This window comes from Rhizobium sp. Nf11,1 (assembly GCF_050587665.1).
Lineage (GTDB): Bacteria > Pseudomonadota > Alphaproteobacteria > Rhizobiales > Rhizobiaceae > Rhizobium.
This window is the reverse complement of the sequence record NZ_JBOBHU010000019.1, coordinates 1-57,671: the sequence shown is the minus strand read 5'-3', so window position 1 is coordinate 57,671 and position 57,671 is coordinate 1. Positions and strand designations below refer to the sequence as shown.

Below are 57,671 nucleotides of genomic sequence, written 5' to 3'. Positions count from 1 at the left end.
GCCATCTGCCCCGGTTATATCGGAACGGAAATGGTGCTTGCCGTGCCGGAGAAAGTGCTGAATGAACGCATCATTCCGCAGATTCCCGTCGGCCGCCTCGGCGAGCCCGAAGAAATCGCGCGTTGCGTCACCTTCCTCGTCTCCGACGATGCCGGCTTCATCACCGGTTCGACGCTCACAGCCAATGGCGGGCAGTTCTTCGTTTAAGACAGGACGAACGTTTGTTGATAAGCAAAGGCGCGTTGCAGGACGCGCCTTTGCTTTTTTCGGGAGGTCAGAAGCGGTTGCCGGTGTTCCGGTCTCGCTGAACCCGAATCTTGACAGGCATTCGTTGCCGCGAGCGATCTCCTCTCCGAAGAGCTGAGACCGCGGATGTCAGAAAAGCCGCGGCGAGGAGAATGGCGACGGTGGAATTCAGGACAATCTGGTCCATGCAAATATTCCTTTCAGGGCCTCGGGCCATGGTGCCTGCCCTGCGCTCACGAAGGAAATATGCGCCAAGCTAGTGAGCGCCGGTAGATTTGACTTTCACGACCGATCGTCAACGTCACATTGACGAACGTGGCGGCAAAGAAAACGGGCGCCGAAGCGCCCGTTGGGAGTCCGATATGACTTGTCGGTCAGTAGCGGCAACGAGCCTCGTAGCGGCGGCCATAGCGGTCGCGATAGATGCAGTAGCCGCGGCGTTCGACCGACTGGCCGATGAGAGCGCCGGTCAGGCCGCCGGCAACGGCGCCGACTGCGGCACCACCCCAGCTGTTGGTGACGGCACCACCGATGACCGCACCGGTGCCGGCGCCGATCGCCGTGCCCTGCTCGGTCGCCGTGCAGGATGCGAGAGCGCCCACGAGCGCGCCGATAAGAACAATCTTCTTCATCATGTCGTAACTCCCCAGGTTGTCGGGCTTTAGATGCGGCCCATTAGTACAAGGATAATGATAATGACGAGAACTAGCCCCAAACCGCCGGAAGGTCCATAGCCCCAGCCACGGCTATAACCCCAGTTTGGCAGAGCTCCGATCAAGAGCAGAATGAGGATAACGAGAAGTATCGTGCCAAGCATGGTGTTTTTCCTTCATTTCATCCGCAATCTGGATGGACAAGAAACACGCATTGGCGATTTTTGTTCCCGGTTGGGCGCGCGAATTAGCATGCAAGGCGATTCATGGTTTGTGATCCGTCACCCCTCATAAAACGCCCGTATGGTTAAAAAAGCATTTAAATACAATATCTTGCGGTGAACAAAGCAGGAAGGTCTCGATGTCTCCGATTCGTCGGTGATTCGTTCCGTTTTTGATCGGCCCCAATGGGCAAGCGGGTCCGGCTTAACGCTGTGTGAATTTGCTCGCCGGAAGATTAACACCGACGTGACAAGACCTCGCCGCCTGCCCGCATCTAGCGGCAGAATATGACGACGCCACCAGATATGACCGTGAACGAAAGGGGAAAGCCGAGCAGTCGGCGATTCGTCGCTGATTCGTTCCGGATTTGATCGGGATGTTAATTTCGGCGGATTTTCACTTGGCAAAAAGCGCACGCCAGACCTCGGGCAGGGTCACAAAATACAAACAGGAGAGAGTCCCGCGATTCAGCATTTGGTAGGAAAAAGTGATTCAAAATCAATACTTAGCCGTGAACAAAAGCTGAATCAGCAGAAGTCAGCGATTCGTCTCTGATTCGTTCTCCCGCTGTTCCGAATTGGAAATACGCACCCTCGAGACGACTCGCAAAGGTCGCAACCCCCGACGCATTTTGAAATCTGCCCTTGCGTTTGCGGCGGTAGCTGTCCATGTGTTCTGTGCCTCCATCGAGATGGCAAAACTTTTCCCGGGGCGCGCCTGCCTCACTTGCATGGACGATGACTCTGACTTCGCAGCCGATGATTCTGAGCGGGCGCGGTGTGACCGCGGTGCTTGGACCAACCAATACCGGCAAGACCCATTATGCCATCGAGCGCATGGTCGCACACGGGACCGGCGTGATCGGCCTGCCGCTCAGGCTCCTGGCCCGCGAGGTCTATACGCGGGTGGTGGAGAAGGTCGGCTTACAGAACGTGGCGCTGGTCACCGGCGAAGAAAAGATTTCACCGCCCAATGCCCGTTTTTCCGTCTGCACTGTCGAGGCGATGCCGCGGGAGACCAAAGCCGCCTTTGTCGCGATCGACGAGGTGCAGCTCGCCGGCGATCTCGAGCGTGGCCATATCTTTACCGACCGCATCCTGCATCTTCGCGGCCGCGATGAAACGCTGTTGCTGGGTGCAGGGACGATGCGGCCGATCCTACAGCATATTCTGCCGGGTATCACCATCGTCGAGCGGCCGCGGCTTTCGCATCTCCTTTACGCCGGGCAGAAGAAGATCACCCGGCTGCCGCAGCGTTCCGCCATCGTCGCCTTTTCGGCCGACGAGGTTTATGCCATCGCCGAGCTCATCCGCCGGCAGCGCGGCGGCGCGGCGGTCGTGCTGGGGGCGCTGAGCCCGCGCACCCGCAATGCGCAGGTCGCGCTCTATCAGGCGGGCGACGTCGAATATCTGGTGGCGACCGATGCGATCGGCATGGGCCTCAACCTCGACGTCGATCACGTCGCCTTCGCCCAGGATCGGAAATTCGACGGCTATCAGTTCCGCAACCTCAATCCGGCCGAACTCGGCCAGATCGCCGGCCGCGCCGGGCGGCACGTGCGGGACGGCACCTTCGGCGTCACCGGTCAGGTCTCCCCCTTCGACGAGGAACTGGTGCAGCGCATCGAGGGACATGAATTCGACAACGTCAAGGTTCTGCAGTGGCGCACGACGGAGATGGACTTCTCCTCGATTCAGTCGCTCCGCGCCAGCCTGGAGGCCGGGCCGCGCGTGCCCGGGCTGACGCGGGCGCTGCCGGCGGTCGACCAGCAGGCGCTCGAGCAGCTTTCGCGCTATCCTGAGGTAATGGACCTCGCCGACAGGCCGGCCCGCGTCGAAAAACTCTGGGAGGCTTGCGCGCTGCCCGACTACCGGCGTATCACTCCGGCCCAACATGCCGATCTTATTTCGACCCTCTTTTCCGATCTCGTGCGCTATGGCACGGTGAACGAGCAGTTTCTCGCGGAGCAGGTTCATCGCTCGGATCGAACTGATGGGGAAATTGACACGCTTTCGGCGCGAATCGCGCAGATAAGGACCTGGACCTACGTTTCGAATCGGCCCGGCTGGCTTGCCGATCCGACACATTGGCAGGAAAAGACGCGGGAAATCGAAGATCGATTGTCCGATGCGTTACATGAAAGGTTGACGAAACGCTTTGTTGATCGCAGGACATCTGTGCTCATGAAGCGCCTGAGAGAGAATGCGATGCTGGAAGCTGAAATCAGTGTGAATGGCGATGTCTTCGTTGAAGGACATCATGTAGGGCAGTTGAGCGGATTCCGTTTCACCCCGGTGGCGGGAGCGGATGGACCGGATGCCAAGGCGGTTCAGGCTGCGTCGCAGAAGGCGCTCGCGCTCGAGTTCGAGGCCCGTGCGGCCCGGCTGCATGCCGCGGGCAATAGCGATCTGGCGATCGGTTCGGATGGATTGATCCGTTGGCTCGGCGATCCGGTGGCGCGGCTTTCCGGCAGCGATCACATCATGCGGCCGCGCGTGATCCTGCTCGCCGACGAGCAGTTGACGGGCAATGCCCGCGATCACGTCGCCGCCCGAATCGAGCGCTTCGTCAACCATCACATCAGCACGGTATTGAAGCCGCTGGACGATCTGTCGCGCGCCGAAGACCTGCAGGGTCTTGCCAAGGGACTTGCCTTCCAGCTGGTCGAAAATCTGGGCGTGCTCTTCCGCCGCGACGTCACCGAAGAAGTGAAGTCGCTGGATCAGGAGGCTCGCGCCTCTATGCGCCGCTACGGCGTGCGTTTCGGGGCCTATCATATCTTCGTTCCGGCCCTGCTAAAGCCGGCGCCTGCCGAACTGATCACGCTGCTCTGGGCGTTGAAGAACGACGGTTTGGACAAGCCGGGCTACGGCGATCTCATCCCCGTGCTTGCCGCCGGCCGCACCTCGGTCGTCACCGATCCGAGTTTCGAGCGGATGTTCTACAAGCTCGCCGGTTTCCGTTTCCTCGGCAAGCGCGCCGTGCGCATCGACATTCTGGAGCGGCTTGCCGATATCATCCGTCCGCTGCTGCAATGGAAGCCCGGTCAGAACAATCGTCCGGAAGGCGCCTATGACGGTCGCCGTTTCACGACGACGACGGCGATGCTGTCGATTCTCGGGGCAACGCTCGAGGACATGGAAGAGATCCTCAAGGGCCTCGGCTATCGCGCCGATGCCGTGAAGGCGGAAGAGGCGTCGGCCCATCTTGCGGCGCAGGACGCAGCTTCAGCCCCTGCCGCCTCCGCGGAAATGTCCGGGGAAGAAGCGGTAGAAAAAGCCGATCACGACGATGCCGACGCGGCGACGGAAGAGGCTGCTTCCGAGCCACCAGCAGCCGAGGCGGCTTCGACGGCAGCCGAGATCCCCGCGCCAGAAGCGACCGACAACGACGCTGCGGCCGAAGTGACCGAGACAGCCGCGTCGGCAGAGACTGCCGCTTCCGGGGAAGCTGGCGAGCCGGCGGAACCAAAGCCGGTTCTTTTGTGGCGTCTCGGCGGTCGCAATGACAATCACCGCCAGGCACGCGGCGGCCATGGCGAACGCAGGGGCGGCCAGAACCAGGAGCGCGGCGAGCGCAATCGTCGTCCGAACGGCGGTGAAGGCGGCGAGGGCAATCGCAGCGGCGACGGGCGCGACAACCGTTACGGCCGCGGCAAGGACGGTGGCGGCCGCGACGGCGGCAGGCCGCAGCAGGCAAGGGGCGAGCGCAAGGACCAGCCGCGCGGTGATCGTCAGGACCGTGGCGATCGGAAGGACCGCGGCGAGCGTAACGATCGCAATGACCGTAACGACCGGAACAACAATCGCGGCGCCCAGCCGCTGCGCTTCGAGGCCAAGCCGCCGCGCAAGGAGAAGCCGATCGATCCGGATTCGCCCTTCGCCAAGCTCGCAGCCCTCAAGGAACAGATGAAGAAGTAGTCATGGGCGGGGAGACACAGCCGGCAAGCGGTTCGCGCCAGCGCATCGACAAGTGGCTGTTCTTCACGCGCGTGGTGAAGTCGCGCTCGCTGGCCCAGAGCCACGTCCAGTCAGGGCATGTGCGCATCAATGGCGAGCGCTGCAGTCACCCGAACCACACGGTCAAGCCGGGCGACCGCGTCGAACTGACGCTGGAGCGGCGCGACGTCATTCTCATCGTGCGTCTCGCCGGGGAACGGCGGGGTCCCTATGAAGAGGCTCGCCTGCTCTATGATGACCAGTCCCTGCCGCCGGATGAGACAAAACGTCTCACGCCGTTTGAGCAAGCGACCCGTGCGACCGGTACCGGCCGTCCGACCAAAAAGGAAAGACGTGCAATCGACAGGTTGATGTCGGACGAGGATTAGAAAACTCTGTCTGTGGTGGCGGCTTTTGCAGATCGTTTATCCTTGAAATCCGCCGCTAAAGCCGATAGGTCACTGAAAACCTGCCGGAAGCGTGCTTGCCTGCCAAGCCTGTCCACGCTTTTCGCCCGGCACGGGGATAGGCGCGACGTTCCAGGTTGCCCGGTCCCATCCGCATGAAATCCTGGAGTTCTTCATGACCTATGTCGTGACCGACAATTGCATCAAGTGCAAATACACCGATTGCGTGGAAGTCTGCCCTGTCGACTGCTTTTATGAAGGCGAGAATTTTCTCGTCATCCACCCCGACGAATGCATCGATTGCGGCGTCTGCGAACCGGAATGTCCCGCCGAGGCGATCAAGCCGGATACCGAGCCGGGCCTCGACAAGTGGCTGAAGATCAATACTGAGTATGCCAGCATCTGGCCGAATATCACGGTCAAGAAGGACCCGTTGCCGGAGGCCAAGGAAATGGACGGCCAGACGGGAAAATTCGAGAAATACTTCTCCGAAAAACCCGGTTCCGGCGACTAAGACCCTGCGCGATTCGGCCGCTGCATTTGAGCGGCCATGCGGTGAAACGTTTTAAATCCTGCGTCTGGCATATGGGTGATCTGTGTTGCTCGCATGACTCAGGCGAAGCAAATTATTGATTTCCTCATATTTTTGTGATAGGTTCCCTGCACTGTTCCATTTGTGGCATGACGCATGCCCAAAACCATCACGAAAGCAAAACCAATCCGTCCCACGGTTTCCGTGACATATCAACGCCTTGAGCGTCGCATCCCAAGATGGCGCGCAAGACACATTTGCTTTTGCCTGATGGGACCAGAGTGAAGTCACCCGACGGATCCACCCGTCTCATCCGGGCCTGACTGACCCGGCTCCGGCCGCCGCCGGAAGCGTAACAGGGAGTTTTTGAATAGAATGACGACTCAGCAGAAAAAGCCTTCTACAGCACGTCACGGCTTCAAGACCGGTGAATCGATCGTCTACCCCGCTCATGGCGTCGGTACCATCACCGCTATCGAAGAGCAAGAAGTTGCCGGCATGAAGCTCGAACTTTTCGTTATCGATTTCGAGAAGGACAAGATGCGCCTGAAGGTTCCGGTCGCCAAGGCGATGAGCATCGGAATGCGCAAGCTTTCGGAAACTGACTTCGTCGATCGTGCGTTGAAGGTTGTGCAGGGCAAGGCGCGCGTCAAGCGCACCATGTGGTCTCGCCGCGCCCAGGAATATGATGCCAAGATCAATTCCGGCGATCTGATTTCCATTGCTGAAGTCGTGCGTGATCTCTATCGTGCAGAGAACCAGCCTGAACAGTCCTATTCCGAGCGCCAGCTCTACGAAGCAGCGCTCGATCGCATGGCGCGCGAAATTGCCGCCGTCAACAAGATGTCGGAAACCGAAGCCGTCCGCCTCGTCGAGACCAACCTTAACAAGGGTCCGAAGCGCGGCAAGGCGATCGAAGAAGACGATTCGCAGGACGAAGCCGCCTAAGGCAAGCCTGTCTCTCCCATGAAAAAACCCGGCCTTCGCGCCGGGTTTTTTATTGGAACTTTTTCCCGACTGACGCGTTTACCACACGTAATTGCGGACTGCTCGTCGGGCGCTGGCTCGTCGGGCGAACTGCTATTCCGTCAGTATTCGGTGAGGAGCGGCTCATGCCTTTTCAATATTGCCCGTTCGGCAACGTGAAGAAACAGGTCCGACCCAGCCGTCTTAGCGGCACATGATAAGAAATAGGGCCTTTCCCTGAGAAGTCCAGGGTGAGGCCCTTTTGCATACCGAACCCATTCAGTCCGGACAGCGATGTTCCGGAAGGTGAGTTTTATTGTTCATTTTGAGGGCGAAGGCCTGTTTCGGGAGATCGAAATGAAGAACATGTCTGCAGATCGGCGCATGATCAAAATCGCGATGGCCGCCCCCTATCTCGCCCGCCAGGAAGAGCATGATCTCGCCACTCGCTGGAAAGATCACGACGATCGCGGTGCGCGCAACCAAATCGCCATGGCGCATATGCGCCTGGTTATCTCCATGGCCGGCAAGTTCCGCAATTTCGGTCTGCCGATGAGCGACCTCGTGCAAGAGGGCTATGTCGGCCTGCTGGAAGCCGCCGCGCGTTTCGAACCGGAACGTGACGTGCGTTTTTCGACCTATGCCAGCTGGTGGATCAGGGCGTCGATCCAGGATTATATCCTGCGCAACTGGTCGATCGTGCGCGGCGGCACCAGTTCGGCCCAGAAGGCGCTATTCTTCAATCTGCGCCGCCTGCGCGCTAAGCTTGCCAGGGGCGATACGCAACTGACACTGCAATCCATTCATCAGGAAATCGCGGCGGCTCTCGGCGTCAGCCTCGCCGATGTGCAGACCATGGATGCCAGGCTTTCCGGCAACGACGCCTCACTGCAGGCGCCTTCCGTCTCCGGCGATGCCGAGAGCGCGGAGAAGATGGATTTCCTCGTCAGCGACGATCCGCTGCCGGACGAGCAGGTTTCCAATATGATCGACGGCGAGCGCCGCCGCGTCTGGCTCGCCTCGGCGCTGAAACATCTCAACGAACGCGAGATGAAGATCATCAGCGCCCGGCGCCTAGCGGAAGACGGCGCCACGCTCGAAGAACTCGGCGCCGATCTCGGCATTTCCAAGGAGCGCGTGCGCCAGATCGAAAGCCGGGCGATGGAAAAGCTTCGCAGCGCGCTGGTCAGCGCCGATCCGCATATGGCGGCCTACGCTTGAACGTCTTTATCCTCCAGCAGCACCGACTGCCCGGCGCCAGCCGGGCTTTTTTATTCGGCGATGATTTTGACGCGGTCGCCGGGGGAAACGGCCGCACCCGTCGGCAGGGCATTGATGAGCTTGAAGAGATCGAGCTTGCGGTCGGTGCCCATCATGCGGGCGGCAAGCGTCGAGATGTTCTCGCCGGGCCGCACGGTGACGACGCGAATGCGCAGCGGCCTTAGCGAGGCAGCTTCCGCCGGTGTCATGCGCCGGAAACTGGCGCGCAGTACATTGGCCGTCGGTTCGAGGGCATCGCTGCCCTTCGGCACGGCGGTCAGGAAACGGAAGATCTGCGCATTGTTGCGGATGACGGTGACATCGAAATCCCAGCGGTCGGCACTTGCGCGCGCAGTGGCTGCTTCCATGCCATTGACGGTAATCTGCTGTATGGTCGATGGGTCGAGACCGGTCACCCAGCCGCTGGAGATATAGTTTGTGAGGCTCTGGTTCTGGTTGTCGGCGACGCCATCGAAGCGGACGGCGATGTCGTTGGGGCCGGTGGCCATCACGGCTTCGACCTTGTTGTCGATCTTGAAGTCCGCCGGCACGTCGAAGCGGATCCCGAGGCCGCCATGCAGGAAGGTCTGACCGCGCACGTAGCCCTCTTCCGGGCTGTCACCGTAGAGCAGGCCGTCAATGCCGTCGAGATAATAATCGCGACCTTTGTCGCCGACAGTCCCTTCCTGGCCGAAGGCGCGCGCATGGGTGCGGGCAAGCTCGATGCGCTGGGCGGAGTTCGGATGGCTCGAGAGGAAGTCGAGGCTCTGGTCGGCTTCCGGGTCGACCGACATGAAGCGGCTGTAGGCCGCCATGGAATCGAGGAAACGGGCGGCGGCATAGGGGTCGTAGCCGGCTTCGCCGAGCATGCGCACGCCGATGACATCGGCCTGCAGCTCCTGCTGGCGGGAGAAGGCGGCAAGCCTGAGCTTGCCCCGGGCCAGCGCCTGCTTGCCGGCAATGTCGCTCGAGAGGACCTCGGCGACGACGCGGCTGGCGATGACTTCGGCTTCCTCGCGCTTCTGCCGCTCGATACCGTGGTTCGCTGTCACGTGGCCCATTTCGTGCGACAGCACAGCGGCGACTTCCGAGGCGTCGTTGGCAAGCGCGAGCAGGCCGCGGGTGACGTAGAGATACCCGCCCGGCAGCGCAAAGGCGTTGATCGCAGGCGAGTTCAGGATGGTAATCCGGTAGGACTGGCTCGGATTTTCCGACACTGCCGTCAGTGCGCCGGCAATGCGGGCGACGAGGCGCTCGGTCCTGGCATCCTTATATTCGCCGCCGTAGCTTGCCACGATACGCGGATGCTCGCGGGCGCCCATCGCCGCACGCGGATCGTTCTTCTGCACCTCGTCGACGATCTGGGGATTGGAAGAAGGCGAGATGCTCGGCTGGTAGGATTGTTCGATCAGCGACTGACACCCGTTCAGCGCCATTGCGACGGCTGAAAGCAGCATCAGGCGACGGACGAAGCGCCGCGTCGCAGAGATGGCATCACTGGAAAGCGCGGGCGATTTCCACGTCGTCAAGCTGTCCAGTCTGGTTCTCCGCATCATGTCGCTGTTTTGCCGGTTTGCCGCAGATGGGGACCGGCCTTGGCAAGGGGAACTCAATGGGTGCGCACCCCTGATCTCGCGCCGCGTGCTAAGCCGATACACGTCGTTGCTGTAACTGATTTACGCATCGGTTGCATAGCGAGACTCTGTTTAATTGTGGCGCCGTTGCATTTTAGCAAGCCTCAGGCATCGAGGTTCCCTTCGCTCGGATGAAATTATGGCGAAAGTTCCGTCACCAGGCATAGATTTGTCGCCGGCACGGAAAAAGAACGGCTTGATTGAAGTAACAGGCTGGAAAACGGCAGCCCCGCAAGAAAATCGCAACTCTTAATTTATTTACGCGATAATGGAACGTCCGCTGGTGAATATTCCCGTCGTACGGCCCGCTATTCCGCCGCTTCCGCCGCCGGCGATTGCGGTCGCTTCATTTCCCCGGTGCGGGGCAGCTGCACGGGCTTCAGCATCATTGCGGCAGCAAGGCCGATCAGGGCAATGGCGCAGGAAGTCATGAAAAGGGGCGAGAAGGCGGCGGCATAGACATCTGCGACCGCCTGGCGGCTCGCTTCGGGAAGGGCTGCCATCATCTTCGGCGTCAGTTGTTCGATATCGGCGACACCGGGAATGGGAGCACCGACCTTGCCGAGCCCGGAGGCGATGATCGCGCCATAGATCGAAATGGCAATTGAGGCGCCGCCCATGCGCGAGAGCGTCACCGAGCCGGTCGCGGCACCGACGTCGCGGGCGGGGGCGGCATTCTGCACGCCGATGACGGGGACCTGCTGCGCAAGGCCGATGCCGATGCCATGCAGCATCATGATCGCGCCGATGAAGGCGATTGGCGTTCCCGCATGGACCTGCGACATCAGCGCGAAGGCAATGGCGCTGCAGGTGAGGCTCGCGATGGCGAAGGGTTTGTAGCGGCCGGTCAGCGAGATGATGCGCCCGGCCGACAGTGATCCGCAGACGAGACCACCGGTCAGAAGAATGAACAGAAGGCCGGCGGCCGATGGCGAAAGGCCGGTCGTCGTCTGCAGGAAGAGAGCGAGATAGTTGACCATGCCGATAGCGATGGCGCCGCCCATCACCGATATCAGCAGCAGGAGGCTGAAGGTCGAATTGCGGAAGAGCTGCAGGGGAACGATCGGCTCCGGCGCGCGGCGCTCGACGAACACCCAGGTGACGGCGCAGACTACGCCGAAGGCGACAATGCCGATACTCTGTGGTGAGATCAACGAGCCGAACAATTGGCTGCTGTCTGTAGCAAGCACGATGCTCGTCGTCGTCAGCGCGATCAGGAGCGCGCCGGCATAATCGATCTTGGGGCGCCGATGCGGCTTGCGGTAGGGCAGCATGAAGGCAAGGCCGGTGAGCACGATGAAACCGATCGGCACGTTGACGAGGAAGATCGAGCGCCAGCCGAAGAGATCGCTCATCGTTCCCCCGAGCACCGGGCCGATCGCACCCGAAGCCATCAGCACGAGGCTGGAATAGCTTTGATAGCGCGCACGCTCGCGCGGCTCGAACAGATCGGCGTTGACGGCAAAGATCGATACCATGATGCCGCCACCGCCGAGCCCCTGCAGCACACGGGCGGCGATCAGCGTATTCATCGAGACGGCGAGGCCGCAGACCGCGGAGCCGGTGGTGAAGATTGCGATCGCCGTCATCATCACATATTTGCGGCCGAAGAGATCGCCGAGCTTGCCGTAGAGCGGCATGACGGCGCTGAGCGCCAGCAGGTAGGCCGAGCCGATCCAGCCGAAACGCTCGAGATGGCCGAACTCACCGACGATCGTCGGCAGCGCCGTGGAGACGATCTGATTATCGAGTGTCGCCATGAACATGGCGGTCATCAGAAAGAAGAAGAGGATAAGCCGGCGACGAGGATCCGTCACGAGCGGCGCAGGCGCGGGTTGCATGTCCATGGGGCATATTTCCGGGTTCGATCCATTTTATGTGCCATTAGCATGTAATTGTCAATGGCACATGAGTGACTCCGTCATATTCAATTTTAACCTCCGCTCTGCTATGGTGCCGTCATGAATGAGACGCTGACGAAGATCCTGTCCAACGGTCGGGCCGAGCCAGACGATGAGAACCTGCCTCGCATCGGCAAGAGCATGGCACGCATGCGCCTGATGACCGGCCGGCGGCTGATCGGCAGGCTGGCGATCCAGAGTGCCGCACCGGGCCTTGAGCTTTCCCATCTCGACGTGCTGGACGCCGTGCGGCGGGCTGAGTCGCCCGGCGAGGTTACTGTCGGCTTGATCGCGGAGATGCTGCGCATCGACCCGTCGCGTGCCAGCCGGGTCGTGGCCGAGATGGTCGGGCGCAACGTGCTGCGCCGCGAAGCCTCCCAGGCCGATGCGCGGCGGATCGTCGTCGTCATCACCGAGGCCGGCCAGGCGCTGCTTGCCGAGATCCACGCGCAGAAAATGGCCATCATTTCCGAGATCGTCTCCGATTGGCCACGCGAAGATATAGAGCGCTTCGCGACGCTGTTCGAACGTTTCATTGGCGGCTACGAGGCGATCTTTCTCTCGCGCGACAAGGATACGCCCGGTTGAGGTGAATGCGCCGATCCGTCGGTGCCCCTTCCCCTCGCCCCCCCGTTTGCGCTAAGGGCAGTGCCCATGAGCCAATCCACCTTCACCATTCTGCTCGGCGGCGAACTCAGCCTGACGGAACGCCTGCGCCACGCGATCGGCGGCAGCCGTTTCATCGCGGCCGATGGCGGCATGCGGCATGCGGCGGCGCTTGGTGTCATGCCTGAGCTCTGGGTCGGCGATTTCGATTCGACGCCCCCCGAGCTCGAAGCGGGCTTTCTCGATGTGCCAAAGCAACCCTATCCCGCAGCGAAGGCGGCAACGGACGGCGAGATCGCGGTATCGGAAGCGGTCGCCCGAGGCGCCCGGCGGCTGATCCTCGCCGGCGCGCTCGGCGGCGAACGCTCCGACCATGCGCTTCAGCACCTGCTGTCGGCCGTCGGCCTTGCTGAACAGGGTTTCGACGTCCTGCTGACCTCGGGCAAGGAAGAGGCCGTTCCGCTGCTCGCCGGCACGGTCGAACTGGACCTTCCCAAGGGCTGCCTGTTTTCCGTCCCCGGGTTCAGCGAGCTGAAGGGGCTCTCCATCGAGAATGCGCGCTATCCGCTCACGGATTTCCATCTGCCTTTCGGCTCATCGCGCACCATTTCAAATGTCGCGGAAGGCAAGGTTCGCTTTTCGCTCGAGAGCGGCCGGGCGATCGTGCTTGCCCGACCCTATGATCTTTCCGGAGTCTGATTTTGGCCCCTCCCATTCTGAAACTCGACGACATCTTCCTGAGCTTCGGCGGCGCACCGCTGCTGGCGGGCGCTTCGCTGCAGGTCGAGCCCGGCGACAAGATCTGTCTCGTTGGGCGTAACGGCTCTGGCAAATCGACACTCCTGAAGATTGCCGCCGGCCTGGTCGAGGCGCAGTCCGGCGAGGTCTTCCGCCATCCGTCTTCGACGGTGCGCTATCTCGAACAAGCCCCGGACTTTGCCGGCTTCCGCACCGTGCAGGCCTATGCCGAGGCCGGGCTGGGACCGGGCGACGACCACTATCGCGTCACCTATCTTCTGTCGCATCTCGGCCTGACCGGCGAAGAAGATCCGAACACCCTTTCCGGCGGTGAAGCGCGCCGGGCCGCCCTTGCCCGCGTGCTGGCCCCGGAACCGGATATTCTCCTGCTCGACGAGCCGACCAATCATCTCGACCTTCCCACAATCGAATGGCTGGAAGGCGAGCTGCAGAAGACCCGCAGCGCCCTGGTGCTGATTTCGCACGACCGTCGTTTCCTCGAAAAAGTCTCGACGGCAACCGTCTGGCTCGACCGCGGCGCCTCGCGCCGGCTCGACAGGGGCTTCGCGCATTTCGAGGCATGGCGCGACCAAGTGCTGGAGGCCGAAGAGCTGGAACAGCACAAGCTCGGCAAGGCGATCGAGCGCGAAGAACACTGGCTGCGCTACGGTGTGACGGCCCGGCGCAAACGCAACATGCGCCGCCTCGGCGAGCTGCAGACGATGCGTTCGCAATATCGCGGCCATAAGGGACCGCAAGGCACGGTGCAGGCGACGGTTTCGGACGCGCAGGAATCCGGCAAGCTGGTGATCGAGGCCGAGAAGATCACCAAGAGCTTCGGCGACCGGGCCATCGTCACGCCGTTCTCGATCCGCGTACATCGCGGCGATTGCATCGGTCTCGTCGGACCGAACGGTGCCGGCAAGACGACGCTCCTGAAAATGCTGACCGGCCAGCTTTCGCCGGATAGCGGCACAGTGAAACTCGGCACCAACCTGGAGATCGCCACCCTCGACCAGAAACGCGAGGACCTGAACCCCGAGGATACGCTTGCAAACTACCTGACGGACGGGCGTGGCGAGAACCTGCTCGTCAACGGCGAACAGCGCCATGTCACCGGCTACATGAAGGAATTCCTGTTCCAGCCGGAACAGGCGCGCACGCCGATCAAAAGCCTCTCCGGCGGCGAACGCGCCCGCCTGATGCTGGCACGCATCCTGGCGCGCCCGGCAAACCTCCTGATCCTCGACGAACCAACCAACGATCTCGACATCGAGACGCTCGACCTCCTGCAGGAAATCGTCGCCGGCTTTCCCGGCACCGTCATTCTCGTCAGCCACGATCGCGATTTCCTCGACCGCACCGTGACCTCGACGATCGCGCCCGCCGTAGCGGATGCGCCCGACGGCCGATGGATCGAATATGCCGGCGGCTACACGGACATGCTGGCGCAGCGCAAAGGCGCGCTCGAAGAGCGCCGGAAGGCCGAGAAGACGGCGGAGAAGCCGAAGACGCAGGAGATAACAGCTTCCGGCGGAGGCTCGAAGGGCAAGCTTTCGTTCAAGCAGAAATTCGCGCTGGAAAATCTGCCGAAGGAGATGGCCAAAGCCGAGGCCGAGCTCGCCAAGCGCGAACTTGTCATGGCCGATCCCGGTCTCTTCACGCGTGACCCCGCCGCCTTCAATCGGCTTGCAAGCGAGATGGAAAAGCTGCGCGCCGGCCTGTCCAAGATGGAAGAGGAATGGTTGGAGCTCGAAATGCTGCGCGAAGAGCTCGAAGGCTAAGACTCTCGCACTCAGCCGCTCGCGTCACGCTGCAGGTAAAACTCCTGCTGATGGGGAGGTCTTAAAGCGCCGGCGCGGGGACGACGGCTGCGCCCGCACTGGCGCTGGCGCCGGTGGTCTGGGCGACCTGCTGCTGCGGCTCTTCGGATCTCGAAGGCAGAGCCTGCAGATGCAGCACCCGCGGCTGCAGCGCCTCCAGATAGGTTTCAGAGCGGCCGATATAGATCATGCCGGCTTCGGGTATCGAAGTCAGCACGCTGCACATCGTTTCCTGCCATTCCGGCTCCATGCCCTCGAGCACTTCGTCGAAGATGATCCAGCGCGGGCGCACCAGCAGCAGGCGCGCGAAGCCGATCGCCTTCTGTTCATCGCCGTCGAGCAACTTGTCCCAGCGGGCGCGGGTATCGAGCCTTGCGATCAGAGAGTGCAGGCCGGCCTTTTCAAGGGCCGCCTCGACGGCAGCCTGCTCGTAGGCATCGGGGCTTTCGGGGAAGGCAAGCGCCTCGCGCAGAGTGCCGCCCGGAATATAGGCAATCTGCGGAACGAACAGCATGTCGTCGATCGGCGGCAGACCCATCGTGCCGCTGCCGCACGGCCAGAGCCCGGCCAAGGCCTGGAACAGCAGTTTGCGGTTGACGCTATGATCGCCGTTGATCATGATTTTTTCGCCGGCCTTGATCACGATATCGGCTTCACGCAGGCGAAAACCGCCGCATTCCTCGATGTCTTCGCCGATTTTGGCATTGATCACCACATCCTTCAGCGTCAGCTTGTCGGGGGTGGTGTTTTCATAGGCGATGCTGCCCTTCACGCCAAAGTCCTCGTCCATGTCGAGCAGCGCCTGGCGGAAGTCGGTGACGCGCATCAGCGTGGCACGCCATTCGGCGATCGGGCCGAAATTGGCGACATACCAGCGCAACGCCGTATTAACCTGGTTGAAGGCGCCGACCGACATCATCAGCTGCCCGAGGGTGAGGCCGCCGGAAAAATAAGCGGGTGCGGCAACGATAATGGGGATAACGATCACGAGCCAGCCGTAGCCGGCCGAAACCCAGGTGAGATTGGTATTGGCCATGGCGAGCCGCTTGACCACCCTCAGCACCGAACTGATGTCGGTGTTGATGCGCCGGCGTTCATTCTCTTCGCCGCGAGCGACGGTGATTGCCGGCATGTTCTCATTGGCATGCATCAGCGTGAAACGAAGCTCGGCCTCCTTCGAGAACCGGTCGGCATTGAGTTTCACCAACTTGCGGCCGACGACCTGACTCAGCACCGAGGCGGAGGCGGCATAAAAAATCGCTGCCCAGACCATGTAGCCTGGAATGGAGAAGCTGTGGCCGCTGATGTGGAAGACGAAGCCGCTCGACAGCTCCCAGAGCACGCCGATGAAGCTCACCAGAAGAATGGTTGACTGTAAGAGGCCGAGAACGAGCCCTGTCGTGCTTTCGGCGAGGTTACGGGAATCCTCGTGCAGGCGCTGGTCGGGATTGACGCCGATCAGGCCGCTCGAGGCGAGCCGCAGCGCCCGCTTGCGCTTCAGCCATTGATTGACGAGATCGCGCGACAGGCCCTCGCGCATATAGAGCGCGGTCATCTGGTTCAGCCAGGCCTGCAGCACGTTGAGCAGCAGCAGCGTGCCGGCGATCATCGCAAAGATTTCGAGCTGGTGGAAGAATTCGCCGAGATCGCGGCGCTCGAGCGAATCATAGAAGGGGGCGTTCCACTCGTTCAGAATGACCTGGCCATAAGCTGTCAGAAGGATGACGAGGATCAGCACTGTTGCCAGAAACAGCACCTTGCCACGCACTTCAGAATTCCAGAATGCCGAGAACATTACTCCGAGGCGATATGTCAGGCTGAAGTCGTAACCAACCTTATCCTGCCTCCTGGTGCCCGGCCTCCCCTCGATCTTATCTGCCATCATGCTTTTCCAACACCGCCCATACTGTCATTATTAACATGGTGGCGTTACCGGTCTATCAACAGATTTTATCAGTCATTAAACTGTGATGATTCTTGGCGCTCCGCTCCTGCATGCATTCGGAGTTGATTCGCGGCTCAACTGGGACTAATTAAGGCACTCCGTGGTGATTTGGCCGGCCGGCTTGCAGCCACGTTAAAAAAGTCGCTAAAGGGCCGCGTGCGGACCGGTAGCGATTTTTTCGCCGCCGGTTTTTTATTTTCGATCGAGTTGACCGCAAATGCCCATCAAGATCCCCGATACGCTGCCCGCTTTCGAAACCCTGGTTCAGGAAGGTGTGCGGGTGATGACCGAGACGATGGCGATCCGTCAGGATATAAGACCGTTGCAAATCGGCCTGCTCAACCTGATGCCCAACAAGATCAAGACCGAACTGCAGATGGCCCGTCTCGTCGGCGCTTCGCCGCTGCAGGTGGAGCTGTCGCTCATCCGCATCGGCGGCCACAAGGCGAAGAACACATCCGAAGATCACCTGCTCGCCTTCTACCAGACCTGGGAAGAGGTGAAGCAGCGCAAGTTCGACGGCTTCATCATCACCGGAGCGCCGATCGAGCTTCTGCCCTACGAGGACGTTACCTATTGGGCAGAGATGCAGGAGATCTTTAATTGGACCGAGACCAACGTCCATTCGACGATGAACGTCTGCTGGGGCGCGATGGCGGCGATCTATCACTTCCACGGCGTTCCGAAATATGAGCTGAAGGAAAAGGCCTTTGGCGTCTACCGGCACCGGAACCTGAAGCCTTCCTCCATCTATCTGAACGGCTTTTCCGACAATTTCGAGGTCCCGGTGTCGCGGTGGACCGAGGTGCGCCGCGAAGATATCGAGAAATCCGCAAGCCTGGAAATCCTGATGGAATCCAGCGAGATGGGCGTATGCCTCGTGCACGAGAAGAGGGGCCGGCGGCTCTACATGTTCAACCACGTCGAATATGATTCCACCTCGCTTTCGGATGAGTATTTCCGCGATGTGGATGCCGGCGTGCCGATCAAGATGCCGCATAATTACTTCCCGCATAATGATCCGACGCTTGCGCCGCAGAACCGCTGGCGCAGCCATGCGCACCTCTTGTTCGGTAACTGGATCAATGAGATTTACCAGACGACGCCCTATGACGTCGAAGAGATCGGCATGGATCTGTAACGGAATTTCTTTCTGACCTGCCCGGTTGCGGTTTGAAGCAAATGCGGGCAGGTTCCGGTCCGAACCCTTAAGGAACGGACGGTCGATCATGTCGGATAAGTTGGAACGGGAAGCGTTTGGGCAGACGAAGGCGGGCGAGACTGTCTATCGCGTCGTTATCAAGGGCGGCGGCCTGACGGCCAAGATCATCACCTGGGGTGCCGTCATCCAGGATCTGCGCCTTGCAGGCCATGAAGCGCCGCTGCAGCTCGGCTTCGAGGATTTCGATAGCTATCCCCTCTACTCGGCCTATTTCGGCGCGACGCCCGGCCGCTGCGCCAATCGCATCGGCGGCGGCAGGTTCACGCTCGACGGCAAGGATTATCAGCTTGAGCGGAACGAAAACGGCGTGACGCATTTGCATGGCGGCAGCGACAACATCGGCAAGCGCAACTGGACGATCGTCGAGCATGACGTCGACCGGCTGGTGATGAAGATCGTCGATCCCGACGGCCGCGCCGGCTACCCCGGCAATTGCACCATCCAGGCGACGTTCCGGGTGCATGGCAACGGCGAGCTGTCGATCACCTACGAATCAACAAGCGACCAGCCGACGCTCGCCAATGTCTGCCAGCACGCCTATTTCAATCTCGACGGCCGCGACGATGCGCTGGCCCACGACATCATGATCGCCGCCGATCACTATTTGCCGACCGACGAAAAGCAGGTGCCGACCGGCGAAATCCGGCCCGTTGCCGGCACTGAATTCGATTTCCGCGAGATGGCTCCGATGAAGCGTTTCGTCGGCAATGAACAGGCATTGTACGACCATAATTTCTGCCTGTCTCGAGAACGCACCGCCAAGCGGACCGTGGCGCTCGCCCGCAGCCTCTATTCCGGCGTGTCGCTCGAAGTGCGCAGCACCGAGCCGGGCGTGCAGTTCTATGCCGGCTTCAAGCTCAATACAGGTGCTCCCGGCCTCGGCGGGCGCAAATACGGCCCGTTCGCCGGCTTCTGCCTGGAAACGCAGGTCTGGCCGGATGCCATCAATCACGAAGGCTTTCCGAATGCGGTCCTGCGCCCCGGCGAAGTGCTGCGCCAGGAGACGGACTACATCTTCACCAAGAACTGAGCATTCTAGAGACGCACGGCTGTCAAATTTGACCGTTATAAACCCTCTTCGGTTTGCCGGAGAGGGTTTTTTTATGCCTTGTCCGATTCAGACTTGCCGATTGGTTCTATATAGGTTCTATTGTCTGCCCATGGATAGAACCAGTCTAGTAGCTGAACTCAATAGACGCGGCCTGCGCGACGAAGCGTTGGCCGGGCCGCTCTACAAGCGGCTGGCGCAGGCGCTGACCAGCCTCATTCAGGAGGGCTTGCTGAAGGCCGGCACGGCGCTGCCGGGCGAGCGCGACCTTGCCGAGGCTCTCAAGCTTGGCCGCGTCACCGTGCGCACTGCCTATCGCGACCTCATGGCGGCGGGCGCACTGGAATCGCGCCACGGAAGCGGTACTTTCGTATCGGGTAAGGTGGAGCGCATGGAACAGTCGCTCTGGCGGCTTTCCTCCTTCTCCGCCGACATGCGCTCGCGCGGGCGTCTGCCGGCCGCGCGCATCTTGTCGCGCGAGGTCAACACGCCGTCTCCGGAGGAATCCTTTCTGCTCGGCCTCGGCGCCGGCGAACCGGTTCTGAGACTCGACCGTCTGCGCCTCGCCGACGGCCTGCCGCTGGCGATCGAGCGCGCCGTCGTGCCGGTCAAGTTTCTGGGGGAGAACGCCGGCGGCGAGGGATCGCTCTATGATGCGCTGGCGGCGAATGGCCACCGACCGGTGCGTGCGCTGCAGCGGCTGACCGCCGTCACGCTCGATGCGTCCTATGCCGCGATGCTGAACGTCAAGGCAGGCGCACCGGCGCTTCTGATCGAACGTGTCTCGCGCCTGGAAGACCAGCGCGTCGTCGAATATACCCGCTCGCACTACCGCGGCGATGCCTATGATTTCGTTGCCGAATTGAGAATTGGAGATGACCATGAGTGAGAACCAGTCGCTGATGCTGCAGGAAGCCGGCCAGTCGCCGGAGGTGGTGGCCACGCTTCTCGAAAAGGAAAAACCGGTCTTTGCGGAAATCGCCCGGCTGTTTTCGTCCGCCCGCCCGAGCGTGGTGACCACGGCGGCGCGCGGCTCCTCGGACCACGCCGCCACCTTCTTCAAATATCTCTTCGAGATCACCTGCGGCGTACCGGTCGCATCGGTCGGCCCGTCGATCGCTTCCGTCTACGGCGCTGCCCTCCATCTGAAGGGCGGTGTGCACTTCACTGTTTCGCAGTCGGGGGCCAGCCCTGACATCGTGGCTTTGCAGGAGGCGGCGAAGAAGGGTGGGGCGACGACCATCGCCGTCGTCAACGTCACCGACAGCCCGCTTGCCAAACAGGCCGATATCGTTCTCGGTCTTAACGCCGGCGCGGAAAAAAGCGTGGCGGCGACCAAATCCTTCATTGCCTCCGTCGCCGCCCTTTCCGGCGTGACGGCCGCGATCGGCGGCGCGTCCGGCCTGCAGGCAGCGCTTCAAAAACTGCCGGAGGCGCTTTCGGCGACCGCAGGTATCGAAACGGCGGCGGTCGAGGAGGTGCTGTTCCATGCGACCTCGCTCTATACGGCCGGCCGCGGCCCGGCGTTTGCGATCGCGCTAGAAGCGGCACTGAAGGCGAAGGAAACCTCCGGCCTGCATGCCGAGGCCTTTTCGCTAGCGGAACTGATGCACGGTCCGATGCGCCTGGTGCAGCCCGGCTTTCCGATCGTCGCCTTCGCGCCTGACGATGCGGCCTTCGCCAATAACGGCCAGGCGCTGGAGCGGCTGCAGAAGCTCGGCGCCACCACCGTCGGTTTTTCGGCACAGCCGCTTCCCGGCATCAATCTGCGCGTGCCGACGACGGGCAATGGCCTGATCGATCCGCTGGTGTCGCTGCTCGTCTACTACCGGCTGATCGAATCGGTGACGCGCCGCAAGGGCTTCGATCCCGACCGGCCAGCGAACCTGCTCAAGGTGACGGAGACGATCTGATGGTCCGCAAGATCTTCGTCGGCGCCCGCATCTTTGACGGCGAGCGCTTCCATGACGACAAGGCGCTCATCGTTGCCGACGGCCGCGTCGAAGCGATCATCGCGGTAAACGACCTGCCCGATGGCGAGACGGTCGCTCTTGCGGGCGGCATCCTGTCGGCCGGCTTCATCGATGCGCAAGTCAATGGCGGTGGCGGCCGAATGTTGAACGATGAGCCTTCCCCAGCGTCGATGGATATCATCGCCAGCGGGCATCGGCCTTACGGCACGACGTCGCTGCTGCCGACCTTGATCACCGACACATCCGAGGCGACCAGTGCCGCTATCGAAGCGGCGAAGGAGGCTGTGAAAGAAAACCGCGGCGTCGCCGGCCTGCATCTCGAAGGCCCGCATCTGGCGCCAGCCCGCAAGGGCGCTCATTTGGCCGAGCTGATGCGGCCGGTGGAGGATAGTGACATCAAGGCCTTCATCCGGGCACGTGAGTCAATCGGCACGCTGCTCGTCACCATCGCCGCCGAGCAGGTGACGGTCGCCCAGGTGCGCGAGCTTGCCGAAGCCGGCGTCACCGTCAGCATCGGCCATTCCGATTGTTCCAGCGAGGCGGCGGAGGAACGGTTCGATGCCGGAGCGCGCGGGGTCACGCATCTCTTCAACGCGATGAGCCAGATGGGCCACCGTGCTCCGGGCCTGGTCGGCGCGGCCATCGATCATCCCGCATCCTGGTGCGGCATCATTGCCGACGGCCATCACGTCGATCCGAAGGCCCTGCGCACGGCGCTGCGCGCCAAGCGCGGCGAAGGCAAGCTGTTCTTCGTCACCGACGCGATGTCGCTTGTCGGCTCGCAACAGGACTCGTTCACGCTGAACGGACGCACCGTTCGGCGCGAAAGGGGCGGCTTCTGCTCGAAGCTCGTGCTTTCCGACGGGACGCTCGCCGGCTCCGACGTCGATATGATCTCGGCGATCCGCTACGGCGTCACCTATCTCGACCTGACGCTCGCCGAGGCCTTGCGTATGGCGACCCTCTATCCCGCGCGTTTCCTGAGGCTTGCCGATCGTGGCCATCTCTCGCCGGGCGCGCGCGCCGATCTCGTACATCTGACAGATGCGCTTACTGTCACCGCCACCTGGCTTGCCGGCGAGGCAGCCTGAACGCAAGGAGAAGCGGGATGACTGACATTACCGATGCCTATTTCTCCAACCTGATCGGCCGGCTGGAGACGTTGAGGCAGGCGCTCGCCGAACCGATGGCGCAGGCCGCGGCGGTCATCCTCGATGCCGCCCGCGACGACAAGCGCGTCTATGTGTTCGGCACCGGCCATTCGCACATGCTGGCGGAAGAGGTGCACTACCGCGCCGGCGGGCTCGCCTTCACCGTGCCGGTGCTTGTCGGCTCCGCCATGCTGCATGAGGGCGCCGTCATCAGTTCGGTCTATGAGCGCACACAGGGCCTTGTGCGGCCGATGCTGGAGCGTTACGGCATGCAGCCGGGCGACGTTATCATCATCGCCTCCAATTCGGGTGTGAACGCCGCGCCGATCGAGGCGGCCGACTATGCGCGCGACATCGGCGCAAAGGTCATCGCCATCACGTCGATCGCCTATTCCTCGGCGATCGCCAATGGTCGCCGCCGGCTCGCCGACGTTGCCGACGTGGTGCTCGACAACGGATTGCCGCCGGGTGACGCCGTTGTCGATCTCGAAGGAACAGGACTTCGGGTCGGACCGGTTTCGACGGCGGTCGGGGTGACCATCATCAATGCGATCTTTGCCGAAGTTGCCTCGGAGCTTTCGAAATGCGGCGATGCTCCGGTTTATCTCAGCGCCAACATGCCGGGTGCAGCCGAGATCAACCAGAAGCTCGTCAAGAGATACCGGCCGCGCAACCCGCATCTGTGAGATCGAGGATAAATGCCTGCTGATGTCGCAGGCACGATTCGTGACGCGATCAAGCGGCAAGAATAGAGCTGACCATGCGGGCTGTCCGCGGCGCCAGCGTAAAGCCGATATGCCCGTGTCCAAAAGCAAACACGACGTCCCTTCCACCTCTTGAAGGCCGGATGACGGGAACGGAATCGGGCATGGAAGGGCGAAAGCCCATCCAGCTCCGGCTTGGTTCACCAAGCGTCGGGAAAATCCTGCGGGCGTTTGCCAACAACACTTCGAGGCGCCTTGGGTTCGAAGGCGCGGTGAGGCCTCCGAGTTCCACGGTGCCAGCGACGCGCAGTCGGCCACGCATCGGGCAAAAGTAAAATCCATGATGCGTCGGACACACCGGTCGTTCCACCGGCGGTGTTTCCATATCGAATTCCAGATGATAGCCACGCTCGGTGTCCAGGGGTATGCGCTCTCCGAGCTGCAGAGCCAGACCGCGGGAATGAGCGCCGGCGGCGATCACCGCGGCTCGCGCGCGAATGCTGTGGGCTGAAGCCATCATCCTCACCCCGTTCCGCTCCCGCGAAATCGATATCACGGAGTCCCGGACGAACTCGACGCCCGCTTGTATGGCGGCGGCTTCCATCACGCTCATGACCTCGCCAGGATCGGCGAAGTTTATCGCTTTCGGAAAGAAAAGCCCGCCGCCGTGGGCCTGCGGCAGCCGAGGCTCCAGGCTATGAACTTCATCGGGGGTGAGAAGCTGCTGCGCGATCCCGTAGTTTCGGCGAAGCTCGACATCCGAAGCGGCCGCCTTGAAGGCCTCGGTCGTTTGGTAGAGATAGAGGCATCCTTTCGCGCTCAAGAGAGCGGACGCGCCGATCTCTGCTGCAAGCTCGAGCCATTCGGATGAAGCGTCGGACAGAAGGTCGGCGATGCGGCTCGCATTGTCTCTGTATCTGTGAGGGAGGGATTCGTAGGCAAAACGCATGAGCCAAGGAAACAGCGTGGGCAACGCCGCCTTGCGGATGGATAGCGGGCTGTCAGAATTGAGCAGCAGCGAGGCCAGATTTTTGAGGACGGAGGGCGTGCCGACGGGGATGATTGCATAATCGGCGATCGTTCCGGCATTGCCGTAAGATGCGCCCGAGCCGGGTTTATTGGGTTCGATCACCACGACATCGTGACCGTCGCCTCGCAGCCGCAGCGCGGTTGCAACGCCGATCACGCCGCCGCCGATGACGGCGATATCTGTTGTGAGCTTGTTCATCAGATATGGATTTACCTTAGAGAAACGAGGCCTGATGCAAACCGGACTCTGCCACGGCGCCATGGGCCGGCCGAGCGGTTCAGGTCAATCAAGGCTAGCCTGGGGAAGCGTAGCGCGCGACGTAGGCAGCCGTGCGTGCTTCCCTTGGACTGTCAAGCACATCTCCGGCGGTTCCCTGCTCGATGATAAGACCACCGTCGATGAACACGACCCAGTCCGATACCTCCTTCGCAAAGGGCAGCTCGTGGGTGACCAGGATCATGGTCATGCCGTCGGCGGCCAATTCCCGCATGACGCGGAGCACTTCGCCCGTCGATTCGGGGTCGAGCGCCGACGTCGGCTCGTCGAACAGCAACACCGTCGGTTCCAGCGCTAGAGCCCGTGCGATCGCCACACGCTGCTGCTCGCCGCCCGACATCTGTTCGGGATAGGCCATCGCCCGTTTGGGAAGGCCCACTCTCGTCAGTAGTTTCACGGCCCGTTCCACAGCCTCTTTCTCGCCGATCCCGGCTGCGTGCATCTGAGCGAGAACGACGTTCTCGACGGCCGTCAGATGCGGGAACAGATTGAAGCGCTGAAACACCATGCCGACGCGCTGCCGAAGCTTCGCAAGGTTGCGGCAGGTCACCTGGCCGTCGGCGAAGATCGTTTCATCGCCGACGGTGATCGTTCCCTCATCGGGACGCTCAAGCAGATTGACGCAGCGCATGAGGGTGGTCTTTCCTCCGCCGCTCTGGCCAATGATACTTATGATTTTGCCGGCAGGAACCTCGAGATCGACGCGGTCGAGCACCAGGCGCCCATCGAAAGACTTGCGCAATCCGCTAATTTTGACGGCGGGGCGACCGGCAGGCTGGTTTGACACGAAGACGGTTTTGGCAGGAGTGGTCGTCATGGGTCAGACTCTCCCCTCGGCGAGATAGGTTCTGGCTAATTTGAGCCGTCGCCTTCTGGCCAATGACAATGGCACGCCGGCATGGATCTTGCGCTCCAGCAGAAGCAGACATTGTGACACCGGGTAGCAGATGGCGAAATAGGCCGCGGAGATCACAAGATACACTTCAAGCGCCCGGAATGTTTCCGAGGCTATCAACTGTGCTTGCGTCATCAGTTCAGCAGCGGAGATCGTCACAAGCAGCGAGGTCGATTTGATCAAGTCGACGAACATCGTGTTCGTGCCGGGAAGCGCCAGCCGAACCGCCTGTGGCAGGACGACATGGCTGAATGTCTTGCCTCGCCCTAGCCCGAGAGCTTGAGACGCCTCTTGCTGGCCTTGGTGTACGCCGGCGATAGCTGCCCGAAAGATCTCGGACAGGTAGGCGGCGTAGAAGAGTACCAGGCTCAATACTCCAGCCTCAAAAACCTCCAGCCTGATGCCTACGGAGGGCAGGCCGAAGTAAGTGAGGAAGATGATCGCCAGGAGCGGTACGTTTTTAAAAAGCTCCGTATAGAAGGCCGCGGGAACGCGGACCAGCGGCAGCCGGTTGAGCCTCATCAACGCAAGTAGAAGACCAAGGATCGTCGCGCCGATGAAGCTGGCCACCGTATAGCCGAGGGTCTTGAGCAGACCCCCGGCAATGTTCCCGACGTAGTCATTCCAGGGAACCTGGAAGATATCGGTGAAGGATGACAACGCCGTCATGCTTTGATCTCACTTCGCGATGGAAGGCGGGTTCCAGTCGGCCGGTCGGTCGACGCCGCGCCGTTGGGCCGCCATCTTGGGCGACGGAACGAGGAACTGCTGGGGATCGCCGCCCCACTTTGTGATCAAAGCCGAAAGCGACCCATCTTTGTACATCTCGTCAATTTGATCGGAAACAGCCTTGGCAAGCTTCGGCGACTGCTTTGGAAGGTAGAATCCGGTCATGTAGGCTTGAAAATATTTGTAATCGGGATGCGTGGCCACCTGTTCGTCGGTCGGCGGCTTCAGATATTCGATGCGGACCTTCATGTCGGGACGCTGCTGCTGTTGGTAGGTGATCAGCAGTGGATCGAGAAAGCCGACGTCGAGGCGCCCGGCAGAAATATCCTGGAATACACCGTCGGCGCTCGGGAACGTATGGGGTGTGGCGTTAGGCACCTGCGCGATGGATTTCGCCCAGACATAGCCGGTGACGGTGCCGAGATTTTTGCCCTCCAGGTTCGCGACATCCGGAAAGCTCGCCGTGCCGCTTACGGCCATGGCCGGCGGCGAATAATACGGCGGGTCCGTGAACAAGCCGACTTTCTGGCGAGCGTCGGACCATGCGATTCCGCCGATGGTTATATCAGCCCGCTGCGTCTGGACGGAAGCCAGCATGCCGGGAAAGTCCGTGACGTTGATTTCGATCTTGAGGCCGAGCTTATCGGCTATGGCTGTCAGGATGTCACTGTCGAGCCCGACGAGCTTCCCATCCTTGACCGCCGTATAGGGCATGTAAGGCTGCACCGTAACGACGAGCGTGCCGGGCTTCATCAGCTCCAGATCGTCCGCATTGGCCGCAGGCGGCACGGCCGTCGCAAACAGCCCCAAACTCAAGATCGCCAATGCGATGATCCCATTGGCCTGCGATTTTTTAGTCAATTCAGCATGTTTCATTTGAACCCCTCTTTGTGGTTATATATTGCTGATATATTGAGAATATGCAGACACTATATGAAGTCAAGCAGATTCGTTGAGAGCCTTTTCTAGGCGGAACGGCCTCTAGCTATGCAGAAATGGACAGAGAGGAACACGCTGAATATGTCGGCATTCGAAGTGGATTACGAAGCGGCTGAAGCAACGCTGGCGGAGCGGACCTATATTCGGCTGCGCGACGACATCATTACGACAGCGCTTCCTCCGGGCACGCTTCTGCGGGAAGCCGACCTTATGAAACGCATGGAGGTCGGTCGCACCCCGGTCCGGGAGGCGCTTCAGCGTCTGCAATATGATGGTTTCGTTATCGTCAGCGCGCGCCGCGGCACGTTTGTCAGCAAGATCGATATCAACGATCTAACTGCGGTTTATGAGGCGCGGGCACGGATCGAATCCTGGGCGACCCGGCTAGCTGCGGAAAGGCTGCGCGAGTTCGAACGTCAAGAGGCGCGGCAGCTGATCGACGAGCTCAAACAGACAACCGGCCCGATGGCGCTGGAAGATATTCTTGCTCTCGATCGCCGGGTTCACCGCTTCATTTACAAAGTGGCGAAGAACTCTTTCCTGTTCGACACGCTGGATCACTACCACAATCTGTCGCTGAGAATTCTATATGTCGCGATGAAGCGGTTTCCGACGCTGGTGCCACGCCTTGAGGATGTCTTGCATGACCAGGTCCTTATGCTTGAGGCGGTATGTAGAGGTGACGCAGACGAGGCCGAAAAAATCGCGATGGCTCATGTCATGAGCTTCGAGGACGAGGTCCGGAAGGTAATCTGAATTTGGATTTTGAATTGGCAAATGCGCCGCCCGAAACGATCTGATGCTGGAAGTGGGTTTCGGATTCCACATTTCAGCGAGAGGCCGGAGCGAGCCGGCCTCCTGAAGGGATAAAAACCAGGATCAATCCTTGGCGCGTTCGACGTATGAATTGTCTTCCGTCGCGATGACGACGCGGGTGCCGGCATCGATATGCGGCGGAACCGAGGTGCGGATGCCGTTAGAGAGCATGGCCGGCTTGTAGGAAGAGGATGCCGTCTGGCCCTTAACAACCGGTTCCGTCTCGACGATCTCAAGCGTGACGTGGCGGGGCAGTTCGAGCGCCAGCGGAATGCCTTCGTGGATGGACAGGATGCAGGTCATGCCTTCCTGGAGATAGGCCTTCTGGTCGCCCATGGTTTCCGCGCTGACGACCACCTGGTCGTAGGTCGCCGGGTTCATGAAGTGGAAGCCTTCGCCGTCTTCATAAAGGTACTGGAAGTTGACGTCTTCGACGAATGCGCGCTCGACCTGTTCGGTGGTGCGCCAGCGTTCGGAGACCTTCACGCCGTCGACGATGCGGCGCATGTCGACCTGGGTGACCGGCGTGCCCTTGCCCGGATGAAAGTTCTGGGCGGTGAGAACGACGTAGAGCTTGCCGTCCACGTCGAGAACGTTGCCCTTGCGGACCGAAGAGGCGATGACCTTGACCATAAGACTTCCTTGTAACTCGGCTTTCGGCGTCGTAGAGGACTGTCGAGACGCCCCAAGACGCAAATGTTTTTCTTTGGGGGCGCAACTAACCTAAAATCCGGGAAATAGCCACCCCCATACCGGCTTCTCCGGCGAAGAAAGCTTGGAATGAACTTTTCGGCCAAAGCGTCTCCCTGGTGGACCCCGTCCGTGCATGCCGACCGCCGCCCGTTCCTGATCGGGCGCAATGCGATTCAGGCTGCGCTTCGCGGGTTTTTCGCGCGCGAGGATTTCATCGAGGTCGACACGGCGGTGCTGCAGGTCTCCCCCGGCAACGAAGCGCATCTGCATGCCTTCGCGACGCAAGCGATAACGACGGACGGTCAGGCGGCGCCGTTCTATCTGCACACCTCCCCGGAATTCGCCTGCAAGAAGCTGCTTGCTGCGGGCGAACAGCGCATCTCGTGTTTTGCCCATGTCTATCGCAATCGCGAGCGCGGGCCGTTGCACCATCCAGAATTCACCATGCTCGAATGGTATCGGGCCGGTGAAAGCTATGAGAGCCTGATGATGGATAGCGTGCGGATTCTGGCGCTCGCGGCCGAAACGGTGAAGACGGACAAGCTTTCCTATCGCGGCAGCGAAAGCGATCCCTTCGCCGGGCCGGAGCGGATCAGCGTCGCAGAAGCCTTGGATCGGCATGCCGGCATCGATCTTCTTGCCTCCGTTGCCGCCGACGGTTCGACCGATCGCGAGCATCTGGCGGCCGAACTCAGGCGCGTCGGCATGCGCGTCGCCGATGACGATGGCTGGGCTGATCTGTTCAGCCGGGTGCTGGTCGAAAAGATCGAGCCGCATCTTGGCTTCGGCCGTATCACCATTCTCGACGAATACCCGGTCTCGGAGGCCGCACTTGCGCGTCCCTCGGCGCGCGACCCCCGGGTTGCCGAACGCTTCGAGCTCTATGCCTGCGGCGTCGAGCTTGCCAATGGTTTCGGCGAACTCACCAACGCCGGCGAACAACGGCGGCGCTTCGAGATCGAAATGGCCGAGAAGGCGCGGATCTATGGTGAGACTTATCCGATCGATGAGGATTTTCTTGCCGCGCTGTCGCTGATGCCCGAGGCAAGCGGCATCGCGCTCGGCTTCGACCGGCTGGTGATGCTGGCCACAGGGGCGTCGCGGATCGACCAGGTGCTGTGGGCGCCGGTTGCGGAGTACGGAAGATGAATGCCGTCAAACAGATCAAGAGCGTCGACGATCTCGTGAAGGCGGGGCTTGCCGCGCCTGCCGACCGCGCAGCGCTCGAGGCGGTCGCCGCGCGTTACGCCATCGCGCTGACGCCTGCCGTCACCAGGCTGATCGATCACTCCGATCCCAGCGACCCGATCGGCCGGCAATTCGTGCCCGATGCGGCCGAACTCATTGTCGCGCCCGAAGAACGTGCCGATCCGATCGGCGATCACGCCCACAGCCCGGTCGAGGGCATTGTGCACCGTTACCCGGACCGGGTGCTGCTGAAGGCCGTGCATGTCTGCCCGGTCTATTGCCGTTTCTGCTTCCGCCGCGAAATGGTCGGGCCGCAGGGTCTCGGCACGCTCGATGCGGCGGCGATGGAGGCAGCCTTCGATTACATCGGGAGTCATCAGGAGATCTGGGAGGTCATCCTGACCGGCGGCGACCCGCTGGTGCTTTCACCGCGGCGACTCCGCGAGATCATGGAGGCGCTCGCTGATATTGCCCATGTGAAGATCGTGCGTTTCCATACGCGCGTCCCCGTCGTCGATCCGGAGAAAATCGATGCGGCGCTCATTGCCGCGCTGAAGGCAAGTGGCAAGACGATCTATGTGGCGCTGCACGCCAACCATGTCAGAGAGTTGACGATGGAAGCGCGGGCGGCCTGCGCGCGCTTGGTCGATGCCGGCATCGCGATGGTCAGCCAATCGGTGCTGCTCAAGGGTATCAACGACGACCCTGCGATTCTTGCCGAACTGATGAAGGCTTTCGTCGAAATCCGCGTCAAACCTTACTACCTCCATCATCCCGATCTGGCGCCCGGCACCAGCCATTTCAGACTGACGATCGACGAGGGGCAGAGGATCGTCGCGGCGCTGCGCGGACGGATTTCCGGCCTCTGCCAGCCGACTTACATTCTCGACATCCCGGGCGGCCATGGTAAAGCCGTTGTCAGCGGAAGCACTGTTCGGACGACGGGCGACGGGTGTTATTCCATCTCGGATTACCGCGGCGGCGAGCATTCCTATCCGCCGGCTGACTGACCCGAGGTCGCGCTTTTGCGTATCATATCTGTACTCGCCGCGTCGGAAGCCGCGTCGAGCATTTCCATTGAAATGATCTTAGCTCATTGATGTAAAATGAATATTCCTGCCGTCACCGGAAGGATCGTTAAAATCCTAACTATGAGGACCCATCATCTTTAACCCAACCTGTTAGCGGAATGTTCTGTTTTCCGCACTAAAAGGACGCTCATGACAAGGCGATGAACGCCGGTTCGGGATCATGAGAACCTTGGAGTGATGGGATGAATAAGACAATCCGCGACCTCGTAGCCAAATTCGGCAAACTTCCTACGCCGGTTGACCAGATCGCCGACGACGCCGATCTTTATGCGGCAGGTCTGACGTCCTTTGCCTCGGTGCAGCTGATGCTCGGCATTGAAGAGGCGTTCGACATCGAATTTCCCGACAGTCTGCTGAACCGCAAATCCTTCGCGAGCATCTCGGCCATCGCCAAGACGGTCGATATCATCCAGGATGGTCGGAAGGTCGCCTGATGAACTTCCCCGTCAAGATCATAGAGGACGGTCTTGTCGCAAGGGTCACCCGTGTCGCCGAAGTTGCGGCGAGACATGCGGATGCCGTCGACATCGAAGGCCGCTTCCCCAGGGAAGCCGTGGATGCGATGAAGGCCGAGAGGCTGCTCGGCATTCAGGTGCCGCGCCAGCTCGGCGGTGAATCGGCCTCGATCACCCAAATCGCCGAGTTGTGCTCGATGCTCGGCCAAGCCTGTGCCGCAAGCGCCATGGTCTTCGCCATGCACCATATCAAGCTGTCCAGCCTCGTTGAACACGGCGCCGACAGCGAATGGCATTGCGGCTTCATGCGCGGCATCGCAGCAGAACAACTGCTGATCGCGTCGGCCACCACCGAAGGCGGCATCGGCGGCAACCTGCGCAACAGCATTTGCGCGATCGAGATCGATGGCGATCTCTGCCGTCTCGAAAAGGATGCGACCGTCATTTCCTATGGCTCGCATGCCGACGCCATTCTCATCACTTCGCGCGCCCACGCGCAGGCGGCATCCTCCGATCAAGTGCTGACGGCCTTCCTCAAGGACCAGTACACGCTCGAGAAAACGCATGTCTGGAATACGCTCGGCATGCGTGGCACCTGCTCCGACGGCTTCCTCTTCAAAGGCCAAGCGCCAGCGCGGCAGATCCTGCCGAAGCCATTCGCCGAGATTGCGGCGCAATCCATGCTCGCTTCCTCGCATCTGCTCTGGAGCGGCGTCTGGTACGGCATCGCGGTCGATGCTGTTGCCCGCGCCCAGGCCTTTGTGCGCGCCGCTGCCCGCAAGGCCCCCGATGCACAGCCGCCCGGCGCCCTGCGCCTCGCCGAAGTCTCGAACCTGCTGCAGATGGTGAAATCCAACGTGGTTGCCGGATTGAAGGCTTATGAAGACGCCAAGTCAGATCCGGACCGGCTGTCCTCGATGGGCTTTGCGGTGGCGATGAACAACGTCAAGATCGCCTCGTCCGAGACGATCCTGGAGATTGTCAACCATGCCATGCTGATCTGCGGCATCATGGGCTACAAGAATGGCACGCCCTTCAGCCTCGGTCGGCATCTGCGCGACGCCCATTCCGCACAGCTCATGATCTCGAACGATCGCATTCTCGGCAACACGTCGAGCATGCTTCTCGTCCACAAGCAGGACACTAGCCTACTGGGGTAAAGTCATGGATATGCAGACCTCGTTCCTGGACCGGCTCTTCGAGTCCGGCCTGCTGATCGATACCGGCGTTGATGGTCTCTATGGCCGCAGCGGCCAGTTCGAAGATGTCATCACCGCTTTCGAACGGCTGATCGATGCTTTCGGCGGCGCCGACGGCGCTGAGGCGATGCGTTTCCCGCCCGGCATGAACCGCGCGCTCTTCGAAAAGAGCGGTTACATGAAAAGCTTCCCGCAGCTTGCCGGCACGGTACACAGTTTCTGCGGCAGCGAGCTCGATCATATGAGCCTGCTGCAGTGCATGGAAGTCGGTGAGGACTGGACCGCGGGCCAACAGGCGACCGATATCGTGCTGACGCCGGCCGCCTGCTACCCGCTTTATCCAACGGTCGCCAAGCGCGGCAACCTGCCGAAGACGGGCGGCCTGTTCGATCTGCAATCCTATTGTTTCCGTCACGAGCCGTCCAAGGATCCGGCCCGCCAACAGCTGTTCCGCATGCGCGAATATGTCTGCATGGGAACGGAGCAGCACGTCACCGATTTCCGTCAGAAATGGATGGATCGCGGTGTCGAGATGATGAAGCAACTCGGCCTCGATGTGACCATCGATGTCGCCAACGACCCGTTCTTCGGCCGTGCCGGCAAGATGATGGTCAACAACCAGCGTGACCAGAACCTGAAGTTCGAGCTGCTTATCCCGATTACCTCAGTTGCCAAGCCGACGGCCTGCATGAGCTTCAACTATCACCAGGATTCCTTCGGCCTGAAGTGGGGTCTCAATCTGGAAGACGGCAGCGTCGCGCACACCGCCTGCGTCGGCTTCGGCCTGGAGCGTATCGCGCTCGCCCTCTTCCATCATCACGGGCTCGACGTGAAGGAATGGCCGGCCAGCGTGCGGAAAGCGCTATGGGGCTGATGAACTCGATGGCATCGGTTTTCCCGGGGATCAGACCGGAAAGCTACCGGCAGCACGCGCTGCATTCCGGCGAACGTGCCTGGCCGGAAACCAACTGCTATGTCGATCTCTGGATCGAGGTGCTGGCGACGGCGGGCGTTGCACCTGAGGCGATGCTGGGTTTCACCCTGGCGCAGGATTTCGAGGGCGACCAGTTCACCTTCTTCAAGGTGCCGCTCGAAGATCTCGAAGCGCTCTACGGCATCCGCGCGACCGAGCTTGCGATCTACGACCGTGTCGAACGGCATGTCGAAGTCCAGATCGCGCGCGGTCGTCTGTGCCTGATCGAGATGGATTCCTTCTATATGCCGGATACGCGCGGCACCGCCTACCGGCAGGAGCATGGCAAGACGACGGTTGCGGTCAACCGGCTTGATGTTGCGGCAAAGCGCGTTGAGTATTTCCACAATGCCGGCTATTTCCGCCTCGAAGGCGAGGATTTCGATGGGCTGTTCCAGCAGCATCTGACGGAGAACGACCCACCCTTCCTGCCCTATACGGAATTTGCACGGTTTCCGGAAAAGCCCGCCGATGAAGCGCATCTTCGCGCGACCGCGCGGCGGCTTGCCGGTTTTCACTTCGCAAGGCGCCCCCGCCAAAACCCGATCCGCGCCTTCGCCCGCGTCTTCCCTCAGCAGGTGGAAGCGGTGGCGGAACGGCCGTTCGGCTTCTTCCACAAATATGCCTTCAACACACTCCGTCAGGTGGGCGCCAATTTCGAGCTGTCGGCTGATCACCTGGTCTGGCTCTCTCCCGAATTTACGGCCGCCGCCGAGGATGCCCGGCGCATTTCCGACGCGGCGAAATCCGTGCAGTTCCAGCTTGCCCGCGCTGTCGCCCGCAGGAAGTTCGAGCCGCTGCAGGCGGCACTTGATCCCGCCGCCGATGCATGGGATTCCATGATGGCATCGCTTGCGGAGCGAATCTGAGGCCGGAGATCAGACAATGCGGGGGCGTTTGGCAAGCATCGGAGCCCGGGAAAGCGTGCTTTCCGAAGGCTGGAATCTGATCCTGACGGAGCCGGGTGCCTGCGCCGTACCACACGATATTCCTCTTTCCGCGCAGTTCATCCCTGCGCCCGTTCCCGGCACGGTTGCGGCAGCGCTTGAAAAAGCCGGGCTCTTCGATCGCGAAAATCCCGAACCGTTGAATACGAAAGACGCCTGGTATCTCTGCCGGCTTTTCGATGCCGAGCCCGGCGAAGCCATCCTGCGTTTCGGCGGGCTGGCCACGATCTGCAATGTCTTCCTCAACGGTCAGGAAATCCTATTTTCCGAAAGCATGTTCACGGCGCATGAGCTCCCGGTGACGCTTTCGGGCGGCGACGAGCTGGCGCTCTGCTTCCGGGCGCTCGGCCCCCGGTTGTCCGAGCCCGGTTCGCGGGCGCGCTGGCGGCCGCAGATGATCACGCCGGCGGGCCTGAAGAATTTCCGCACTACTCTGCTCGGCCATATGCCGGGCTGGTGCCCCGATATTCATGCCGTCGGGCCATGGCGGGCGATTTCATTGGTGCAACGCGATTCCATATCGATCGACAATGTCTGCATCCGCTCGGTCCTGGAGGAGAGCGGCGCCGGCCGGCTGAGCGTTTCTCTGCATAACAATGCCGAAAATCCGGCAATGCTGCTGCGCTGTGGCGGCATGGAACAGCCTTTCGAGAAGATCGGTGAAAATCATTACTCGGCTATCCTCAAGCTGTCCGACATCGAACCCTGGTGGCCGCATACACATGGCACTCCGCGCCTCTATGATCTGACGCTGGTTTCCGACGGCGAGGAATATTCGCTCGGCAGCACCGGCTTCCGGCGCATCGACGTCGACCGCGGTGCGGATGGCGAAGACTTCGCGCTCCTCGTCAACGGCGAGCGCGTGTTCTGCCGCGGTGCGGTCTGGACGACCGCCGATATTGCGCGGCTGCCGGGCGGGAGGGCGGATTATGAACCATTCCTGCGGCTTGCCTGGCAAGCCGGCATGAACATGATCCGCATCGGCGGCACCATGGCTTACGAGACGCCTGATTTCTTTGCGCTCTGCGACGAGCTCGGCCTGCTCGTGTGGCAGGATTTCATGTTCGCCAATTTCGACTATCCGCGCAACGACAAGGCTTTTCTCGGCCATGTGCATGCCGAGGTCGAAGAATTCCTGTACGGCGTCCAGGCGTCGCCTTCCCTTGCCGTTCTCTGCGGCGGCAGCGAGATCCATCAGCAGGCGGCGATGCTCGGCCTGCCCAGGGAATTTTGGAGTGGACCGGTGACCGACGAAATCATCCCGGCCATCGCCGCGCGCATGCGTCCCGACGTGCCCTATGTGGCGAATTCGCCCTATGGCGGAGCGATGCCCTTTTCGTCCAATTCCGGCATTGCGCATTATTACGGGGTCGGCGCCTATATGCGGCCGATTGCCGATGCCCGCCGCGCCGATGTGCGCTTTGCCTCCGAAAGCCTCGCCTTTGCGCATGTGCCGCAGCAAAGGACGCTTCAGCGCCATCTCGATGTGCCCGCCGTCCACAGCCCGCTGTGGAAGGCGCGGGTGCCCCGCGATCGCAGCGCATCCTGGGATTTCGAGGATGTTCGCGACTATTATTTGAAGCTTCTTTACGATTTCGACCCGGCCCGGCTGCGCCGCGAAGATCAGGAACGCTATCTCGATCTTTCCCGCGCCGTGACCGGCGAGGTGATCGAAGAGACCTTCGCCGAATGGCGGCGCAAGGGCTCCGGCTGCAACGGAGCACTCGTCTGGACGCTGCAGGATCTGCTGCCCGGCCCCGGCTGGGGCGTGATCGATTCCACCGGCGAACCGAAACCTGTCTGGTATGCGATGCGCCGTGCCTTCCGGCCTGTTCAGGCAGTCTTCACCGACGAGGGAACCAACGGTCTCGACGTGCATGCCATCAACGAGACGGACAACGATCTCGATCTGGAACTCGAGGTCGTGTGCCTGCGCGATGGGAAACAGCAGATCGTCAGTGGCAACTTGGCTTTCAAGCTGGCGGCAAGAAGCGTGGAACGCTTTGCCTCGACCGCGCTGTTCGGCGCCTTCTTCGATACGACCTATGCCTTCCGTTTCGGCCCGCCGGCCCATGATGCAAGTGTGGCGCGCCTGCGCTCCCTCGCCGATGGGGCCGTTCTCGCGGAAAACTTCCATTTCCCCTGCGGACGCGGAAAGGCACTGCACGACGCCAACATCGAGGCGTCACTCGGCAGAGACGGCGACGACAGCTGGGTCATCGATCTCAGGACCGACCGGCTGGCGCAATCGGTGCATATCGACGTCGAGGGCTACAGGGCCGACGACGACTGGTTCCACCTTGCTCCCGGCCCGGTGCGGCGCTTGAAGCTCTCCGCGCTGCCGGGCACTGAGAGCGATGTTCCGCCGACGGGCGAAATCAGAAATCTTGGCACTTCGCGTCGCATCGGGCTCGCGGGCTGAGGCTCGCAGGGAACAATGCAAACTCACTGGAAAGATCGTGATTTGAGAACGGCATACCGCTATCTACGCGCCCATGTCCTGCAACGGCTGATCCCGCGGTCGCGTCTCGCCTTCAACCCGCGCAAGCCGGTCGAAATCGTCGGCTATCTCTCGATGCCGGTCGGTGTCGGTGAATCGGCGAGGCTCTGTGCCGGGGCGCTTTCCCAAGCGGGAAGGGCAATCTCGCTCTCAGATGTCAGCACGCATCCGGATGAAAAATCCTTTGCCGGCTGGGTGTCGTCGCACCTTCCCGCCGAACCGCCGGGAAGCCGTATCTGGCATCTCAACCCGCCGATGCTCCCGCGCGCCATTCTGAAGATGGGTGTCGCCAATTTCACCCGCGCCTTCAACATCGGCTATTTCGCCTGGGAGCTTGAAGTCGTGCCGGCAGAGTGGCGCAATGGGTTGCGTTACATGAATGCCCTCTTCGTGCCATCGGAATTCACCAGGCGGGCGATCGCACCACTGACGGCAGCGCCTGTCATCGTGGTACCGCATCCCGTCACCGAAAAGCCGGCGAGCGAAGGCATGCGTGAGAAATTCGGCATCGACAAGGAGGCCTTTCTCGTCAGCTTCATTTTCAGCGCCGGCTCTTCGATCAACCGGAAGAACCCCCAGGCGGTGATAGAAGCCTTCAGACTGTTCAGCGCCGAATGCCCGAGCGCCTTTCTGCTGATGAAGGCGAGCGGCGATATTGGCAAGGATCAGAGCTTGCGCGAACTGATTGCTTCGGTCGCCGGCAATAGCCGTATCCGGATCATAAGCGACAAGCTCTCGAACACTGATATCAACGGCCTCATCCGCTCTTCCGATGCCTATCTTTCGCTGCATCGCTCTGAAGGTTTCGGGCTGACGGTTGCCGAGGCGATCATGCAGGATACGCCTGTCGTTTCCACCGCCTGGTCGGGCACGGAAGATTTCTGCGATCCCGACAATACCTGGCTGGTCGACGCTCCCCTCGTCCCCGTCGTCGATACCCATCCCGAATTTGCCGGGCTCGAAAGTGCGGTCTGGGCGGATCCCCCTCCTGAAATCGCGGCCGCGCATCTCGGCGATATCTTTCGTGCGCCCGAGCGTGCACGAGAGAAGGCCGGGAAAGCTCGGGAGTTCCTGCTGCGCTACCTCGCGGAGAACAGTTATGAGAAGGCGCTCCAGAAGCTGGCGGCGATGCAGGCCAGCTAAGGTGAGGCGCCACTCCGCTTTATTTTAATGTTTTCGCATTAGTGATGACGGGTATGCGGCTGCAAAGCATGTTGCGCAAAAGTGTGCAGCGGTTTTGCGATAATGACATGCGTAAAAACAAAAACCTAAAGCGCGAGGAGCGAATCTGAAAGATCGCGGTGCGCTTTAGGCTGATCCTCGCGGATGGACAGATGTCGAAGGGTATTATCGCAAATTCGGTGATGAATGCGGCGGCAGGCATGCTGCTGCTGCTGACGGGCTTCGTCTCCTCGATCATCACCGCGCGCCTGCTCGGGCCGGAGGCCAACGGCATCGTCGCCTTCTCGCTGTGGCTGGTGATGACGGGCGCCTCTATCGCCGAGCTCGGCTCCAGCATCACGCTGCTGAAGACCCTGCCGCAGCTTTCGGCGGAGGGCTATGACGCGGGACGCCGGAGAGGCTTTGCCGCCATCCTCGTCAGCTTCATGATGTTTTCGACGGTGCTGCTGCTGGCGCTCTACGCCCTGTTCTTCCTGACCTCCGAGGAGATGCACTGGGCGAAAACCGCGCCTTCCGTCGCGCTCGTCACCGGCGCGCTGTTCTTCGTCCAGGCGATCGGATCTTTCGTCAAATTCTACCTGATCGGCGAAAAGAAGCTCGGCAGCTTCTTCAAGCTGACCGTCGGCGTCTCGATAATCCAGCTCGCTGGGGTCGCCACCGGCGCCGTTCTCTATGGCGTCGAGGGCGTTCTCGTCGGTTATGCGCTCGGCCAGCTCGTGCTGTTTTTCGCCACACTGCCGATCCTTCTGGCGCGGCGCGACTGGTGCGGAGTTTCACTCAAGTACCTCGCCTCCTCCTCCATCATCCTCTCGATCCAGTTCATCATCGATTCCATCTTTCTCAACCGTCTCGAACTGCTCTTCCTGCAGCAGTTCTGGTCGGTGGAAATGGTCGGCTATTATGCGGTCGGCCTGTCGATCGCCAATATCGCGCTGCAGCTGCCGATCCAGATGACCGGCAGCCTGCTGCCCTATTATTCCGAACGGCGGCACAGCAGCGACGATTCGACCTTGCCGGTCGAGGTCTTCGCCGCCGTCACCCGCAGCATGGCCTATATCGTGCTGCCGATGAGCCTCGGGCTGGCCGCGATCTCCAGCGAACTGGTGCTCGTCGTGTTCGGGGAAGCCTTCCGCCGCAGCGGCACGGTGGTCGCGCTGCTCGCGCTCGTCGCTCCCGCCTACACATTCATGCAGATCCTCAGCCTCTATCTGCTGTCGATGGACAAGGCCCGCTCCCGCCTCAACATCAGTGTGATAGGTGGCCTCCTCATGGTAGCGGGTTGTTTACTGATCATACCTAGGCTTGCCGCCGAGGGGGCCGCAATCGTACGCATTCTCGTGTTCGTTGCGATGTCGGTGATGATGATCAGACAGACAGGATTCGGGTCCCAGCTTTCGGGTCTCTACGCAAGCCTGACGAAGGTGACGCTCGCCTCCGTCTTGTGCGCCTGCGCGGCGATTTCAGTGCTGGAATTCGTCCATGGCCCGATCGGTCTTATCTTCGCGATAATCGCCGGCACGCTTGCGCATTTCGCCGCACTCCGAGTGCTGCGCGCCGTGCCCGTCGAGGATGTCGAGGTCATGCGTTCCATTGTCGAAAAAATGCCGTCGGCACTGCGGCGGCCGGTCAGCCGCCTAATCGACTTCATTGCACCGGGGCGCCCCGGCGATCCCGACCGCGCCAAAGTCGCGCCCGGCGAACTGTCGCTCGAACCGGCCGAAGGTGCCGGACGCAGCGCCGCCCTGCCCGTCGTCTTCGATAGCACGATTGGGCTGTTCATGCCGGAAAACCCTGAAGCCGGGAAACGCTCGGCTGCGGTGCTCTTCGTCAGCCCCTGGGGCTTCGAGGAAATGTGCAGCCGCAAGTTCTTCCGCGTTGCGGCCGAACATTTCTCCGATATAGGCGTGCCCAGTCTGCGTTTCGATTATCGCGGCACCGGCGATGCGCTCGATTTCGGTGCGCTGCCGGCAAGGCTGGAAACCTGGGAAAACTCGATCCGCGCGGCGGCCGCCACGCTGAAATCGCTTACCGGCTGCGACCGCATCATCCTGATCGGCCAAGGTCTCGGCGCGACCCTTGCCCAGCGGATCGGCTCCTCGATCGAGGGCGTCGACAGCCTCGTCATGCTGGCGCCGGTGCTGAGCGGCCGCGCCTATTTGCGTGAGCTCAACATGTGGTCGAAGATCATCGACGCCGATCTCGGCCTCGGCCATGAGCATGTGCAGGCCGCAAAGGTGCAGATCGCCGGGCTTGTCATGCCGGAAGAGATCGCCGCCGAGCTCGGCAAGCTCAACATCGCCGCGCCGCAGGGCCTGGCGGCGTCGCGCTACCTGATCCTCGAACGCCCCGTCAGGGCCGAGGATACCGGCTTTGCCGATGCGCTGCAGGCGCTTGGCGCCAATGTCGACCAGAAAGTGTTCGACGGCTATGACGAGCTCGTCACCAATCCGCTCTTCGCCAAGACACCCTTGGCTGTGGTCGAGCTTTTGACGGCTTGGCTGAAGACGGCGACCGCGGAGACATCCGTAGCTCATTCGCCGGCAGCGATCGAAACCACCCCGCTTGCCGGCGAAGGTTTCGTGGAGACGCCGGTGCGTTTCGGAAGTCACGATCACCTGGTCGGCGTCGTCAGCCGGCCGCTCGGCGAGATCAAGGGCAATGCCGTGCTCTTCCTGTCAACCGCTTATGACCGCCATGCCGGCTGGGGGCGGACGACGGTGGACATGGCGCGCGAACTCGCGCGGCACGGTGTCGTTTCGCTGCGATTCGATTCAGCCAATGTCGGCGACAGTCCGCCGCGGCCGGATGCGCCGGAGCAGGTGCTATATTCGATGACGCAGACCGATGATGCGATCGCCGCGCTCGATCTGCTCGAACGCGTCGTTGCCGGCCCCGTCATGGTCGCTGGCCGCTGCAGCGGCGGCTATGTCGCCTTCCGCGCCGGCGTCGCCGACGAGCGGCTGAAGGCGGTCGTCTCGATCAATCCCTTCGTCTATTACTGGGATCCGAAGGTGCCCGTGCGCCGCGAGCATGTCGTCTCCGTTCCCCGCAGCCTCGACGATTACGGCCAGCGCCTGGCGCGGCTCGACACGTTGAAGCGACTGCTGCGCGGTCAGGTGGACGTGGTGTCGGCGCTGCGCAATATCGTCATCGCCGGCGGCCGGCGAGTGTCGCCCTTCGTCGCGCCGCTGCTCGAACTGCTTCCTGACCGGCGCCACATCGCCCGCGAGGTCCGGCAGTCCTTCGCGCTGTTCGGAAGGCGCAAGGTGCCGCTGACGCTGATCTACAGCGAAGGCGACGTCGGCCTCGATCATGTCTATTTCCATTTCGGCCCGCGCGGCGCCAGGCTCTCCCGCTATCCCAACGTGCGGCTGCTGATGCTGCCGGATGCCGACCACAATCTGACGCCGCCGCAATCGCGCAAATTCGTTCTCGACGAGATCATTCGTCTCGCAAGAGCGTAAGCGGATCTTAGTTAGAGGCTTTCCGAGGCGGCGATATCAAGCGATCTGTAGAGATCGATGTAACGCCCGGCGACGATATCCCAGGAATAGCCACGCGCAGTCTCGAGGAGCTCCGAGCGAAGGGCGTGCGGTCGGCACGCAAGGTCGGCATAAGCCGATTCCATCGTCGTCGCGGCAGTCTCCGGAATGGTGAAATCGGCAAGCATGATGACGGGATGCCGCTCGGCGAGTGTTTGAAAGGCGTCGTTGGCGTTCAGCACCGGCAGCAGGCCGGCACTCATCGCCTCCAGCGCGACCAGGCCGAAACCTTCATATTCCGAAGCGGAGGCGAAGAGCGAAGCCGCAGCGATGATCCGGCGGATGGTATCGTTGTCTGGCGACACATGCAGGGTGACGCGGCCGGTCAGGTCCCGGCTTTCGATTTCGCCTTCGATATCCACCCGGTTCAGGTCGGATTCGGCCCCGACGACGTCGAGATGCCATTCCGGATCGCGGCTCTTCAGAACGGCCATCGCGTCGAGCAGATGGTCCAGCCGCTTGTTCACCGAATATCGGCCGATGGTGACGATGCGGCGCCTTGCCCGGCGTGAGGCGGCGTCGGCGAACTTGCCGATATCGGCGCCGTTCTCGATCAGCACGCTGTTCGGCACGATTTCGGAAAACTGTCGGAGATCGGAGGCGCTGCAGCAGACGACGCGGCGATAGGCTCTCGCGGAGGCGCGGGTCAGCGTGCGGAACCATATCTTCTTGATCGCCGCGTATTTGCGGGTGTGGAAGAACCCGCCATGGGTGGTGACGATTATCGGTTTCCCGTGCAGCATCCGGCCCCAGGCGAGCGCATCGAAGAAGAAGTCGATGGCATGGACGTGCACGAGATCGGCGTCGCCGAGATGACGAAAAACCTGCGGCGCCAGCGGATAACGGCTGCTGCCCGACCACGGGATGCGCACCACCTCGATGCCGTCGATATTCTCGCAAGCCGGCAGCTTATCTTCAGGCGCGGTGAACAGCGAGTTCAGCGTGACGACGCGGACACGATAGCCACGCCGGAGGGTCTGGCGGCTGAGATTGGCGACGACGTCTTCCAGGCCGCCGCGATTGGGCAGGAACTGGCGCACGACATGGACGATCAGCGGCGCCGTTTGCGGCTGCGGATTCTCACGCCCCCTATCTGCCTCGACGATCGCCATTTTCCACCTATCGATGCGCATGCCAAACGCGTGTTGGCGCGGATTTATAGCAACGACCTGATATCTCAGGCGTTAAGGCGTGGTTTCAGCGACGTCCGGGGGAAGCGATTCTTCGCGAAAAGGGTTAACCGTGTCTGACGAGAATTCAGAAGGCTTTGAAGGTGAGGGTCGTCAGCGACCGGACGATGCCAGGAATATTGGCGATATTGTCGTTGATGAACTTGCCGATATCCTGACCTTCCTCGATATAGACCTTCAACAGCAGGTCGTAATCGCCGCTTGTGGAATAGAGCTCCGAGACCAGCTCGGTCTGGTAGATGGCATCGGCGACGTCATAGGTCTTGCCGGGGGCGCACTGGAGCTGGACGAAGATCGGCTTCATGGAAATTTCCTGCAAAGTTGTTTGGCCGCATAATGGTCGAAAGCGCCATGCCGATGCAAGCCGTTCCTCACACGGTCCCTTCGGCCGCCGCTTCCGCGACGATCCAGTCGCGAAAGGCGGCAAGCGGCGCATAATCGGCGCGCTCGCTGGGACAGGCGAGATAATAGCGCTCTCGGCTCTCCATCTCCCGGTCGACGGCGGCGACGAGATCGCCGCGCCTGAGTTCTTCCTGCATCAGGAATGTCGGCAACAGGGCGACACCGAGGCCGGCGATCGCCGCTTGCGCTGCGGTGGCGAACTGGTCGAAGAGCATGCCGTGCACGCTTTCGAAGGAAACATCATTGCCGGCGAACCATTGTTCCCAGGCATCGGGGCGCGTCGTCAGATGCAGAAGCGGAACGGCAAGCAGATCCTCTGGCCGCGAAATCCTGTGCTGTTTCAGAAAATCGGGACTGCAGGCCGGCACCGTGCGCTCCGACATGAGCAAGGTCAGTTCTGCGCCGGGCCAGTGCGGGTGACCGAAGTGGATCGCGGCGTCGATCGAATCGAGGCGGAAGTCGAAGGGCGAAAGCCGGGTCGCCAGATTGATGGTCACGCCGGGATTTGCGCCGAGAAAGCGCCCCAGGCGCGGCGCCAGCCAGCGCGTGCCGAAGGTCGGCAGGATGGCGAGATTGAGCGTGCCGCCATGCGGATTGGCGCGCAGGTTCAGCGAGGCGCTCGAGATGCGTCGCAGCGCCTCGCGTATCTCGCGGGCATAACCGTCGCCGGCCAGCGTCAGCCGCATGGTTTTGCGTTCGCGCAGGAAAAGCTCGACGCCGAGCTGCTCCTCCAGTGCGCTGACCTGACGGCTGACGGCGCTCTGCGTCAGATCGAGTTCGCGCGCCGCCGCCGTCACGCTGCCTGTGCGGGCGACCGCCTCGAAGGCGGCGAGATGTGAAATCGATGGCAGAAAACGTCTTGAAGCGAGCATGATCATTCCGTTTCAGAATGAGCTATTTCCGAAATGTCGATATTTTCGGGATTCCCGCGATTGTAAAGAGCTTCATCCTGCAAAAACGGAATGAGCCGGAGTTTTCCAAGATGCCGCAAGCCTTCGTTTCCACAGACCATATCCGTTCGCTTTTCACTGAGGCGATGTCGCAGATGTACCGGACGGAGGTGCCGCAATACGGCACCCTGATCGAACTGGTGGCGGATGTGAATGCCGCCTGCCTCGAAAAGGATTCCGCTCTGCGCGAACGCCTCGCCTGCGCCGGCGAATTGGAGCGCATCGATATCGAGCGCCACGGCGCTATCCGGCTCGGAACGCCGGAAGAGCTTTTCACTATCCGCCGGCTATTTGCCGTCATGGGCATGCAGGCGGTCGGTTATTACGATCTTTCGGTGGCCGGCGTGCCGGTTCACTCCACTTGCTTCCGGCCGATCGACGAGGCGGCGCTCAACACCAATCCCTTCCGCGTCTTCACCTCGCTGCTGCGCCTGGAACTGATCGAGGACGAAGGCCTGCGTGGCGAAGCCGAGGCCATTCTGGCCAAGCGACGCATCTATACGCCGCGCGCCGTCGCGCTGATCGAGCGTCACGAGCAGAATGGCGGCCTGACCGAGGCGGAAGCGAGCGAATTCGTCGCCGAGGCGCTTGAAACCTTCCGCTGGCACGGCGAAGCCACCGTCAGCGCCGAAACCTACAAGCGCCTGCATGATGCGCATCGGCTGATCGCCGACGTCGTCAGCTTCAAGGGCCCGCACATCAACCACTTGACGCCGCGCACCCTCGATATCGATGCGGTGCAGGCCCGCATGCCGGAACGCGGCATCACTCCGAAGGCAGTCATCGAAGGGCCGCCGCGCCGGCAGTGCGATATCCTGCTGCGGCAGACGAGCTTCAAGGCGCTGGAGGAGGCGATCGTCTTCTCGGGTGACGAGGGTGCGGTCCAGGGCACGCATACCGCCCGCTTCGGCGAGATCGAACAGCGCGGCGTGGCGTTGACGGCCAAGGGCCGGGCGCTCTACGACCGACTGCTTGCCTCGGTTCGCGGCGAAGTGCAGGTCGGCGCCGGCGGCGCCAAAGCCGGCGCCTATGATCAGGAACTGGCTGAGCGCTTCAAGGCGCTGCCGGACAGCTGGGATGAGCTGCGCAGCCAGGATCTCGCCTTCTTTCGTTATTCCGCCACGCCCGCGGGCATTGCCGCCGCGATCGCCGGGACCTTGCCGCGCGATCCCGAAGCGCTCCTCGCCAAGGGCTATCTCGCTTTCGCGCCGATCGTCTATGAAGACTTCCTGCCCGTCAGCGCGGCCGGCATCTTCCAGTCGAATCTCGGCACCGATCAGCAGCAGAATTATGCGACACGATCGAACCGCGACGCCTTCGAGACCGCACTCGGAGCGACCGTTCAGGACGAGCTGGCGCTTTACGCGGAACGGCAGGCCGCATCGCTGGATGCCGCGATGAAGGCGCTCGGGCTCGCGGATCTGCAGCTGAGGACCGTTGCGTGAAATCGCCGCTTCAACACCTGTTCTTATGCGCTAGAGTACACCGGTTTCATCTGATCGGACTGTACCATGCTGAATGATCCGCGCTCCCACGGCCTCTGGGAAAAGACCGCCGGCGAACCGCCGGCGACCTCACCCCTCCAAGGCGCGGTGTCGACCGACGTCGTCATCGTCGGCGGCGGCTACACAGGTCTGTCCTCCGGCCTGCATCTTGCCGAGGCTGGGTCGAAGGTGGTGCTGCTGGAGGCGAAAGAGATCGGCTTCGGCGGTGCGGGGCGCAATGTCGGCCTGATCAATGCCGGCATGTGGGTGATGCCCAACGACCTGCCCGGCGTGCTCGGCCCCGTCCATGGTGAACGCCTGCTCGAGTTGCTCGGCAACGCGCCGAAGCTCGTCATGGAATTGATCGACAAACATGGGATCGCTTGCGAACTCGAGCGCAGCGGCACGCTGCACTGCGCCGTCGGCGCCGACGGGCTGAAGGAGATCGGGGAGCGCGCGGCGCAATGGGCCGCGCGCGGCGCGCCGGTCGCGCTGCTCGATGCCACCGAGACGGCCAGGCGTGTCGGCAGCGAGGCTTATGCCGGTTCGCTGCTCGATCTGCGCGCCGGAACGCTGCAGCCGCTTGCCTATGCACGCGGCCTTGCCCATGCCGCGGTCAAGGCGGGTGTCGCCGTCCATACATCGAGCCCCGTCATCGCAACGGAGCGTCGCGGCAGCCGCTGGACCGTGAAGACGGAAAGCGGCGAAGTCAGCGCGGACTGGATTATCGTCGCGACCGATGCCTACAGCACCGGCCCCTTCGAGCAGGTGCGCAACGAGCAGGTCTATCTGCCCTATTTCAATTTCGCCACCGTGCCGCTCGGCCACAATCTGCGTCGGTCGATCCTGCCCGGCCGGGAGGGCGCATGGGACACCAAGGACATTCTCTCCTCCTTTCGCATGGATCAGGCTGGGCGCCTCGTCTTCGGCAGCGTCGGAGCGCTGCGCAATACCGGGCTTGCCGTGCATAAGGGCTGGGCCAAGCGCGCCCTGAAGCGGCTCTTTCCCGTTATCGGCGACGTCGAGTTCGAATGCGAATGGTATGGCCAGATCGGCATGACCGACAACGCGCTGCCGCGTTTCCACAAATTCGCCCCCAATGTCATCGGCTTTTCGGGCTATAATGGCCGCGGCATAGCTCCCGGTACGGTCTTCGGCCGCACATTGGCCGAACATATTCTCGGCCAGCTTGCCGAGGCCGATCTGCCGCTGCCGCTGACGTCACCCACCGAGCCGAGCTTCCGTGCGCTCAAGGAACTATGGTACGAAGCCGGCGCTCAGGTCGCCCATTTCGCCGATGCCCGCTTCTGAGAACAATAAGATTGGAAACACGACAATGACCATCGCCGTCCTCGATCTCGCTACCGAAACCGCCAAGCTGCTCGCCGAACTCGGCGTCGATACCGGCCGCTATCAGGGCGGCACGCTGTCCGTCACCTCGCCGGTCACCGGCAAGGAGATCGGCAGGCTGAGAGAACATTCCGTTTCCGAAACGAAAGCGGCGATCGAAGAGGCGCACAAGGCGTTCCTGGAATGGCGTAACGTGCCGGCGCCGAAGCGCGGCGAGTTGATCCGCCTGCTCGGCGAGGAGCTGCGTGCCGCCAAGACGGCGCTCGGCCGCCTCGTCTCGATCGAAGTCGGCAAGATCACCTCCGAGGGCCTAGGCGAGGTTCAGGAGATGATCGACATCTGCGATTTCGCCGTCGGCCTCTCGCGCCAGCTCTATGGCCTGACGATCGCCACCGAGCGCTCGGAGCACCGGATGATGGAAAGCTGGCACCCGCTCGGCGCGATCGGCATCATTTCTGCCTTCAACTTCCCGGTCGCCGTGTGGTCGTGGAATGCAGCGCTGGCAATGGTCTGCGGCAATTCCACCGTCTGGAAACCGTCGGAAAAGACGCCACTGACCGCCCTTGCCGTGCAGGCGCTGTTCGAAAAGGCCCTGAAGCGCTTCGTCGCCGAGGGCGGCAAGGCGCCGGCCAATCTATCCACCGTGATCATCGGCGGCCGTGAGGTCGGCGAGGTGCTGGTCGACCACCCGAAAATCCCGCTGGTTTCCGCCACCGGCTCGACGGCAATGGGCCGCGCCGTCGGCCCGCGCCTGTCGCAGCGTTTTGCCCGCGCCATACTCGAACTCGGCGGCAACAATGCCGCGATCGTCTGCCCGAGCGCCGACCTCGACCTGACGCTGCGTGGCGTCGCCTTCTCCGCCATGGGCACGGCCGGCCAGCGCTGCACGACACTGCGCCGTCTCTTCGTCCATGAAAGCGTCTACAACAAGCTGGTGCCGCGCCTGCAGAAGGCCTACGGCTCCGTCACCATCGGCAATCCGCTGGAGACCGGCACACTGGTGGGCCCGCTGATCGACGGTCAGGCTTTCGAGAAGATGCAGGCGGCGCTCGGCGAGGCAAAGGCGGCCGGCGGCAAGGTGACCGGCGGCGAACGCGTCGACAATGGTTCGGCCGATGCCTTCTACGTTCGCCCGGCGCTGGTCGAAATGCCCGATCAGATCGGCCCGGTCGAGCACGAGACATTCGCACCGATTCTTTATGTGATGAAATACAGCGATTTCAATGCGGTGCTGGACTTGCACAATGCCGTGCCGCAGGGATTGTCGTCGTCGATCTTCACCAACGACATGCGCGAGGCGGAAACCTTCGTTTCGGCGCGCGGCTCGGATTGCGGTATCGCCAACGTCAACCTCGGGCCTTCGGGCGCCGAAATCGGCGGCGCCTTCGGGGGCGAAAAAGAGACCGGCGGCGGACGCGAATCCGGCTCGGATGCCTGGAAGGCCTATATGCGCCGCGCGACCAACACGATCAATTACGGCAGCACGCTGCCGCTTGCGCAGGGTGTCAAGTTCGACGTCGAATAAGCACAATCTCAACAAAGGCGACACTGGGCCCAGCGTCGCCTTTTTGTCTCGATCGAGATTTATTCCCTCGCAATCTAAAATATTGGGTCAAGATTTTGTGATGCTTTTTTCTCAGCGACGAAACTTGAAATAGCTAGTCAAGAAAAATATACGCCTCTTACCCTGTTGGGGTGACATCGCCATGGAGGCCCTCATGATTACTGCTGTTAACCGTTTTTCCCACGTGCTGGCGCTCGCCGCTTCGCTTCTCTCCACCACGGTGCTCGCAGGCAGCGCCAATGCGCAGGATGAAGGTCTCGTCGTCTACAATGCGCAGCACGAAAGCCTGGGCCGCGAATGGATCGATGCCTTTACCAAGGAGACCGGCATCAAGGTCACCATGCGCCAGGGCGGCGACATGCAATTCGCCAACCAGATCATTCAGGAAGGCGACGCATCCCCCGCCGATGTTTTCCTGACCGAGAATTCGCCGGCCATGACGCTGGTCGACGGCGCCGGCCTCTTCGCCCCGGTCGAAAAGGAAACGCTGGATCAGGTGCCGGAGCAGTATCGTCCGGCCGACGGCATGTGGACCGGCATTGCCGCCCGCTCTACCGTCTTTGCCTATGACAAGACGAAGCTCAGCGAAGACAAGCTGCCGAAGTCGCTGCTCGACCTCGCCGACCCCGCCTGGAAGGGCCGCTGGGGTGCATCGCCCGCCGGCGCCGACTTTCAGGCCATCGTCGCCGCGCTGCTGCAACTGAAGGGTGAAGATGCCACGAAGGCATGGCTGAAGGGGCTCAAGGACAATGCCACGCCTTACAAGGGCAACAGCGTTGCCATGAAGGCGGTCAATTCAGGTGAAGTCGAAGGCGCGGTCATCTATCACTACTACTGGTTCGGCGATCAGGCGAAGACCGGCGAAAACAGCAAGAATGTCGGCATGCATTACTTCAAGAATCAGGATCCGGGCGCTTTCATCAGCGTTTCGGGCGGCGGCGTCCTGAAGTCCACGCAGCACATGAAGGAAGCGCAGGCTTTCCTGAAATTCGTCACCAGCAAGGCAGGCCAGGCGGTTCTGAAGAACGGCTCGTCCTATGAATATGCCGTCGGCAAGGACGCCCCTTCCAACGACAAGCTCGTTCCGCTTGCCGATCTCAATGCTCCGAAGGTGGAAGCCTCGACGCTGGACAGCAAAAAGGTCGTGGAACTGATGACCGCGGCAGGTCTGATCTAGGCTTTCTGCGTGTCGCAGCACCTGTGCGGGAGAAGCGTCGGGCTTTCTGCCGCAGGCTTGCAGCAGCCAAAACTATTGCTTTTGGCTCAAGAAAACCTTAGGGCATGACGGGATCGGGCAACTGTCTTTCCAAGACGGTTGCCTTCCTTTTTCAGCGTATGAAGGCATCGGCCTTGCTGCAGGACAACAGATTTTTCGTCGCCGGCAACGAGGCGCCGGTCGCGCCGAAGCGCGCGCGAATGCTATTGCCGCGCCGGCGCATCCCGCACGCGCCCGTGATGCTACTCGCCACCGTCATCGCGATCTTCAGTCTCGTGCCACTCGGCTTCATCGGCTGGATAACTTACGATGTTGGCTGGGAGACGGTGAAAACGCTCGTCTTCCGGGCCCGTGTCGGCGAACTCCTCATCAATACGGTTCTTTTGGAATCGGTCACCATCCCGCTGTCGATCGCGCTAGCCGTGACGCTTGCCTGGCTGACCGAACGAACGGATATACCGTTCGCCAGGCTCTGGGCCTGGCTGGCGATCGCGCCGCTCGCGGTGCCGGCCTTCGTGCACAGCTATGCCTGGGTCAGCCTTATCCCCGGCATGCGCGGCCTTGAGAGCGGCGTCTTCGTTTCTGTCCTCGCTTACTATCCCTTTCTCTATCTGCCGGTTGCCGCAGCGTTGCGCCGTCTCGACCCGGCCATCGAGGATGCCGCCGCCTCCCTTGGTCTCGACCCCTGGCGCGTCTTCTTCCGAACCGTGCTGCCGCAGTTGAGGTTTGCCATTTGCGGCGGGTCGCTGCTGATCGCGCTGCACCTGCTGTCGGAATACGGCCTGTTCGTCATGATCCGGTTCGACACTTTCGCCACCGCGATCGTCGACCAGTTCCAATCCTCCTACAACAGCCCGGCCTCCAACATGCTCGGCGGTGTACTCGTTGCCTGCTGCCTTTTCCTGCTTGGCCTCGAAGTGCTGCTGCGCGGCAACGAACGTTATGCCCGCGTCGGCTCCGGCTCGCCGCGTCCGGCCGATCGCCGGCGTCTCGGCTGGTTCGTGGTGCCGGCCATCCTGCTGCCTGTTGTCCTGGCGGTGCTGACGCTCGGCGTGCCGTTGATGACGCTCGGCCGCTGGCTCTATCTCGGCGGCAGCGAGATCTGGCGCATCGAGGTCGGCAGCGCCTTCCTGCAGACGATGGCGCTCGCTCTGGCCGGCGGCGTGCTGGCGACGGTTGCCGCAGCCCCCATGGCCTGGCTTTCCGTGCGCGCCCCAGGCCGCTTCCAGCGCCTGCTCGAAGCCTGCCACTATTATGTCGGCTCGCTGCCAGGCGTCGTGGTCGCGCTGGCGCTGGTGACGATCACCGTTCGTATCGTGCTGCCGCTCTATCAGACCTTCGCAACGCTGCTCGTCGCCTATGTGATGCTTTTCCTGCCCCGGGCCATGGTCGGCCTGCGCGCCAGCATCGCCCAGGCGCCGGTGGAGCTGGAGCGCGCCGCGATGGGCCTCGGCCGCACCCCCGGCCAGGCGGTGCGGCAGATCACCATGCGGCTTGCCGCACCGGGGGCCGCTGCCAGCATCGCCCTGACCGCACTTGGCATTACCAATGAACTCACGGCGACGCTGATGCTCTCGCCAAACGGCGTCGATACGCTGGCGACGAAATTCTGGTCGCTGACGAGCGAGATCGATTATGTCTCGGCCGCCCCTTACGCCGTCATGATGGTCGTGCTCTCGCTGCCGCTCACCCTGACGCTTTATACGCAATCGAAACGGACCGCCGGCCAATGACGCTGCTTACGATCGAAAACATCAGCAAGCGCTACGGGCCTGTCCAGGCGCTGAAGGATATTTCGCTCGATGTCCAGGCCGGCAGCCGCACAGCCGTCGTCGGGCCGTCCGGCTCGGGCAAGACGACCCTGCTGCGCATCATCGCGGGCTTCGAGCAGGCCGATGCCGGCAGGGTGACATTGGATGGCGACGTGCTGGCCGATGGCCTGGCGGCGGTGCCGGCCCACAAGCGGGGCATCGGCATCGTCTCCCAGGATGGCGCGCTGTTTCCGCACTTAAGCGTGGCTGAAAATATCGGCTTCGGCTTCGAACGGGGTGCTGCCGATCGTGAGCGGCGCATCGCCGAACTGCTCGATATGGTCGAGCTCGACCGCGGCATGCTGGCGCGGCGCCCGCACCAGCTCTCCGGCGGGCAGCAGCAGCGCGTGGCGCTCGCCCGCGCGCTTGGTCGCAAGCCGCGGCTGATGCTGCTCGACGAACCATTCTCGGCGCTCGACACCGGCTTGCGGGAAAACATGCGCAAGGCTGTCGCGCGCGTCCTGCAGGCGGCCGGCATTACCGCGGTTCTCGTGACGCACGATCAGGAAGAGGCACTGAGTTTTGCCGATCAGGTCGCGGTCCTGAGGGAAGGGCGGCTGATCCAGGCGGGATCGCCGCAAACGCTATATCTGCATCCCAGAGACCGCGAGACGGCGCTGTTCCTCGGCGATGCCGTGCTGCTTCCGGCCATCATCCGGAACGGTCTTGCCGACTGTGCTCTCGGCCATGTCGCCGTCGAAGGGAGCCGCCAGGGCAAAGCGGAAATCATGCTGCGGCCCGAGCAGATTCGCGTCATTGCCGGGGAAAGCGATCGCGACTACGGCGGACGGGTTGTCGAGGTGGAGTTCGGCGGCGCGGTCTGCACGGTCGCCGTCTCGCTCGATGGCGTTGCCCTGCCGCCGATCCGGATCAAAACCTCGAGCGTCGCCCTTCCCTCGCGAGGCGATCTCGTGCGCCTGGATATATCGGGCAAGGCACACGTCTTCGATCGCTGAGCATAATCCGTTCCGGAAAATCAGTTTCCGTCGGTTTGTGCGCTAACCGACCCTGCGGACCAACTCTTGCGGCTCGATGTCCTCAAGCCAGCCGCCGGTAAAGCCGGCGCGCTCGAGCCCGCGGCGGATGATCGGCGATTGCCGCATCAGCTTCCAGATGAAATCGGAACGCTCGTTTTCCACGGTCATGACGATCAGGCCCTGGTCGATGCCGACGGTGCGGTCGTCCACCCAACCCTCCGGACGTTTAGTCTGGACGGTCGGATTGAAACCGCCGGGGAAGCCGCCCTCCAACAGCAGGTTCGGATAGGTGGTCAGCAGCGTCTTGGTGCCGTCGAGAGACGCCTGCCGGTCATAGGGCAGGCAGGCAAGTGCGGCCCAGGGTGCTATCGTGCCGTCATCGGGTCCGAGCGGCGCGCCGCGTGCGGCATAACCCAGAACCTTCGGCTGCCGGCCGCCGCGCATGCGCCGGGTGGGCGGTGGGCCGTCGCAGGCCGTAAAGCCCCAGACATTCCTGTTGTAACCGACGAAACCGCCGGGATTGCGCTCGGCATAGTCGCGCTGCATGTTGATGACGACCTGGGTGTTGCGGAAATAGTCCCAGTTGCGCTCCATCATCGGTCTGTCCTGGATGCCGCGGAAATCGATCCAGGCATGCGAGAAGAGATGAATGAAAAGCGGGCCGGCATAGAGATATGGCTGCTCGCCGAACGTCATCCAGGAATAGCTCGATGTGAAGGCGTCGTAGCTCGACTGCGGGATGGGATGCGTCGGCGAGGCGAGCGCTAGCGCATAAAGGATGATCGCCTCGTCGAAGCCGTGATAACGCCAGCGCAGGAAGCCCGACGAAGGCTTCCATCCCATGGAAATGGCGTCACCCTTGTTCAGCGCCCAGCGCCAGTCGACGCGTTCGTAGATGAAGGTCGCGAGCTGACGGATTTCGATCTCCGTCTCGTCGTCTCCGCGATTGAAATATTGCGCTGAGGTCAGTACGCCGGCGATCAGCAGCGCCGTATCGATGGTCGAAAGCTCACTGTTCCAGGCGCGATTGCCGCTATCCATGTGGAGAAAATGGTAGAAGAAGCCGCGATGGCCGGTCGCATGGCGCTCTTCGCCCTGGCGCGCCTCGGCGAAGAAACGCAGCGTATTGACCGTGCGCTCGGCTGCTTCCTTGCGGCTGATCCAGCAACGCTCGACAGCAACCGGATAGGAGGAAAGGGCAAAACCGACGGCCGCAATGCTCGCCGGCACGCCGCCGATCGAGGTATCGGCCACCAGGCCATTTTCGGGATTGGAATATTTCAGGAAGTACTTGAATGCCGAATGCTGCAACCTGTCTATGAGGGCTGCATCAATGTCTTCGATCCGCTGCAGCATAGGCTCCTACCCAACTGTTGCACCGCCCCATGCATGAACATGGTGGTCGTCCCCGGGCAAATCAAACCTTTTTGATTCGCAAGGATAAGAGAACACAAACGGAGGCGATCGGTCGTTAACAATTATCGGTGAAATACTATCTAGCATAAGTCATATAAGCGGTGCAGCAAAAAGACGGCCGCGCACCGCACCGGCACAGCTTATGTCAGGCAATATTTGTTGCGAGCGTGCGTTCTTCAAAGTGGCCAATTATCGTCCGACCGCATAGGCCTGCATGAGGCGCGGGGTGGCTGCGGCGCGCATCAGCCCGTCGGCACCGCGTCGGGCGGCGGTCAGCCGGCCGATCGTCCAGGCATCGGTGATCGTCAGCTTGTGGCCCTTTCTGGCGAGCGCGTCGAGCACATCCGGACCGAAATTCTCTTCTGCCATCAGGCTGCCGGGTTCGCGGGTGCGGGGATAGAAGGAACTCGGAAAATGAGCGGTATGAAAGAGCGGCTGATCGATCGCCGCCTGCAGGTTCAGCTTGTGATGGACATGGCGCAGGAAGAAGGAAAGCTGCCATTGCTCCTGCTGATCGCCTCCCGGCGTGCCGAAAACAAGGGTTGGTCGGCCCTCGAAGAGGCCAAGGGACGGCGTCAGCGTCGTGCGCGGCCGTTTTCCCGGAGCAAGCGAGGTCGGCAGGCCTGGCTTGAGCCAGAACATCTGCGCGCGGGAATTGAGGCAGAAGCCGAGGCCCGGCACGGTTGGCGAAGACTGAAGCCAGCCGCCGGACGGCGTGACGGAGACCATGTTGCCGTCATGGTCGATCACGTCGATATGCACGGTGTCGCCACGCTTTTCGGACAGATGCGCCATGGTCGGCTCGTAGACGGCGCCGGTCTTGGATTCGGCGCCGAGCATTTTCATCGTCAGATCATGCTGCGCTTCGAAACCTGGAATGATGCCGGGGCGAAGATCGAAGGAGGTATCCGCGCCGACGAGTTTGCGGCGCTCGGCAGCGTAGCGCTCCGACAGCAGATCTGCGACGGGGATCTCCGAAAAACGCGGATCGCCGTAATAGACTTCGCGGTCGGCAAAGGCGAGCTTCATCGCCTCGACGACGGTATGAACGAAATCGGCACCATCCGATCTCATCGCGGCGAGGTCGAAACCCTTCAGGATCGACAAGGTCTGCAGGAAGACCGGACCCTGACCCCACGGCCCAGTCTTGGCGATCGTCCAGCCGTGATAATCATAGGTCAGCGGCTCCTCGATCGTCGCCGACCAGTTGGCCATGTCGCTTGCGGTGAGCACGCCCTTGTGGCGGTTGCCGCTGGCATCCATCACTTCGGCCGCCTTCAGGTAGGCGTCGATCTTCTCGGCGATGAAGCCGCGATAGAAGGCGTCGCGAGCCGCTTGCACCTGCGCTTCCCGACCGCTTTTTGCCTCTGCTTCAGCAATGACGCGCTTCCAGGTTTCCGCCAGCGCCGGATTGCGGAAATTCGCCTGCGCTTCGGGAACGTTGCCGCCAGGCAGCCAGGTTTCGTGGGAGGTCGGCCATTCCTTTTCGAAGAAGGCAGCAAGCCCCTTGATGGTCGCCGAGACCCGCGGCAGCAGCGGATGGCCATGCTCGGCATAATAGATCGCCGGTTCCAGCACCTCGCGCACGCTCATCGTGCCGTAGTCGCGCAGCATCAACATCCAGCCGTCGAAGGCGCCGGGAATGACCGTCGCAAGCAGGCCGTCGCCGGGGATGAGCGCCAGGCCTTCTCTTGTATAGTGCTCGATCGTCGCTCCGGCCGGTGCGGGCCCTTGCGCTGAGATGACCTCGACTTTGTCCCTCTTCTTCGAATAGATCACCGCCGGCAGGTCGCCGCCGGGGCCACAGAGATGCGGCTCGACGATCTGCAGCACGAAGCCGGTCGCCACCGCCGCATCGAAAGCGTTGCCGCCCTTTTCGAGAATGCTCATGCCGACCGCCGAGCCGATCCAGTGCGTCGAAGTGACGACGCCGAAGGTGCCGAGAATTTCAGGACGAGTCGTAAATCCGGTCATGCCGAACATCCTCTCTGCAATATCATCTCTGTTCGGGTCGGTAGGACCTCAAGCCCGCAGCGAACGCGCGGAGAGGAAGACCAGCGGTTCGAAGGCAAAATCCTTGTCGAAGGGGTAGGTCGGATGCTGCTTGCGCAGCCGCGGCAGGCGCTCGACGAACTGATCGACCACGCCCTCCGACAGCGCCATCAGGTTAGGGTTTGCGATCGGCGCCAGTTCCGGCGAGAGATAGCCCGATTTGACGACGATGATCTTGGCTGCGTGCGGGTCGAGGCCGAGCCGGGTGAAATCGGCGATATTGTGGTAGGGTCGCCGTTTGGCCGAGAGCACGAGATCGATGCCGCCGATCGAAACGACCGCCTGCCGATCGGCCGCGTCGGCGGTCTCATGCAGGAATTTGACGGTAAAGCGGGCATTGACCGGCCTGCTGCCCTTGGTATCGAGCGAGGCCCCGACACTGAGGACAGGCTCAGCCCCGACACCTGCGGCGTAACAGGCTTCGGTCGCCGCCTTGTCGGCAATGCCGGCAAAGACGACGCCATCAGCACCTTTGGCGATCAACTCAGCCAGGACATCGGCCCGGTCTCCGACGCCGCCGCCGGTCGGGTTGTCGCCGGATTCGGCGAGCACGACGGGAGCGGTCGGGCTGGCGATCGCCCTCGCAACGCACTCCTCGACCGAACCGGTCTCGCAGCCGAAGACGAAGTCCTCGCGGGCATTCCAATAGGCCCTGGCAAGGCGCCTCGCCTCGCGTTCCAGCACGGCGCGGTCGCTGCCGGTCATGATGACGGCGGCCGTGGCGCGCGGTTCGTCGGCCCAGACATAGCCGACCATCAGCGACGCATCCCAGACGCCTTCAATCGCGTCGATCTCCGGCAGTTCGGCATAGAGGCTTTTAGCCGGCTCATCGACAGTGCTGGTGCGCTCGCCGGGCAGGACGACCGGGATCGGCGCCCAGAGAACGATCGGCCTCACACCTGTTTTCAGGCTTTTGACCAGCATGGAAACCGAACGGCGCATCGTCTCCTCGACATCGATATGCGGCGCGGTGCGATAGGTAGAGTAGATGTCGAGCGCATCGATGATGCGCTGGGTGACATTACCGTGCAGGTCATAGCTTGCCGAGACGGTGCATTCTTCGCCGACGAGCGCCCGGGCCGCACTGATCCAGTCGCCTTCGGCATCCTCCATGCCCTCGACATACATGGCGCCGTGCATGGCAAGGTACAGACCATCAAGCGGCAGCAGCGGCTTCAGCCGCGCGAGGAATTCGCTCTTGAACGCCTCATAGGTGCCGCGCGAAACCGGCCCGCCGGCAATGGCCCGGGCATGGATCGTCGGCAGGAACTCGGCATCATAATCCTTCAGAAAGCCGAAATAGGGCGATTCAAGCAGCCCCTCCCCGCGCAGCACCCGAAAATCCTTCTCCTCATTCAGAACGGGATTGTATGTGCTGCATTCGATATGAATGCCACCGACGGCAATGCGCATGGGGAACCTCGGTTGAAAGTGGGAGCAATCGGGAAAGGTATGGGTGGCGACGGGCTGAACACGGAGGCGGTTTCAATCCGAAGACGTGCCCCTTGTCCGATCCTGATGATAGTTCGCGAAACGAGCCAATCAACCGCAAATAGACAACAAATTTGCTCCGGGCCGGTCGCCTGGATCGACGATCCGGATCCCGTCATGCAAGGAATTTTTCGATGAGCGCCTTGGCAACCGATTTGCTCAAACGAGCGAGGTTCGCTTAACAAGCGCAAAGCAACTGCAACGCCGGCCTCAAGCGTGTGAGATCGATCCTGCGTCAGCACTGGCGGGTCCAGCCAAGCATTAAGGCCGGCCGTCCGCTGTTGGCGAAAAATACCGCAGCCGTAGCCCGAGAATCGAATGGTAGGTAGCCGGTCTGGGCAGGA

General features: G+C 61.8%; 47 protein-coding genes and 1 riboswitch (1 of these 48 running past the window's edge). Of the genes, 31 read left to right on the top strand and 16 right to left on the bottom strand.

All coding sequences use genetic code 11. The features are described 5' to 3' along the window. Positions 1 to 207, top strand: partial view of a beta-ketoacyl-ACP reductase gene (locus ACQ7C1_RS23950; protein ID WP_064805631.1) — the end only. Its footprint begins 519 nt before the window's first position; 207 of the gene's 726 nt are visible here — the last part of the coding sequence; its start codon lies off the left edge, out of view; its stop codon occupies positions 205 to 207. A 413-nt stretch (positions 208 to 620) separates the two neighbouring features. On the opposite strand, the gene ACQ7C1_RS23945 is transcribed toward ACQ7C1_RS23950, so the two are convergent. Next, on the bottom strand, positions 621 to 881 hold the full coding sequence (locus ACQ7C1_RS23945; protein ID WP_009991900.1) for a YMGG-like glycine zipper-containing protein: 261 nt from the start codon (positions 879 to 881) through the stop codon (positions 621 to 623). A 26-nt stretch (positions 882 to 907) separates the two neighbouring features. Beyond that, complete coding sequence (locus ACQ7C1_RS23940; protein ID WP_003543790.1) at positions 908 to 1,063, bottom strand: DUF3309 family protein; 156 nt, start codon at positions 1,061 to 1,063, stop codon at positions 908 to 910. A 795-nt stretch (positions 1,064 to 1,858) separates the two neighbouring features. Between ACQ7C1_RS23940 and ACQ7C1_RS23935 the strand changes: the two genes are divergently transcribed. From ACQ7C1_RS23935 to ACQ7C1_RS23915, 5 genes are all read left to right on the top strand, one after another. Then, positions 1,859 to 5,041: a helicase-related protein gene (locus ACQ7C1_RS23935; protein ID WP_430960040.1), complete on the top strand. Its 3,183-nt coding sequence runs from the start codon at positions 1,859 to 1,861 to the stop codon at positions 5,039 to 5,041. 2 nt (positions 5,042 to 5,043) lie between these two features. Next, on the top strand, positions 5,044 to 5,448 hold the full coding sequence (locus ACQ7C1_RS23930; protein ID WP_430960039.1) for an RNA-binding S4 domain-containing protein: 405 nt from the start codon (positions 5,044 to 5,046) through the stop codon (positions 5,446 to 5,448). Between the two features lie 193 nt (positions 5,449 to 5,641). After that, positions 5,642 to 5,980: a ferredoxin FdxA gene (fdxA, locus tag ACQ7C1_RS23925; RefSeq protein ID WP_011427210.1), complete on the top strand. Its 339-nt coding sequence runs from the start codon at positions 5,642 to 5,644 to the stop codon at positions 5,978 to 5,980. 393 nt (positions 5,981 to 6,373) lie between these two features. Next, positions 6,374 to 6,946, top strand: coding sequence for a CarD family transcriptional regulator (locus ACQ7C1_RS23920; RefSeq protein WP_011427211.1), 573 nt, complete (start codon positions 6,374 to 6,376; stop codon positions 6,944 to 6,946). 375 nt (positions 6,947 to 7,321) lie between these two features. Beyond that, the gene (locus tag ACQ7C1_RS23915) at positions 7,322 to 8,185 is read left to right on the top strand and encodes an RNA polymerase factor sigma-32 (RefSeq protein ID WP_011427212.1); all 864 of its coding nucleotides are present in this window, start codon (positions 7,322 to 7,324) and stop codon (positions 8,183 to 8,185) included. A 50-nt stretch (positions 8,186 to 8,235) separates the two neighbouring features. Here the strand turns inward: ACQ7C1_RS23915 and ACQ7C1_RS23910 are convergent, their stop codons facing one another. Together ACQ7C1_RS23910 and ACQ7C1_RS23905 are read right to left on the bottom strand one after the other, a co-directional pair. Beyond that, positions 8,236 to 9,780 (bottom strand): M48 family metalloprotease, encoded by a 1,545-nt coding sequence (locus tag ACQ7C1_RS23910; RefSeq protein WP_430960038.1) that lies wholly within the window; start codon positions 9,778 to 9,780, stop codon positions 8,236 to 8,238. A 386-nt stretch (positions 9,781 to 10,166) separates the two neighbouring features. After that, entirely contained in the window at positions 10,167 to 11,705 is a 1,539-nt protein-coding gene (locus tag ACQ7C1_RS23905; RefSeq protein WP_430960037.1) for an MDR family MFS transporter, read from the bottom strand. A gap of 114 nt (positions 11,706 to 11,819) precedes the next feature. Here ACQ7C1_RS23905 and ACQ7C1_RS23900 point away from each other — a divergent pair, with 114 nt between their 5' ends. The 3 genes from ACQ7C1_RS23900 (at position 11,820) to ACQ7C1_RS23890 (ending at position 14,887) form a co-directional block, all read left to right on the top strand. Further along, positions 11,820 to 12,347 carry a MarR family winged helix-turn-helix transcriptional regulator gene (locus ACQ7C1_RS23900; RefSeq protein ID WP_085779823.1) on the top strand — a complete coding sequence of 176 codons (528 nt, stop codon included), beginning with the start codon at positions 11,820 to 11,822 and terminating at the stop codon, positions 12,345 to 12,347. A 66-nt stretch (positions 12,348 to 12,413) separates the two neighbouring features. After that, complete coding sequence (locus tag ACQ7C1_RS23895) at positions 12,414 to 13,064, top strand: thiamine diphosphokinase (protein WP_430960036.1); 651 nt, start codon at positions 12,414 to 12,416, stop codon at positions 13,062 to 13,064. Between the two features lie 2 nt (positions 13,065 to 13,066). Continuing rightward, positions 13,067 to 14,887: an ABC-F family ATP-binding cassette domain-containing protein gene (locus tag ACQ7C1_RS23890; RefSeq protein ID WP_430960035.1), complete on the top strand. Its 1,821-nt coding sequence runs from the start codon at positions 13,067 to 13,069 to the stop codon at positions 14,885 to 14,887. Between the two features lie 61 nt (positions 14,888 to 14,948). Here the strand turns inward: ACQ7C1_RS23890 and ACQ7C1_RS23885 are convergent, their stop codons facing one another. Beyond that, entirely contained in the window at positions 14,949 to 16,808 is a 1,860-nt protein-coding gene (locus ACQ7C1_RS23885; protein ID WP_430960070.1) for an ABC transporter ATP-binding protein/permease, read from the bottom strand. 153 nt (positions 16,809 to 16,961) lie between these two features. Next, positions 16,962 to 17,039: riboswitch (SAM riboswitch) on the top strand. A 49-nt stretch (positions 17,040 to 17,088) separates the two neighbouring features. Here ACQ7C1_RS23885 and metA point away from each other — a divergent pair. The 6 genes from metA (at position 17,089) to ACQ7C1_RS23855 (ending at position 22,951) form a co-directional block, all read left to right on the top strand. Continuing rightward, positions 17,089 to 18,012 carry a homoserine O-acetyltransferase MetA gene (gene metA, locus ACQ7C1_RS23880; RefSeq protein WP_020922563.1) on the top strand — a complete coding sequence of 308 codons (924 nt, stop codon included), beginning with the start codon at positions 17,089 to 17,091 and terminating at the stop codon, positions 18,010 to 18,012. An 88-nt stretch (positions 18,013 to 18,100) separates the two neighbouring features. Then, on the top strand, positions 18,101 to 19,123 hold the full coding sequence (locus tag ACQ7C1_RS23875; RefSeq protein ID WP_430960034.1) for an aldose epimerase family protein: 1,023 nt from the start codon (positions 18,101 to 18,103) through the stop codon (positions 19,121 to 19,123). Between the two features lie 130 nt (positions 19,124 to 19,253). After that, entirely contained in the window at positions 19,254 to 20,030 is a 777-nt protein-coding gene (locus ACQ7C1_RS23870; RefSeq protein WP_097598267.1) for a GntR family transcriptional regulator, read from the top strand. Continuing rightward, on the top strand, positions 20,023 to 21,054 hold the full coding sequence (locus tag ACQ7C1_RS23865) for an SIS domain-containing protein (protein ID WP_430960033.1): 1,032 nt from the start codon (positions 20,023 to 20,025) through the stop codon (positions 21,052 to 21,054). The genes ACQ7C1_RS23870 and ACQ7C1_RS23865 overlap by 8 nt, the downstream gene beginning before the upstream one ends. After that, positions 21,054 to 22,205 carry an N-acetylglucosamine-6-phosphate deacetylase gene (gene nagA / locus ACQ7C1_RS23860; protein ID WP_085779830.1) on the top strand — a complete coding sequence of 384 codons (1,152 nt, stop codon included), beginning with the start codon at positions 21,054 to 21,056 and terminating at the stop codon, positions 22,203 to 22,205. The genes ACQ7C1_RS23865 and nagA overlap by 1 nt, the downstream gene beginning before the upstream one ends. A gap of 17 nt (positions 22,206 to 22,222) precedes the next feature. Next, a complete protein-coding gene (locus ACQ7C1_RS23855) occupies positions 22,223 to 22,951 on the top strand; it encodes an SIS domain-containing protein (RefSeq protein ID WP_430960032.1) in 729 nt (242 codons plus the stop codon). Positions 22,952 to 23,000: 49 nt separating this feature from the next. Here the strand turns inward: ACQ7C1_RS23855 and ACQ7C1_RS23850 are convergent, their stop codons facing one another. The 4 genes from ACQ7C1_RS23850 to ACQ7C1_RS23835 all read right to left on the bottom strand — a co-directional run bounded on the left by ACQ7C1_RS23850 (position 23,001) and on the right by ACQ7C1_RS23835 (position 26,775). Beyond that, positions 23,001 to 24,197, bottom strand: a complete 1,197-nt coding sequence (locus tag ACQ7C1_RS23850) for an NAD(P)/FAD-dependent oxidoreductase (RefSeq protein WP_430960031.1) — start codon at positions 24,195 to 24,197, stop codon at positions 23,001 to 23,003. Between the two features lie 94 nt (positions 24,198 to 24,291). Further along, positions 24,292 to 25,092 carry an amino acid ABC transporter ATP-binding protein gene (locus ACQ7C1_RS23845; protein ID WP_430960030.1) on the bottom strand — a complete coding sequence of 267 codons (801 nt, stop codon included), beginning with the start codon at positions 25,090 to 25,092 and terminating at the stop codon, positions 24,292 to 24,294. A 3-nt stretch (positions 25,093 to 25,095) separates the two neighbouring features. After that, complete coding sequence (locus ACQ7C1_RS23840) at positions 25,096 to 25,839, bottom strand: amino acid ABC transporter permease (protein WP_430960029.1); 744 nt, start codon at positions 25,837 to 25,839, stop codon at positions 25,096 to 25,098. A 9-nt stretch (positions 25,840 to 25,848) separates the two neighbouring features. Continuing rightward, the gene (locus ACQ7C1_RS23835; RefSeq protein WP_430960028.1) at positions 25,849 to 26,775 is read right to left on the bottom strand and encodes a substrate-binding periplasmic protein; all 927 of its coding nucleotides are present in this window, start codon (positions 26,773 to 26,775) and stop codon (positions 25,849 to 25,851) included. 144 nt (positions 26,776 to 26,919) lie between these two features. On the opposite strand from ACQ7C1_RS23835, the gene ACQ7C1_RS23830 reads away from it, so the two are divergent. Then, positions 26,920 to 27,594: a GntR family transcriptional regulator gene (locus ACQ7C1_RS23830; protein ID WP_430960027.1), complete on the top strand. Its 675-nt coding sequence runs from the start codon at positions 26,920 to 26,922 to the stop codon at positions 27,592 to 27,594. A 123-nt stretch (positions 27,595 to 27,717) separates the two neighbouring features. Here ACQ7C1_RS23830 and efp read toward each other — a convergent pair whose 3' ends face one another. Further along, entirely contained in the window at positions 27,718 to 28,287 is a 570-nt protein-coding gene (gene efp / locus ACQ7C1_RS23825; protein ID WP_064696465.1) for an elongation factor P, read from the bottom strand. A 147-nt stretch (positions 28,288 to 28,434) separates the two neighbouring features. Between efp and epmA the strand changes: the two genes are divergently transcribed. The 9 genes from epmA (at position 28,435) to ACQ7C1_RS23780 (ending at position 41,346) form a co-directional block, all read left to right on the top strand. Continuing rightward, on the top strand, positions 28,435 to 29,496 hold the full coding sequence (epmA, locus tag ACQ7C1_RS23820; protein WP_430960026.1) for an EF-P lysine aminoacylase EpmA: 1,062 nt from the start codon (positions 28,435 to 28,437) through the stop codon (positions 29,494 to 29,496). Next, entirely contained in the window at positions 29,493 to 30,545 is a 1,053-nt protein-coding gene (locus tag ACQ7C1_RS23815) for a lysine-2,3-aminomutase-like protein (protein ID WP_430960025.1), read from the top strand. Before epmA ends, ACQ7C1_RS23815 begins: the two co-directional genes overlap by 4 nt. 263 nt (positions 30,546 to 30,808) lie before the next feature. Beyond that, positions 30,809 to 31,060: an acyl carrier protein gene (locus ACQ7C1_RS23810; RefSeq protein WP_430960024.1), complete on the top strand. Its 252-nt coding sequence runs from the start codon at positions 30,809 to 30,811 to the stop codon at positions 31,058 to 31,060. Then, the gene (locus ACQ7C1_RS23805; RefSeq protein ID WP_430960023.1) at positions 31,060 to 32,241 is read left to right on the top strand and encodes an acyl-CoA dehydrogenase family protein; all 1,182 of its coding nucleotides are present in this window, start codon (positions 31,060 to 31,062) and stop codon (positions 32,239 to 32,241) included. The genes ACQ7C1_RS23810 and ACQ7C1_RS23805 overlap by 1 nt, the downstream gene beginning before the upstream one ends. Before the next feature lie 4 nt (positions 32,242 to 32,245). Then, entirely contained in the window at positions 32,246 to 33,154 is a 909-nt protein-coding gene (locus ACQ7C1_RS23800) for an amino acid--[acyl-carrier-protein] ligase (RefSeq protein WP_430960022.1), read from the top strand. Continuing rightward, positions 33,145 to 34,122, top strand: coding sequence for a DUF1839 family protein (locus ACQ7C1_RS23795; RefSeq protein ID WP_430960021.1), 978 nt, complete (start codon positions 33,145 to 33,147; stop codon positions 34,120 to 34,122). The genes ACQ7C1_RS23800 and ACQ7C1_RS23795 overlap by 10 nt, the downstream gene beginning before the upstream one ends. Before the next feature lie 16 nt (positions 34,123 to 34,138). After that, positions 34,139 to 36,622, top strand: a complete 2,484-nt coding sequence (locus ACQ7C1_RS23790) for a glycosyl hydrolase 2 galactose-binding domain-containing protein (protein WP_430960020.1) — start codon at positions 34,139 to 34,141, stop codon at positions 36,620 to 36,622. Positions 36,623 to 36,664: 42 nt separating this feature from the next. Next, positions 36,665 to 37,843: a glycosyltransferase family 4 protein gene (locus ACQ7C1_RS23785; protein WP_430960019.1), complete on the top strand. Its 1,179-nt coding sequence runs from the start codon at positions 36,665 to 36,667 to the stop codon at positions 37,841 to 37,843. Positions 37,844 to 38,034: 191 nt separating this feature from the next. Further along, on the top strand, positions 38,035 to 41,346 hold the full coding sequence (locus tag ACQ7C1_RS23780) for an oligosaccharide flippase family protein (protein WP_430960018.1): 3,312 nt from the start codon (positions 38,035 to 38,037) through the stop codon (positions 41,344 to 41,346). Positions 41,347 to 41,357: 11 nt separating this feature from the next. Here ACQ7C1_RS23780 and ACQ7C1_RS23775 read toward each other — a convergent pair whose 3' ends face one another. From ACQ7C1_RS23775 to ACQ7C1_RS23765, 3 genes are all read right to left on the bottom strand, one after another. After that, the gene (locus tag ACQ7C1_RS23775) at positions 41,358 to 42,536 is read right to left on the bottom strand and encodes a glycosyltransferase family 4 protein (RefSeq protein WP_430960069.1); all 1,179 of its coding nucleotides are present in this window, start codon (positions 42,534 to 42,536) and stop codon (positions 41,358 to 41,360) included. 145 nt (positions 42,537 to 42,681) lie between these two features. Beyond that, positions 42,682 to 42,918, bottom strand: coding sequence for an Lrp/AsnC ligand binding domain-containing protein (locus tag ACQ7C1_RS23770; RefSeq protein ID WP_003543721.1), 237 nt, complete (start codon positions 42,916 to 42,918; stop codon positions 42,682 to 42,684). Between the two features lie 67 nt (positions 42,919 to 42,985). Continuing rightward, entirely contained in the window at positions 42,986 to 43,894 is a 909-nt protein-coding gene (locus ACQ7C1_RS23765) for a LysR family transcriptional regulator (protein WP_430960017.1), read from the bottom strand. A 104-nt stretch (positions 43,895 to 43,998) separates the two neighbouring features. On the opposite strand from ACQ7C1_RS23765, the gene hglS reads away from it, so the two are divergent. From hglS to ACQ7C1_RS23735, 6 genes are all read left to right on the top strand, one after another. Beyond that, the gene (hglS, locus tag ACQ7C1_RS23760; RefSeq protein WP_430960016.1) at positions 43,999 to 45,411 is read left to right on the top strand and encodes a 2-oxoadipate dioxygenase/decarboxylase HglS; all 1,413 of its coding nucleotides are present in this window, start codon (positions 43,999 to 44,001) and stop codon (positions 45,409 to 45,411) included. Positions 45,412 to 45,477: 66 nt separating this feature from the next. Then, positions 45,478 to 46,761: an NAD(P)/FAD-dependent oxidoreductase gene (locus tag ACQ7C1_RS23755; protein ID WP_430960015.1), complete on the top strand. Its 1,284-nt coding sequence runs from the start codon at positions 45,478 to 45,480 to the stop codon at positions 46,759 to 46,761. Between the two features lie 25 nt (positions 46,762 to 46,786). Further along, positions 46,787 to 48,325, top strand: a complete 1,539-nt coding sequence (amaB, locus tag ACQ7C1_RS23750) for an L-piperidine-6-carboxylate dehydrogenase (RefSeq protein ID WP_430960014.1) — start codon at positions 46,787 to 46,789, stop codon at positions 48,323 to 48,325. Positions 48,326 to 48,518: 193 nt separating this feature from the next. Beyond that, positions 48,519 to 49,541 carry an iron ABC transporter substrate-binding protein gene (locus tag ACQ7C1_RS23745; protein WP_285193232.1) on the top strand — a complete coding sequence of 341 codons (1,023 nt, stop codon included), beginning with the start codon at positions 48,519 to 48,521 and terminating at the stop codon, positions 49,539 to 49,541. A 104-nt stretch (positions 49,542 to 49,645) separates the two neighbouring features. Then, positions 49,646 to 51,313, top strand: coding sequence for an ABC transporter permease (locus tag ACQ7C1_RS23740; protein WP_430960013.1), 1,668 nt, complete (start codon positions 49,646 to 49,648; stop codon positions 51,311 to 51,313). Next, a complete protein-coding gene (locus ACQ7C1_RS23735) occupies positions 51,310 to 52,347 on the top strand; it encodes an ABC transporter ATP-binding protein (RefSeq protein ID WP_430960012.1) in 1,038 nt (345 codons plus the stop codon). The genes ACQ7C1_RS23740 and ACQ7C1_RS23735 overlap by 4 nt, the downstream gene beginning before the upstream one ends. A 42-nt stretch (positions 52,348 to 52,389) precedes the next feature. Here the strand turns inward: ACQ7C1_RS23735 and ACQ7C1_RS23730 are convergent, their stop codons facing one another. The 3 genes from ACQ7C1_RS23730 to ACQ7C1_RS23720 form a co-directional block, all read right to left on the bottom strand. Then, positions 52,390 to 53,724, bottom strand: a complete 1,335-nt coding sequence (locus tag ACQ7C1_RS23730; protein ID WP_430960011.1) for a glucoamylase family protein — start codon at positions 53,722 to 53,724, stop codon at positions 52,390 to 52,392. Positions 53,725 to 53,973: 249 nt separating this feature from the next. Continuing rightward, the gene (locus ACQ7C1_RS23725) at positions 53,974 to 55,758 is read right to left on the bottom strand and encodes a gamma-glutamyltransferase family protein (protein ID WP_430960010.1); all 1,785 of its coding nucleotides are present in this window, start codon (positions 55,756 to 55,758) and stop codon (positions 53,974 to 53,976) included. Between the two features lie 48 nt (positions 55,759 to 55,806). Further along, a complete protein-coding gene (locus ACQ7C1_RS23720; protein WP_430960009.1) occupies positions 55,807 to 57,249 on the bottom strand; it encodes a M81 family metallopeptidase in 1,443 nt (480 codons plus the stop codon). Between the last annotated feature and the right edge of the window lie 422 nt (positions 57,250 to 57,671).

Coding starts and splice junctions, on each gene's coding strand:
- ACQ7C1_RS23795 (WP_430960021.1), top strand. CDS start 33,145: ATGGGGCTGATGAACTCGATGGCATCGGTTTTCCCGGGGATCAGACCG.
- fdxA (WP_011427210.1), top strand. CDS start 5,642: ATGACCTATGTCGTGACCGACAATTGCATCAAGTGCAAATACACCGAT.
- ACQ7C1_RS23765 (WP_430960017.1), bottom strand. CDS start 43,894: ATGATCATGCTCGCTTCAAGACGTTTTCTGCCATCGATTTCACATCTC.
- ACQ7C1_RS23775 (WP_430960069.1), bottom strand. CDS start 42,536: ATGGCGATCGTCGAGGCAGATAGGGGGCGTGAGAATCCGCAGCCGCAA.
- ACQ7C1_RS23740 (WP_430960013.1), top strand. CDS start 49,646: ATGACGGGATCGGGCAACTGTCTTTCCAAGACGGTTGCCTTCCTTTTT.
- ACQ7C1_RS23870 (WP_097598267.1), top strand. CDS start 19,254: ATGGATAGAACCAGTCTAGTAGCTGAACTCAATAGACGCGGCCTGCGC.
- ACQ7C1_RS23800 (WP_430960022.1), top strand. CDS start 32,246: ATGGATATGCAGACCTCGTTCCTGGACCGGCTCTTCGAGTCCGGCCTG.
- ACQ7C1_RS23720 (WP_430960009.1), bottom strand. CDS start 57,249: ATGCGCATTGCCGTCGGTGGCATTCATATCGAATGCAGCACATACAAT.
- ACQ7C1_RS23835 (WP_430960028.1), bottom strand. CDS start 26,775: ATGAAACATGCTGAATTGACTAAAAAATCGCAGGCCAATGGGATCATC.
- ACQ7C1_RS23850 (WP_430960031.1), bottom strand. CDS start 24,197: ATGAACAAGCTCACAACAGATATCGCCGTCATCGGCGGCGGCGTGATC.
- ACQ7C1_RS23865 (WP_430960033.1), top strand. CDS start 20,023: ATGAGTGAGAACCAGTCGCTGATGCTGCAGGAAGCCGGCCAGTCGCCG.
- ACQ7C1_RS23780 (WP_430960018.1), top strand. CDS start 38,035: ATGTCGAAGGGTATTATCGCAAATTCGGTGATGAATGCGGCGGCAGGC.
- metA (WP_020922563.1), top strand. CDS start 17,089: ATGCCCATCAAGATCCCCGATACGCTGCCCGCTTTCGAAACCCTGGTT.
- epmA (WP_430960026.1), top strand. CDS start 28,435: ATGAACTTTTCGGCCAAAGCGTCTCCCTGGTGGACCCCGTCCGTGCAT.
- ACQ7C1_RS23840 (WP_430960029.1), bottom strand. CDS start 25,839: ATGACGGCGTTGTCATCCTTCACCGATATCTTCCAGGTTCCCTGGAAT.
- nagA (WP_085779830.1), top strand. CDS start 21,054: ATGGTCCGCAAGATCTTCGTCGGCGCCCGCATCTTTGACGGCGAGCGC.
- ACQ7C1_RS23845 (WP_430960030.1), bottom strand. CDS start 25,092: ATGACGACCACTCCTGCCAAAACCGTCTTCGTGTCAAACCAGCCTGCC.
- ACQ7C1_RS23815 (WP_430960025.1), top strand. CDS start 29,493: ATGAATGCCGTCAAACAGATCAAGAGCGTCGACGATCTCGTGAAGGCG.
- ACQ7C1_RS23930 (WP_430960039.1), top strand. CDS start 5,044: ATGGGCGGGGAGACACAGCCGGCAAGCGGTTCGCGCCAGCGCATCGAC.
- ACQ7C1_RS23905 (WP_430960037.1), bottom strand. CDS start 11,705: ATGGACATGCAACCCGCGCCTGCGCCGCTCGTGACGGATCCTCGTCGC.
- ACQ7C1_RS23770 (WP_003543721.1), bottom strand. CDS start 42,918: ATGAAGCCGATCTTCGTCCAGCTCCAGTGCGCCCCCGGCAAGACCTAT.
- ACQ7C1_RS23935 (WP_430960040.1), top strand. CDS start 1,859: ATGACTCTGACTTCGCAGCCGATGATTCTGAGCGGGCGCGGTGTGACC.
- ACQ7C1_RS23725 (WP_430960010.1), bottom strand. CDS start 55,758: ATGACCGGATTTACGACTCGTCCTGAAATTCTCGGCACCTTCGGCGTC.
- ACQ7C1_RS23745 (WP_285193232.1), top strand. CDS start 48,519: ATGATTACTGCTGTTAACCGTTTTTCCCACGTGCTGGCGCTCGCCGCT.
- ACQ7C1_RS23875 (WP_430960034.1), top strand. CDS start 18,101: ATGTCGGATAAGTTGGAACGGGAAGCGTTTGGGCAGACGAAGGCGGGC.
- ACQ7C1_RS23830 (WP_430960027.1), top strand. CDS start 26,920: ATGTCGGCATTCGAAGTGGATTACGAAGCGGCTGAAGCAACGCTGGCG.
- ACQ7C1_RS23915 (WP_011427212.1), top strand. CDS start 7,322: ATGAAGAACATGTCTGCAGATCGGCGCATGATCAAAATCGCGATGGCC.
- ACQ7C1_RS23910 (WP_430960038.1), bottom strand. CDS start 9,780: ATGATGCGGAGAACCAGACTGGACAGCTTGACGACGTGGAAATCGCCC.
- efp (WP_064696465.1), bottom strand. CDS start 28,287: ATGGTCAAGGTCATCGCCTCTTCGGTCCGCAAGGGCAACGTTCTCGAC.
- ACQ7C1_RS23855 (WP_430960032.1), top strand. CDS start 22,223: ATGACTGACATTACCGATGCCTATTTCTCCAACCTGATCGGCCGGCTG.
- ACQ7C1_RS23730 (WP_430960011.1), bottom strand. CDS start 53,724: ATGCTGCAGCGGATCGAAGACATTGATGCAGCCCTCATAGACAGGTTG.
- ACQ7C1_RS23945 (WP_009991900.1), bottom strand. CDS start 881: ATGATGAAGAAGATTGTTCTTATCGGCGCGCTCGTGGGCGCTCTCGCA.
- ACQ7C1_RS23940 (WP_003543790.1), bottom strand. CDS start 1,063: ATGCTTGGCACGATACTTCTCGTTATCCTCATTCTGCTCTTGATCGGA.
- ACQ7C1_RS23755 (WP_430960015.1), top strand. CDS start 45,478: ATGCTGAATGATCCGCGCTCCCACGGCCTCTGGGAAAAGACCGCCGGC.
- ACQ7C1_RS23885 (WP_430960070.1), bottom strand. CDS start 16,808: ATGGCAGATAAGATCGAGGGGAGGCCGGGCACCAGGAGGCAGGATAAG.
- ACQ7C1_RS23900 (WP_085779823.1), top strand. CDS start 11,820: ATGAATGAGACGCTGACGAAGATCCTGTCCAACGGTCGGGCCGAGCCA.
- ACQ7C1_RS23805 (WP_430960023.1), top strand. CDS start 31,060: ATGAACTTCCCCGTCAAGATCATAGAGGACGGTCTTGTCGCAAGGGTC.
- ACQ7C1_RS23810 (WP_430960024.1), top strand. CDS start 30,809: ATGAATAAGACAATCCGCGACCTCGTAGCCAAATTCGGCAAACTTCCT.
- amaB (WP_430960014.1), top strand. CDS start 46,787: ATGACCATCGCCGTCCTCGATCTCGCTACCGAAACCGCCAAGCTGCTC.
- ACQ7C1_RS23735 (WP_430960012.1), top strand. CDS start 51,310: ATGACGCTGCTTACGATCGAAAACATCAGCAAGCGCTACGGGCCTGTC.
- ACQ7C1_RS23790 (WP_430960020.1), top strand. CDS start 34,139: ATGCGGGGGCGTTTGGCAAGCATCGGAGCCCGGGAAAGCGTGCTTTCC.
- ACQ7C1_RS23895 (WP_430960036.1), top strand. CDS start 12,414: ATGAGCCAATCCACCTTCACCATTCTGCTCGGCGGCGAACTCAGCCTG.
- ACQ7C1_RS23920 (WP_011427211.1), top strand. CDS start 6,374: ATGACGACTCAGCAGAAAAAGCCTTCTACAGCACGTCACGGCTTCAAG.
- hglS (WP_430960016.1), top strand. CDS start 43,999: ATGCCGCAAGCCTTCGTTTCCACAGACCATATCCGTTCGCTTTTCACT.